This window comes from Tatumella sp. JGM94 (genome assembly GCF_018257595.1).
Lineage (GTDB): Bacteria > Pseudomonadota > Gammaproteobacteria > Enterobacterales > Enterobacteriaceae > Tatumella > Tatumella punctata.
Map to the genome: position 1 here is coordinate 1 of NZ_JAERJN010000021.1, position 57,671 is coordinate 57,671.

The window sequence follows — 57,671 nt, forward strand, 5'->3', positions numbered from 1 at the left end:
CGATGGTTTCACCACTTTTTTGTCATGGCTTCCTGAATTATCTCGGCTTTAAGCCGTTCTTCGGCATACATCTTTTTGAGGCGACGATTTTCGTCTTCCAGCTCTTTCAGGCGGGTCATCATGGAGGCATCCATCCCACCAAAGCGTGAACGCCACTTATAGAAGCTGGCATTACTCATGCCATGCTCGCGGCACAGTTCAGAAACCGGCGTTCCGGCTTCGGCCTGTTTGAGAATGGCCATAATCTGGCTGTCGGTAAAGCGTGATTTTTTCATAGAGATCTCCCCTGTTCAGATTACGAGAAAATTCTACTTATGAACACACCGGTTTTTCGGGGGGATTACCATATGCTTGAGTTCTGAAGGTGAAATCCCGCCGTATTTCTTACGCCACGTATAAAAAGTAGCATCGGAAATCCCTAGCTTGCGGCAGACTTCCGGCACCGGAGTCCCCAATTCAGCCTGCTTCAGGGCAAACACAATCTGTTCTTCGGTGAATCGCGACTTTTTCATCGGCACAACCTCCGTTCAGGGGAGTGGTTATCATGCCGGAATTTTGTTTCTGAATGGAGCAGGATTTTTAGTGCGGGTCATAACGGAACTTGGGGCCATTTCTGTTTCATTGTAGTTTTATAAAAAAGCAGCACCTGCGCTAACAGGTGCTACTTATGCCTTATATATCAGTTTATCTCATAACAGAGGTAGACTGGTTGACTGCAGTTTTTTTGCTGTGGATATAAGGTGGCACATAGGATCCCTTGCATGCCTCCAGATAATCTGACCACCATTGCATCATCGCTTTACGGGTATCCAGATACTGCGCCTTGTGGATGTAGGCTGCCCGCACGCTATTGCGTTCCTGATGGCTCATTTGACGCTCAACGGCATCCTGTGACCATAGACCCGATTCCATCAGGGCACTACAGGCCATTGCGCGGAATCCGTGGCCGCAGATTTCATCTTTTGTGTCATAACCCATAAGGCGCAAAGCCTTGTTAACCGTGTTTTCGCACATTGGTTTATATGGATTATGGTCACCGGGGAATATCAATTCCTGATGCCCGGATATATCCCGTATCTGTTTCAGAATAGCGATGGACTGACGAGAGAGGGGAACTATATGTGGCGTGCGCATTTTTGCACCACGTCCAGAATAACGTACACCGGGGATGGCTTCACGGGTGGCCGGAATGGTCCAGATTTTGTTTCTAAAATCGATCTCAGACCAACGGGCAAAGCGCAATTCGCTGGAACGGATGAAGAGGTGTAGAGTAAGTGATACCACCAAACGGGTTAATTCTCGCCCTTGCTTGTAGTCCTCAATGCGAGTCAACAGTTCCGGTAGTTTCTCCAGCGGAAGGGCAGGGTAGTGGCGTTTAACGGGCGGGGCGATTATACCGTCCAGATTGGCCGCTGGATTATGCTCTATCAACTCCTGATGCACGGCATGACGCATGATGTTGCACATATGCTGTCGGGTTCGTGCCGCCACTTCCAGAAGACCTTTTTTCTCAATCCCTTTCAGCAGGTCGATGAAATGGCGGGTTTTCAGTTCTGTTACTGGCAGATGTCCAATTATCGGGAAGATATGATTGTTCATGCTGGCAAGCAGACGAGCGGCATGGTTCTCGGACCATGCACGGTTGCTTTTATGCCAGCTTAGTGCCACTGATTTGAAGGTTTCCTCTGGTGATGCAATGGCCCTTTCAGCAGATCGCTGTTGTGCTGGATTGATATTCTGCGCCAGCAATTTACGGATACCGTCACGCTGTTGACGGGCATTAGCCAGAGACACATCGGGATAGGCGCCTAAGCCGAGGCGAGATTCTTTTCTATTGATACGATATTTGAGATACCAGAGACGTGAACCGCCCGGATTGACCAAAAGGTATAGACCGTGCGAGTCGGAGACTTTGAAGGGTTTTGTAGATGATTTTAAGTTGCGGATTTTTGAGTCGTTAAGAGACATTTGGGGGTCACTCCGTCATCGAACCAACTTGACCCCAAATCTGACCACCAAATTCTCCCGATGCGGAGGGAAAACTGAAAATGCATCGGGAAGACTTTTCACGCTAACTCATTGAATATGAATCACATAAGGATTCGCAAAGCGGCATGAAAACAAGAATTTGGCTCCTCTGACTGGACTCGAACCAGTGACATACGGATTAACAGTCCGCCGTTCTACCGACTGAACTACAGAGGAATCGTCGTGAAGACGGGGCGCATAGTAACGGCGGGCACCCGGCTTGTCAAAAAGCTTTTGCTGTTGTGGTGACTGTTTGCTGATAAAACCGTCATTATGCTGAAACAACGGGGAAAGCGGGCGGATAATGTACAGCATTCCGTTGGCACCGGTTATCCGTAATATTCTCTGGTGGCGGGGTGTCATAAGTGATCGCGATGGGCGAGGGAGCAATTAATTCAGTCACAGCGGCCGGGCCATGGTGATACACCAGCCCCGGAATGCACTGCCTGCAAACATACTGCACTTAACTGGTGCGTTTTTTTCTGTGCTCAGTGAGCATTTGCCATTAACCCGCAGGTTAAAAAAAGTACAATTATGTGTTTTTTCATAGTGTTTTGGTTATGACAGATTGCCGGTTACTTTTTTTATTCGTTTCTGGCCCGGTTATTGCAAATTCCGAAATATCGAGCCCGGGCAAAGCCCGGGTTGAGTATCCGGATTTGGTGGCGGGGGAAAAATGAATCTGAGACGTCTGAAATATTTTGTGAAAATTGTTGATATCGGTAGTCTGACCCGTGCAGCAGAAGTGCTGCATATTGCACAACCAGCGCTGAGTCAGCAGGTGGCGACTCTTGAAGGTGAAATGGATCAACAGTTACTGATCCGTACTAAACGCGGAGTGACGCCGACCGATGCCGGTAAAGTGCTTTATACGCATGCCCGTAATATATTACGGCAGTGTGAACAGGCACAGGTGGCGGTGAACAATGCAGGACACACCATCAGCGGTCAGGTATCAATTGGTCTGGCCCCCGGGACCGCGGCTTCTTCGCTGGTCATGCCATTATTACAAAAACTGCGTGAAACCTGCCCTGAAGTTCTGGTCTATCTGCATGAAAACAGTGGTCATGCTCTCAATGAAAAGGTGCTTAATGGTCAGCTGGATATGGCTCTGTTGTATGACCGGACACCGGTTTCAGGCCTGATATGTCAGCCACTGCTGAAAGAAGAACTCTGGCTGGTCGGCAGCGGAATATCGCCGGGCCGGAATGTCGATTTATCAGATGTTGCGCAGATGAATCTTTACCTGCCCCGTGATTACAGCGCAGTGCGTCAGCGGGTGGACGAGGCTTTCTCGCTGCGTCGTTTAAGTGCGCATATTATTGGCGAAATCGAATCCCTTTCTACCTTGTCAGCGGCAATTTCCAGCGGGATGGGAGTATCGGTACTGCCAGAGTCGGCAGCCCGGTCCCTGACTGCCCCGATTAATGGCTGGATGGCAAAAATTACTGCTCCATCATTACATCTTCCTTTATCACTGAATATTTCATCGGCATTGCCATTATCTGATTCTGCACAGGCAGTTAAAGAGTGCCTGCTTTCTCTGACCAAAGGCTCTTCCGTTGAAGAGCCTGAGCTTATGCTGGTCAGTTAATCATCAGATTTCCACTCAGATGCCGGATTACCGGCATCAATCTGTTTTTTTACTGCCTCTGAACAGAAAAATTTATTGCTCCCGGTGCCAGTGATCATTAGGATCGGCAGCCGGAAGGAAAACGTTTGCGCTCAGGCAGCGCAGGAAAACGTATTTTTCCGGCTGTTAATTATATGAATCCGGACCCGTGCTATTCGATGGCATGGGTTTTGCTTGTTTAATTTTTTTCGGGGTGATGTGAGATAAGTTGTCTGCCGGTAGCCGGTCACAGGAAACTTGCTCTGAAATGCCGTAATAACAATGAGAATCGTGATCAGCGGTTTCGAAAAGGGATCTACTTATGCTTGAAAAACTCTTTAAGCTGAAAGCAAACAAAACCAGTGTGCGTACCGAAGTCATTGCCGGTGTTACTACCTTCCTGGCAATGGCTTATATCCTGTTTGTGAATCCGGGCATTCTGGGTGCAACCGGAATGGACAAGGGTGCGGTATTTGTTGCGACCTGTCTGGCTGCGGCTATTGGCTCAGTATTAATGGGCATGATTGCCAACTTACCCATCGCACTGGCGCCGGGAATGGGGTTAAACGCTTTCTTTACCTATACCGTGGTCCTGCATATGGGGTATCACTGGCAGGTTGCGCTGGGGGCGGTGTTTATTTCGGCGATACTTTTCTTTGCCTTATCTCTGTTTAAAATCCGCGAATGGATCATTCACAGTATTCCGATGGCATTGCGTTCGGCAATTGTTGCCGGAATCGGTCTGTTCCTGGCACTGATTGCCCTGGAAAGTGCCGGTATTGTGGTCGGTAACCCTGCGACTCTGGTGGGTATCGGTGATATTACTAAGCCGGGTGCGTTGCTGGCATTACTCGGTTTCTTCCTGATCGTGGTGCTGGAAGCTCGTAAAGTGACCGGTTCGGTGCTGATTGGTATTCTGGCGATCACGGCAATTTCGATGCTGACCGGGTTAACGCCTTTTTCCGGTATTTTCTCGGCACCACCGTCTCTGGCCCCGACTTTCCTGAAGCTGGATATTGCCGGTGCATTTAATGTCGGGCTGGTCAGCGTTATCTTTGCTTTCCTGTTTGTCGATGTGTTCGATAACTCCGGAACGCTGATTGGCGTAAGCCGTCGTGCGGGGCTGACAGATGATAAAGGCAATATCCCTGCGATGGGGCGGGCACTGATGGCCGACAGCATTGCTGCGTTGTTCGGTTCTTTACTCGGAACCTCAACCACCACCAGTTTTGTTGAATCTGCTGCCGGCGTCAGTGCCGGAGGTCGTACTGGCCTGACATCGGTGGTGGTTGCTATCCTGTTCCTGTTATCATTATTCTTTTCGCCACTGGCAGGCAGTGTGCCAGCCTATGCGACAGCTCCGGCATTACTGTTTGTCGCGGTATTGATGACTTCCGGGCTGGCAGAAATTGACTGGAAAGATATTACCACTGCTGCACCGGTAACAGTCACTGCCCTGGCAATGCCGTTTACTTACTCTATTGCTAACGGAATTGCGTTTGGGTTTATTACCTGGACGGTGGTGAAACTACTGAGCGGTCGCTTCCGTGAATTGAATCCGGCACTGATTATACTGTCGGTATTGTTTGTGATTAAGCTGGGTTGGTTAAGCGCCTGACACTGAGGAAAAAAGGAGCCGCGGCTCCTTTTTTCTGTTTATCACAGGGAGAAACCCGCGGGTTGTTGGCGGGATAAGCCGCAAACTACGGCCTTAGCGGAACGGTGGTTCATCAAACGTCCGCAGTTTCCGGGAATGCAACCTGTCTGCTTCAGCCTGCAACAAAGACACGGCACAGATACCGATATGCAGATGCTCAGAAATCGCCCCTTCATAAAAGCGGTTCGCCTGACCCGGCAGTTTAATCTCTCCGTGTAACGGTTTATCTGAAACACACAGCAGGGTTCCGTAAGGCACACGGAAACGATAGCCCTGGGCTGCAATAGTCGCACTTTCCATATCTACCGCAATTGCCCGGCTCTGATTAAAACGTAACGCATAGGCTGAATAGCGTAATTCCCAGTTCCGGTCATCGGTGGTGGCAACAGTTCCGGTGCGCAGCCGGCGTTTGATATCGTCGCCCTGCATACCGCTGACCTGCCGCGTGGCATCATAGAGAGCCCGCTGAACCTCAGCGATACTCGGTACCGGAATATCTGCAGGCAGCACCTGATCCAGTACATGGTCATCACGTAAATACGCATGGGCCAGGACATAATCACCGGTCTGCTGGCTTTCCCGCAAGCCGCCACAATGACCAATCATCAGCCAGGCATGGGGCCGCAACACCGCCAGATGGTCACAGATAGTTTTGGCATTAGAAGGACCGACACCGATATTAATCAGGGTAATGCCCCGTTTATTGTCAGCAATCAGATGCCAGGCGGGCATCTGATGTTTTTTCCACGCCAGGTCAGTAATAATAGTTTCCGGTTGCTCGCTGTCGGCGGTAATTTCGATACCTCCGGCGCAGGCCAGTCGTGTATAAGGTGATGCAGGGTCACGGACCTGTGCCACAGCCCAGCGAACAAATTCATCCACATACCGGTTGTAGTTGGTAAACAGCACGAAAGGCTGGAAATCGGCGGTGCAGGTACCGGTATAGTGGCGTAATCGTGCCAGAGAGAAATCAGTACGCAACGCATCAAACTGCCCCAGCGGAAAGTCCTCATGACCGGATAATATGCCGTCAGAAACCTCATCACCAATATGAGAAAGATCAGTGGACGGAAAGTTGCGTGCGATAGTGGCCATCCTCTCTCTGTCAGCAGAGAAGTCCATTCCTTCAATAACATAAGGATAGGGAATTTCAGTCTGTGATGGCCTGACTTCAAGACTGAAGTCATATTCGCTGGCCAGCATCGACAGCTGTTCACGTAAATAATGCCGTAACAGGGCAGGTTGTGTGACAGTAGTAGAATAACGCCCCTGGCGTGTGAAGCGGCCCCAGGCCCGAATACGGTTTTCTGCAGAGTTATCGCCTTGCCAGTGCAGAGATAACTCGGGGTAAACGAAAAGTCCTGCTTTACGGGCGACAGGGTCTGGCAGTTGTCCGCTGTGGCTATAGGTTTTCAGGGCCTCGCGCAATGCTTCCACAGAGGCACGGTATCCGGATTCAAGGGCATCAAGTGCGCATTCTATATCTTCAGGTTGTACAGTCATAAATACTCCGCTACGTGGCCAGTCTGATGACAGACTGGCGGTTATCGGTACCGATTACCAGCATCTGCCGTTATTTTTCAGTTCGGGTTACTCCGAAAAAGAGCCGCTGAGTACCACCAGCTTTAGCCATTAACGGAAGACATTAAGAGGAAAAAATAATTATTACACTAAAGATTCGTCAACTACTGTTAAGTAGTGTTTTGTGATGACGGAGAGTAGCGTTCTCCGGAAAAGACAGACAGTCCGGCTGGTTGTATAACACAACCAGGCCGGCAATCCGTGACAGATTTTTCGGTGAGAGTCCCCGAACAGCAAGTCTGTTGTTACTTTTTACCGGCTTTAATTTTGGTATCCCCCTTGCGAAATCCCGGCAGAGCGTTAACTGATGCAATAAAAAATACCGGCTGGTACCCCAGACGGAAGCGTTACAGTATCTTGCTGCATAAGGAAATTACTCCGCTGGCAGTACCGATCCTGATAGAGAACAGCTGTGTATTGTTAATGGGGGTGCTCAGCACTTTCCTGGTGAGCTGGTTAGGTAAATCAGCGATGGCCGGGGTCGGTCTGGCTGACAGCTTCAATATGGTGGTGATCTCTTTTTTTGCTGCTGTGGATCTGGGAACAACGGTGGTGGTTGCTTTCAGTCTGGCAAAAAAAGAAGGCAAGCGCGCGCGAGCTGCTGCCCGGCAGTCGCTGGGGCTTATGACGGTGGTGGCTTTGATACTGGTGGTGATTATCGAAATCCGGGGAGATATCGTTATTGATTTGATCGCCGGCAGTGCAGAACCGCCAGTCAAAGCCTTTGCCCTTGACTATTTACGGGTGTCTGCGTGGAGCTATCCGGCTGCAGCCATCGCATTAATTGGCAGCGGGGCATTACGCGGAGCCGGCAACACCAAAATACCTATGCTGATGAATGCAGGAATGAATATACTCAACCTTATTATCAGTAGTATACTGATTTATGGTTGTTTTTCCTGGAACGGGCTGGGTTTTATCGGTGCCGGGCTGGGCCTGACTATTTCACGTTATCTGGGTGCGATAGTGGTAGTTGCAGTACTGATGAGCAGGCACAACGGTGCATTAACTCTTCCCCTGAAAAGTTACTTCCGGCGCTGGAATTTTATTATTCTGGCTGAAGTGCTCAGTATTGGTATTCCGGCCAGTATTGAGTCTGTACTGTTTAATGGCGGGAAATTACTGACTCAGGTCTATGTTGCAGGAATGGGGACCAGTGAAATTGCCGGTAACTTTATCGCATTTTCTATTGCGTCGCTGATTAACCTGCCCGGTAACGCCCTGGGTTCAGCATCGACGATTATTACCGGTAAACGGCTGGGTAGAAATCAGGTCTATCAGGCATCAGTACAGGTACGCCATGTTTTCTGGCTGTCGACCTTTGGCCTGTGCGGCCTGGCTCTGCTCTCGGTACCGCTGGCCGGTATGCTGGCACGGTTATATACCCGCGACCCGGAAGTTATCCGGGTGACGCAACATCTGATCTGGCTGAATGCGGCATTTATGCCGGTCTGGGCAATGTCGTGGGTATTGCCCGCCAGTTTTAAAGGTGCCAGAGATGCACGTTATGCCATGTATGTTTCTATGTTCAGCATGTGGGGGGCAAGGGTGGTGCTGGGGTATGTGCTGGGAATTTATCTTGGCATGGGGGTGATTGGAGTATGGCTGGGCATGTATCTTGACTGGGGAGTACGCAGTGTCTGTTTCTGGTGGCGACTGACCAGTGGCAGCTGGCTGAATAATTACCGGCGGCTACAGGCAAAAGCAATACAGGCCGCGGCTAAGATCCGCGAAGAACCATCGCAGATGGCGGGAAAATAGCCACATTATCTCTCCGGAGGCTGACTGTTATTCAGGCGGGGTGCTCTGTGGCTATAAATACAGGCAAACCAAATCATAGTTCACCGTTATGCAAGGTAAATGATGAGCAAATCGACGACATTAAGCAGGCAGTCTGCGACTGAGTCAGAAGCTGATACGATGACGCCGCAAGCATTTACGGTGTTTAAAGAACGGTTTTTTGATCATATTCCATTACCGGCGTGGTGTATTTCCACCGATGGCCGGCAAGTTATCGCTAACCAGTGCTGGTGTGAAACAATGGCTGAATTGCCGGTCACCGGGCCACATCACTGGCTTGACTGGGTACATCCTGAAGACCAGCCGGCAATCAGTGTCGCCTGGGCAGAAACTTTGCACAACAATACTCACTTTCAGCATCATATCCGTCTGGCCACTGGCAACGAACAATATGGCTGGTTTATCGTTTATGCTTATCTGATACCGTCCCCTGAATGCCGGATGGTTAAATTTTTTGATATTAATGATGTACAAATGGAAAAATTCCGGGCCAGGGATGAGCTGTGCTATTCCAGCCGTATGTTTGATACCAGTATTGACTGCATTAAAATCATCAGTACCGGAGGTGAACTGATTGATGTCAATACCTACGGTTGTCAGGTGCTGGGTCTTGACCGTGCATCCGTGGCGGGGATGAGCTGGCCCGATATGCTGCCTGCCGAGTCCCGGCAATGCGGGATCGATTCACTGGAAGCCGCGGTGGGCGGAACCAGTGCCCGTTTCTCCTACAAAAGTCAGCTACCGGGCAGAGCACCACTGTTTTGGGACAACATACTCACGCCGGTGCTGGATGCAGAAGGACAGGTATCCCGCGTACTCTGCGTATCACGGGATATAACCCGTTTACAGATAGCAGAACAGCGTTTTAAGTATATCAGTGAACATGATGATCTGACCGGGTTACCTAACCGCAGGGTATTTCATTCGGCCCTCAAGAAACAGTTCAGCACCGCCAGTCTGCAGGGGTCATCATTTGCGGTACTGCTGCTTGATCTTGACGATTTTAATGTCGTCAACGATACGCTCGGTTACCTTGCGGGAGATAATCTGCTGGCGGTACTGGCGAGGCGACTGACCAGAAATCTGCCGAAAAACAGTTTTATTGCGCGGATTGGTGGTGATCAGTTCGCGGTTATCGTACCGGACATTGATAACAGCGAAATATTGCACCAGACATGTACACAACTGACAGAACAGGTATGTCAGGCGGTCAGTTTTCAGGGGCATACCCTTAACTTCAGTCTGAGTATTGGCGGTGCGATATTCCCGCAACATGGCCGTGAAAGTATTGAGCTGATTAAAGCCGCAGATACGGCGCTGAATGAACTGAAACGTACCGGTTATGGCGGAGTTTGTTGTTTTGAACCCGCAATGACCCGCCAGGTCGATATCACCCGTAATCAGCTGGAACTGGCGAAAGAAATTGTCCGCAATGAATCCGTTGTGCCCTTTTACCAGCCGAAAGTCCGTTTAACCGACGGTAAAATTATTGGTATTGAAGCCCTGATGCGTTTTTACAGCCAGCAGGGGGAGTTGCATTCTCCGGGCGATATCTGGGCCGCATTCAGTAATTACGGACTGGCGGAACGGATTGGTTTTTTTATCCGCGATCAGGTTTTTTCGGATATGCGTCAGTGGATTGATCAGGGGCTGGAGATCGTGCCCGTCTCAGTTAATGCTTCACCGGTCGAATTTATGCGGGATGATTATGCTGAAAAATTCCTGGCACAGTTACAAAAATATGCCTTACCCGCTAATTTGCTGGAAGTGGAAATCACCGAACATATGTTTGACGGACGAGGAGCCGGGTATGTTTTCCGTGCCATAAAATTACTGAAAGCGCAGGGGGTACGTATTGCGCTTGATGACTTTGGTACTGGCTATTCGGCGCTGGCTAATATCCGGGATTATCCGGTGGATGTGATTAAAGTCGATCGTTCTTTTGTCCGCGGGTTGAGTAAAGGTAAAAAAGGGCTGGCGGTGATAAAAGCACTGCTATTGCTGGCGACCCAGCTGGAACTGGATGTGGTGGCCGAAGGCATCGAGGATGCAGAACAACGGGCACTTTTGATTAATGAAGGTTATCATTACGGGCAAGGGTTTCTGTTCAGTGCCGCAGTTCCTGCCTTGCAGATCAGTGAATACCTGCAGAGTCCCGATACCCGCAAACTGCTGTGACCGGGTGCCAGTGCTGCCGGCCCTGGTAACGGCAGCATAGCGTCAGGACAGTGATTCAGGTAACAGGAGTGCGGCCGATGCCATTACCCCGGGACCCTTCCTCCCCTCCCTCACCAGTAGCCGCGGTGGGCCGCATCCGGCGGTTTCTCTATCGCTGCCTGGCAGTGATCAGTCTGCTGCTGGCCGTGGCCGGGCTGATATTGCCGGGTCTGCCCTGTACCGAATTTTTACTGCTGGCCAGCTGGGCTGCCGCCCGCAGCTCGCCTCGTTTACATGGCTGGATCCTGCGGCACCGGATTTTTGGCCCGCTGCTGGCGAACTGGCAGCGCGGTATCATGCCACGCAAAGCAAAATGGGTAACTACCCTGATGATGTCCGTTTCTGCCACGGTAATGTATTTTACGGTACCCCATTTACCCAGTGTCATAATTACTGTGGCTTGTATGAGTCTGGTACTGATCTGGCTGTGGTATCGTCCGGAAACCTGATATTTACAAAGGGGTGTAATGGAGGACAGTTACCCGGGCGGGTAACGGCTCACAGACAGCCGGATTAGGTTGACGGGAAACGTCGTTTTACCATCTGCTCTGACGGGGATTTTCCCTGCCGGTTTGGCTGTCAGTCGCTATTTCCTGCCAAAGGGGATCACAGAGTACAGATTGAAATCCTCAATTGTTATGTTATAACATAACAATTGAGGCCGGTGGCAGAATATGAGGGGAGCTGAAACCGGCTCTGCCTGCAGGTAGCGCCGGCTGAGCTTACGTATAATTATCACTCTATATTTAAAGGAAGTGAACAATGTCTCTGATTTCACCCCCGGAACACGCGGATAAACGGCTGCCGGTAACCGTACTTTCAGGATTTCTCGGTGCCGGAAAAACAACATTATTAAACCATATTCTGAATAACCGGGCCGGACGCCGGGTGGCGGTGATTGTTAACGATATGTCTGAGGTGAATATCGATGCAGCTCTGGTCAGAGCGGGTGGTGCTGAATTATCACGGACCGACGAAAAACTGGTTGAAATGAGTAATGGCTGTATTTGCTGCACATTAAGGGAAGATTTGCTGCTGGAAGTAAAACGTCTGGCAGAAGCCGGACGATTTGATCAACTGGTGATCGAGTCTACTGGTATTTCCGAGCCACTGCCGGTTGCTGAAACCTTTACTTTCGCTGATGACGACGGCATCAGTCTGTCACAGATTGCCCGGCTGGATACCATGGTAACGGTGGTCGACGGTGTTAATTTTCTGCGGGATTATACGGCCGCCGAAAGCCTGCAGGCGCGGGGAGAGTCACTGGGCGAAGAAGACCAGCGTTCCGTTGTGGATTTACTGATTGAACAGGTCGAGTTCTGCGATGTTTTATTGCTGAATAAAACTGACCTGATGAGCGGCGATGAGCAGGCGCGGCTCACCAGTATCCTGACACGGCTTAATCCGCGGGCGAAAGTGATCACATCGGCATTTAGCCGGGTTGATTTAGATGACATTCTTGATACCGGATTATTCGACTTTGAAGCTGCAGCCAATGCACCAGGGTGGCTGAAAGAATTACGCGGTGAGCATCAGCCTGAAACAGAGGAATATGGTATCAGCAGCTTTGTTTTTCGCGCACGACGGCCATTTCATCCACAGCGTTTTTACCAGTTAGTACAAGGGCAACTGAATAACGTTATGCGTTCCAAAGGGTATTTCTGGCTGGCATCGCGGCCGGCATCCGCAGGTATATGGTCACAGGCAGGGGGTGTTTCCCATTATGAACTGTCGGGTCGCTGGTGGGTAAACGTACCCCGGCAGCACTGGCCGGAGGATCCTGAATCAGTGGAATATATTATGCGCCACTGGACAGAGAATATCGGTGATGCCAGACAGGAGCTGGTACTTATAGGCATGGATATGGATGAGCAGCACCTCAGACAGCAGCTCAGTGCCGCATTAGTGACGGATAAAGAGGCCGGTTACGGTGATGATTACTGGCAGCATAATGATCCTTTCGTCTGAGCGGATTATCGGGACTCCGCGCCGGTAAAATAACAGCAGAACTGCCGGCAACGGCAGTTCTGCCACCGGTCAGCCTTTAAGCACGTTACTGCCTTTTTTCACAGCTTCCCGCTGACCAATCATATCGGCCCAGCGCTTCAGATGCGTATAAGAAGCGGCATCAAGGAACCTGGCCGCATCACCGTATATGCCGCCCTGAACCAGAACCCCGTACCACGGCCAGATAGCAATATCGGCAATCGTATATTCCTCACCGGCAATATAGGTATTTTTCGCCAGTTGTTTATCCAGCACATCCAGTTGCCGCTTAGCTTCCATGGCAAAACGGTTAATCGGATATTCCAGCTTTTCCGGTGCATAGGCATAGAAATGACCAAACCCGCCGCCGAGTAAGGGAGCACTGCCCATCTGCCAGAATAACCAGCTCAGGCAGGCCGCGCGTTGTGCAGTTTCAGTCGGGATAAAGCAGTCAAATTTCTCAGCCAGATAAAGAAGGATCGCGCCCGATTCGAAAATATTCACCGTTTCCGGCCCGCTGCGGTCAACCAGTGCCGGAATTTTAGAGTTAGGGTTAATTGCGACAAAGTCTGAACCGAACTGCTCACCTTCCATAATGTTAATCAGGTGCGCATCGTAACCGGCACCCTGCAGCCCTTTATGCAGTAACTCTTCCAGCATAATACTGACCTTTACCCCGTTCGGCGTTCCCAGAGAATAAAGCTGGAAAGGCTGAGAGCCCACCGGCAGGGTTTGCGGGTATCGGGCACCGGAATCCGGACGGTTAATGCTGCCAAATTTTCCGCCGACCGGCTGGTCATTGGTCCAGACTTGTGGTGGTGTATAAGAAGATGTACTCATAATATCTCTTTTCCTTTGGCTGAATGGTTAATTAATTGCAGGCCTTAGCCGGTAACTCAGCATAGCATTGGCCGCGGGGAAAGCGTTATCTGCCAGTGCCAGACCCCTGAAAAGTCTGGCGGGTGAGATAAGCAGCCAAAGATCTGGTAAAAAAGAAGCAGAGTGTCGCGGATGTTTTGCGGTCGAATATAATTAACTAGTTAATATTTAACCTTATGCTTCGACTGCAAACTATTAAGTTACTGTAATTATTTGGTTGGCAGATTATTGGCCGCAGATTATCATAACCCGGAGTATTACCGAATATTTGCCTCGTCATCACCCTGATGACGTTCTGTTCATCCGGGCCGTTTCCGGCTTACAACATTACCGGGTTATTATGTCATTCAGTACACCAAAAGAAATAGCACTGCTGGCGGTTCAGGCCGGAGTGAATAAAAGTCGCACCCCGTTAAGCAGCTTATTAATACTGGGTTTTTTAGGGGGGGCCTTTATTGCTATCGGTTTTATGCTGGACTTGCATGTGATTTCCCGTCTGCCGGCAGACTGGGGCTCCTTTGGTGTGTTGCTCGGGGCGATGATGTTCCCGCTGGGACTGATACTGACAGTACTGGCCGGAGCTGAGTTACTGACCGGCAATATGATGGTGATGACAATAGCCGCATTATCGAAAAAAATCAGCTGGGCAGCACTGGTGCGTAACTGGTTGTGGGTCACTATCGGTAATTTTCTCGGCAGCGTGGCTGTTGCCTGGTTTTTTGGTCATCTGCTGGGCATGACCGAAGGGGCATTTTTAAAGAGTACCCTGGCAGTTGCCGCGGCAAAAACCAGTGCCAGCGGCGTACAGGCGTTTATTTCGGGAATTGGTTGTAACTGGCTGGTATGTCTGGCCATCTGGCTGGGAATGGCCAGCAAAGATGTTACCGGAAAAATTATCGGTATCTGGTTTCCGGTGATGGCCTTCGTAGCGATAGGTTTTCAGCACGTAGTCGCTAATATGTTTATTATCCCAGCGGCCATTTTTGCCGGACAGGGAAGCTGGCTAGCGTATCTGAGTAATTTTATTGCAGTATTTTCAGGTAATGCTGTCGGCGGGGCAATTTTTGTCGCATTAATCTATTACATTGCTTACCGCCCTGATACACAGATAAACAGCAACAGGGCCTGAGCCCTGCGGCGGCGATTACAGGGTCTGCAGCCGGCCCTGGATTTCATCGAGAAATAATCGCAGAGCAGCGGGCTGTAATTTACGAGACATATACAGCCCGTAAATACCCATACTGCGCGGTGTCAGCTGATTCAGCACCCGCACCAGTCGTCCCTTTGCCAGCCAGGGGCTGGCTTCTGCCAGCGGAATCATTGTAATTCCACAGCCTGCCAGGGCTGCATCCAGTAATACAGCAGAGATACCGGCACTCAGGTTGCCATTGACCGCGACGGACAGGCTGTCATTCTGTTCACTGAAAAACTGCCAGCTCTGGTGACTGAAATTACTGTAACTCAGACAATTATGAGACATCAGATCGTCAGGGGTCCGGGGATGGCCGTGAATAGCCAGGTACTCCGGAGAGGCACAAAGTACTGAGGCGCATTCACCCAGTCGCCGGGCAATCGCCGCCGGTTCAGGGCTGTCGGTGATGCGTATAGCGACATCAATCCGCTCTCCGACCATGCTTACCGGGCGATTATTAATATCCAGCTCAATACGTAATTCCGGGTAGCGTAATAAAAACGGGGCCAGTACCGGGCTGATAATGTGGGTTGCCGTGTAATGGGCACAGGCAACCCGTAATATACCTGAAGGAACCTCCCGTACCGGTAAGCTGCCAATATCCTCTGATAGCCTGTTCAGCTGACGGGTTTTTTGCAGAATATCTTCACCGGCCGGGGTCAGTGTCATCCGGCGTGACGAACGATGGATCAAGCGGGTTCCGGCCCATTTTTCCATTTCTTCCAGATAGCGGCTGACCATTGGCCGCGACATCCCCAGCGATCGTGCTGCTGCACTCAGGCTTCCGGTTTCACAAATCCGGTTGTACACCCTCGCCGCCGTCACTCTGTCCATATCTACTCCTGATCGGATTATGAAACTCAGCATCTCAGAATAAGATAATTTTAACAGATTATGAAAACGATAGAATGTATCCGTATTCGGCGATGCTCTCCGAGTGCCAGACGCCTGGCAGCGGGCAAACAACCGCGGGTTTAGCGCCCGCGGTACAGACAACAGGAGAAAGTAATGAAATTATCGACAATATCTCTGATGGCGATGCTGGTCAGCGGCGGCGCAATGGCCGCCCCGTTACAGTTCACTGTTTATAATCCGGCAGAGCAGGGGATTTTTCCTGTTGCTTCAACACTGGTGAGTGGTGAAAAACAGGTTATATTGTTTGACGCCCAGTTCAGTGTAAAAGACGGCGAGAAACTGGTTAGCATGATCCGTGACAGCGGAAAAAAACTGACCCGGATTGTGATCACGGCCGGTGATCCTGACTACTATTTTGGTCTGCAGCCGCTGGTTAAGGCATTTCCGGGGGTGGAAGTTGTCGCGACACAGCGAGTGGTCGACCATATTAAAGCCACACAGCAGGCAAAACTCAGTTACTGGGGACCCAAAATGGGTGACGGCGCACCGCAAAAGCTGATTACGCCACAGGTGATCCCCGATACCCGCTTTAGCCTGGAAGGGCAGCCGATCGATATTCGTGACGCAGACTCACAACAAGCCTATGTCTGGTTCCCGCAGCAAAGAACATTGCTTGGCGGTACCGGTGTTGATGCCGGAATTCATGTCTGGACTGCCGACACCCAGACCGCGGAGAGCCGTAAACAATGGCGTGACACGCTGCAACAAATGCTGGACCTTAAGCCGCAGAGGGTGATCCCCGGCCACTATATTGGCAAAGCACCGTCCGGTGATCAGGCGATTAGCTTTACCCTGAATTATCTGCAAGATTTTGAAAAGGCATTACAGCAGCATAAAGATTCAGCAGCAGTCATTAGCAGTATGGAAAAACGCTGGCCACATCTCGCGGATAAGAGTTCTCTGGAGCTCAGTGCTAAAGTAAATACCGGTGAAGTAAAATGGCAATAGGGGCTGTCTGAGCCCTGTTGCCGTTATAAAATGGCCACTGTTGCGGTAAATAATAGCGTCAGTGGCCATTTATGGTTGTGCCTGAGAGAGGACAACAGTGACCGGATGATGTGTTGTGTATTGTGTGGAAAAGTGTGTGAGGCAAGAAAAAACATACTTCTATCAACATTTACACGGCAGGTGATTATGAAAACAACATTACGTACTCTTCAGGCATCGTTACTCGCAGCGTTAAGTCTTTCCGGATGCCAGGCTCTGGCTGCGGACAGTGGAGGCTTTGCGACCACGACTGGCGGTGACAGCTATACCGCGGTCACGGTTTCTACCCTGAGCCAGCTGAAAAATGCGGTCAGCAGTGGTCAGCATCATATTATTGTCAGTGGTACCATTTATGGCGGTGCGGGCTTAACCACACTGACCTTCTCTTCTCTGGCTAATAACAATACCACCATTGAAGGCGCGGCAGGCGGCAAAGCTGCCCTGGAAAATATACAGCTGAAATTCGACGGCGAGTTGCTCCCCGCAGGGACCAATATTCAGAATATTAAAATTGCTAATCTGAGCTTCTTCGGCAAAATTGCTGATTTACAGGCAATGCCGGCGCAGATCTTTGGTTCTTCGGACAGTAGCAGACTGGCGGGGATCAACTACGAAGGTATTTCTTTCCGCCGAATCACCAATGGTCTGGTGACTCACTGTAATATTTACGATACCAGTGATGACCTGATGAGTGTTGCCCTGAGCTCAGATTATATTACCCTGTCCTATAACCATCTCTGGTTCAGTGACAGCTGGGTGAATATGTCTCCGGATCCGGTCTGGAATTGGGTGGGTTACTATACGGATCTTGCAGATGAACGTTTAGCGATGGTTATCGGGGCTAATTCCGGTGATTCCTGGCAGGCGACCAAAAAACTGCATGTTACCCTGCACAATAACTGGATTGGACCTAATATGCGCGGACGTCCGTTATTCCGTGGCTGGATCCATGCCTACAATAACTATTTTGATAACAGCGAAACCTATGCAGATACTGATCAGAATACGGGGACTGATGGTAAAAAATATCCGAAGAAACAGTACGAAGCATTGCAGGTAAGCAGCGGCAGTGTGGTGTATTCTGAGGCCAACTCTTTCCGCAATACTAATAACACCAATACGGTTTCTCAGGATAGCAGCGGCTATGGCTACAGTTTCTTTGAGAAAAATAATACCTACAGCGGTACTACCGGCACATCGGCCACCGGCAATACATTTAGCTCAGCAGTCAGTTATCGCTATACTCCGCTTGCCAGTCAGAATGTACCACAGAGTGTTACGGCAAATGCCGGGCCGAAATAACCAGCAGGTGCGCCTTACAAAGACAGCCTGATTGCTACAGGGTATTTAAAAGGAAATCAGACAGGGAAGAGCAGTCTACCCGCGGCCGCAAGCCACGGTCAGAGACTGACACCGGCAGACAGCCGGTGTCAGTATTACTTATTAGTGAGAGACATCTTCACCGAAGTATTTTTCAGAAATTTTCTGATAGGTACCGTCTTTTTTGAGAGTAGTCAGGGCATCATTGATCGCGGTTTGCAGAGAAGTTTCCCCTTTTCTCAGCAGTACTGCAGAAGCACTGGCGTTATCTTCTGAAGCCACAATTTTTACCGGAGCATCAGGGCGGTGTTTCTTAAAGTCGAGGAAAGACAGCTTATCATTAACCGTGGCATCGGCACGTCCCTGAACCACCAGATCAATTGACTGGTTAAAACCATCGGTACTTACCAGCTGTGCACCATAATTGCGGGCGATCTGAGCATAGTTACTGGTCAGTGACTGGGCAGATTTTTTTCCTTTTAAATCAGAAAAGTCGTGGATACTGTCATTGTCATTTTTGACAACCACCACAGCTTTAGAGGCGATATAAGGCTGTGAGAAATCATATTTCTTCCCGCGCTCAGGGCTGATTCCTACTTCATTCATCACCACATCATAACGTTTGGCATCCAGACCTGCGATCAGCCCGTCCCATTTTCCTTCAACAAACACCGGTTTAACGTGTAATTGCTGAGCAATCGCCCGGCCAATTTCCACATCGAACCCGGTCAGGTCACCGGATATAGTATGAAAGGTAAACGGCGGGTAAGTCCCTTCGGTACCGATTTTCAGTTCACCGGAAGATTTGACCTGTGCCAGCGAATCATCCGCCAGTGCTGAATGGGCAACACTTAATGAAAATAGTGCTGATAATAACAGAGTAGTTTTTTTCATCTCAGACTCCTGGATAACATTATACCGGGCCGACGGGCAGGCCGTCGGTCAGGGTGGCAATATATTTTGCCGTTCTGGGTTTTTGCGGGTGACGGAACAGGGTTTGTGAGTCACCGGTTTCCACGACTTCACCCGATTCAAGAAAAATCGTATGGCTGGCAACCGAAGCGGCCAGGCGTAAATCATGGGTAGCCATCAGCATGGTGGTACCTTCTTCCGCCAGTTGCCGTAATACGGCCACCACTTCTACGGCCAGTTCAGGATCGAGGGCAGACGTCGGCTCATCACAGAGTAATACTTTTGGCGACGGGGCCAGCGCCCTGGCAATGGCAACCCGTTGCTGTTGTCCGCCGGAAAGGGTGACCGGCATATCATCACGTTTATGCAGCAGGCCGACTTTTTCCAGCAAGGCATCAGCCCGTTCGACAGCTTCTGCTTTTGACCATTTATGCACAACAAGCAACCCTTCGGTAATATTTTCCAGCACACTTTTGTGGGGAAATAACGAAAAGTTCTGGAACACCATGCCTGTCTGACGGCTGATTCGCTGGATATCTCTGCTACGCAGGGGTTTATTGTGAAATTCCAGCGTTTCCTGATCGAGGGTAAGGCTGCCCGACTGGGGGATCTCCAACAGATTCACACAGCGCAGCAGGGTGCTTTTCCCGCTGCCCGAAGGACCGATCAGCGCGGTGACTGAACCTTTCGGCAGTTCCAGCGAAATATTTTTCAGGACATGATTATCCTGAAAAAATTTGTTAATTCCGGTTAATGAAATCATCAGCTCAGGACTCCGCCTTTTCTTCACGAGAGAAATGTTTCTCCAGTTTATTTTGCAGTGCTGACAGCAGTGTACTGAAAAACAGGTAAATCAGCGCTGCTTCCGTATATAAAATCAGCGGCTGATAAGTCACGGCCGCAATACGTTGTGCCGCCAGAAACATTTCAGGGACCGTAATCACTGACGCCAGCGAAGTGTCTTTGACCAACGAAATAAAGGTATTAGACAACGGCGGAACGGCTATTCTGGCCGCCTGAGGTAAAATGATCCTGATCAGTGCCTGACGCCAGTTCATGCCGATAGAATGGGCCGCTTCCCATTGACTGACCGGTACCGACTTAATGGTGGCGCGGATAATCTCTGATGAGTAAGCACCGATATTCAGCGTAAAGCCAATGACTGCGGCGGGAAACGCTGAAATCGTGATCCCGGCGCTCGGCAGTGCGTAAAAAATCAGAAATAGCTGTACCAGTAACGGCGTGCCGCGTAGTAGCCAGACATAAAAACGAGCCACCAGCCTGAGTGGCTGAGGACCGTATAACCTGATTAGGGCGATAACAAACCCCAGAGAAAGCCCCAGAACAAAAGACAGTAACGTTAAGGGTATAGTAAACGTCAATCCGGCATGTAACATTGGCCAGAATGATTCTGCTGCAAGATTTAACCATGCTGGCACAGTACACCTTCCAAATAAAAATTAAAAAAACACCGGTCAGCCGCAGTGCTGACCACTTAGCCTATTTTAGGCAGTAATGAGTCACAGGGAAATATTATTTGTACATATCTTTATGCGGAATTTTAACCGTTCTGGCTTTTTATACTGTTGACACTGTGGTTATGGCGAATTTAACACCATTTTCTGCCGTTCCGGATAAGAAAATCTGCTATTCGTCAACCAGGTGCGGGTATAACCTAAGCTGTGTGGTTATATTTCTGTGTATTAAAGGAGAGGTGAAATGATCCAGTTTAAACGGGCATATGACACTGCGTCTGCAGAGGATGGCTACCGTGTATTAGCTGACCGGTTATGGCCCCGGGGTCTGAGCAAAGCAACTCTGGTGATGGACGAGTGGTGTAAACAAATCACCCCCGGGACAGCGCTGCGTCGGGATTATCATCATCAGGTGATTGATTATAAAACCTTCTCTGACCTGTATCAGCAGCAACTGGCAGCCCCGGATCTGCAACCGGAATTAGAGCGTCTGGCAGAAAAAGCCGTGTCCGGCACGCTGACCTTACTCAGTGCCGTAAAAGATCCCCGAACCAGCCATATCCCGTTACTGACTGCCGCCTTACAACAGCATGTGGATAAATTATCGTCCGCCCCGTCAGCCTGAGACTGTGACAATACATGTCCGCCAGCCTGTCCGTTACCATTACTCTGCTACGCTTTAAGATAATTATCCGCAGGACATTATCTGCACTGTGCGCTATCGGAGACAACGAAAATGGGCAAAAGACGTGCGGTACCCGGCATTCATCCTTATGATGGACCTGCCGGTGGCTGGGGAGCACTGAAGGCTACTGCTATCGCGGTTCGTACTCAGATGGATATCCTGAATGCACCCCCGACTCTGCTACGGACCAACCAGCCGGACGGTTTTGACTGCCCGGGCTGTGCCTGGCCTGACAAAGATCATCATTCAACCTTTCAGTTTTGTGAAAATGGCGCCAAAGCAGTGACCTGGGAAGCGACCAGTAAACGGCTGACCGCCGGATTTCTGGCGGAAAATACGGTGACCTCATTACTGGAAAAATCGGACTATGAACTGGAAAATTACGGCCGTCTGACGACACCGCTGGCCTATGATCCTGCCAGTGATACGCTACAGCCTGTCAGCTGGCAACTGGCGTTACAACAAATCGCTGAAGTTTTGCGGGGTCTGTCGCCATCGCAGACGGAGTTCTACACCTCGGGACGCGCTTCTAACGAAGCCGCCTATCTGTTTCAGCTATTTGCCCGCGAATACGGCACCAATAACTTTCCCGACTGTTCAAATATGTGTCATGAGGCGACCAGTGTGGGTCTTCCTCGCTCTATCGGAATCGGTAAAGGCACTGTTTCGCTGGAAGATTTCGAGCATACCGAACTGGTGATCTCTATTGGTCATAATCCTGGCACCAATCATCCGCGGATGATGGGAACCCTGCATGAACTTTCACGCCGTAATGTGCCGGTGATTGTATTTAATCCGTTACGGGAAAGGGCACTGGAACGTTTTGCTGATCCACAGAATGTTGGCGAAATGGCAACCTACGGGTCGACGCAGATTGCCTCCGGATATTATCAGGTGAAAGCCGGCGGCGATGCCGCTGCCCTGAAAGGTATTGCTAAGGCTTTACTGGAAAAGGAAGCGAATAGCGGCGGGGTGCTGGACCATGAGTTTATTGCTACACATACCCGCGATTTTAGCTTATTCAGTCATGATATACAGGCGACAGAATGGCAGGACATTGAACAGGAAAGTGGTCTGAGCCGCAATGATTTGGAAACTGTTGCCGCCGCTTATCAGAAATCTGATGCCACTATTATTACTTACGGAATGGGTATTACCCAGCATAACAAAGGCACGCAGAATGTACGGCTGATTGCTGATTTGTTACTGATGAAAGGTAATATTGGTAAACTGGGGGCAGGCATTTGTCCGTTACGCGGGCATTCTAATGTACAGGGAAACCGGACTGTAGGGATTACCGAAAAACCATCTGCGGATTTTCTGGCCCGGCTGGAGGCTGAATTTGGTTTTGTTCCTCCCCGTCAGCATGGGCACGATGCAGTACAGGCAATGCAGTCAATGGTGGACGGCAGTGCCCGGGCATTAATCTGTCTCGGGGGCAATTTTGCTGTGGCGCTGCCCGACCCGCAGGCCTGTTTCCCGGCGATGAAAGGGCTGGACCTGAGCGTGCATATCGGCACCAAACTGAACCGCAGCCATTTACTGGTTGCACGGCAGACCTTTATTTTACCCTGCCTGGGCAGAACCGAGCTGGACATACAGGCGACAGGTAAACAGTCAGTGACTGTCGAAGACTCGATGTCGATGGTGCATGCCTCCTCCGGTAAGCTGAAACCGGCCTCGGCTATGCTGCGTTCCGAACCCGCGATTGTGGCAGCAATGGCTGCGGCCACACTACCGGATAGCCGGGTCCCCTGGGCTGAGCTGGTGGCTGACTATGATCGGATCCGTGATCGTATCGAAAAAACTATCCCCGGTTTTGATGATTATAATCAGCGGATCCGTCAGCCGGGCGGGTTCAGAATGCCGTTGCCTCCGGTTGAACGGCGCTGGCCGACGGCATCGGGTAAAGCGGAGTTTTCTGTGTTCGGCGGGGTAGAGGAAAATGCCAGTGCAGAGGGCAGTGATATACTCAGGCTGATCACACTGCGCAGTCATGACCAGTACAATACCACCATCTATGCCCTGGATGATCGTTATCGCGGAGTGTTCGGACGGCGGGATATTTTGTTTATGAATGACAGTGACCTTGACCGGCTGGGTCTCGAGCACGGCGATGTGGTTGATATCGAAACAGCACTTCCCGGCAGACAATTGCGGCTGGAAGGTATAACGGTTATCGCTTATAACATCTCGGCCGGCTCGGTCGGAGCCTACTATCCGGAAGCGAACGTGTTAGTCCCGCTTGACTATAATGACCCGCAAAGTGGTACCCCGTCATATAAATCGGTCCCGGTACGCGTCACTCTCCGTACCAAACAAATCCGCCACAGTGCCTGAACCTCAGGCCCGCATTGTGGCGGGTCTTTTTTATCCTCTGATGGCATGTTTCCGCGGCCGTTTATGATAATCAGCCATTTTTTGCCTGATAATGCCGGACGAATTGCAGCCGGGCAAAGAATGCACTTATAGCACAGGCAGAATGACAAGGGCTGATGCTCCGTCCGGTGGGCCGGGAAGAAAGTCTCCCGGTCCTGTCAGTAGCCCTCGCTTCTCAGTATCCGGCAAAGTCTTTCAAAGCCTCGCCGTCCAGGCGGTAACGGACCCACTCCTCCTGTGGCAGGGCGCCGATGCTTTGATAAAATGCGATTGCCGGCGTATTCCAGTCGAGAACGCTCCATTCCAGCCGCCCGCACTGACGCTGAACAGCCAGTCCGGCAATATGCTTAATCAGGGCTTTTCCTGCCCCCTGGCCGCGTGATACCGGAGAGATATACAGGTCTTCCAGATAAATACCGTTACGGCCTAACCATGTAGAATAGCTGGTAAAAAAGACAGCGTAGCCGATAACATTCCCTTCAGCTTCTGCAATCAGTGCTTCTGTTTTACTGTCGGGACCAAACAGTGTCTCGCGAATTCCGGTAGCGGAAGTGACTACCTGTTCAGGGGCTTTTTCATAAATAGCCAGTTCGGTGATCATATCAAAAATAATCTGGCTGTCATCAGGCCTCGCCGGGCGGATACTCAGGTTCATAAAGGGTCCTTATGGGCATTTATTGAAGGCAGACAGCATAAGGGTTATTCTCCGAACAATTAAGTGCAATGAAATCAGCAGACGATGAATATTATGCATCCGGTGTTACGCCGTCTTGACCTTAACCTGTTGCTGGCCCTGGATGCTATCTTCCGTCATGGCTCGGTCCGGCGGGCAGCGGCAGAACTTGCAGTCAGTAACTCGGCACTCAGCCATGCCCTTTCGCGGTTACGGGAAGCCCTGAATGATCCGTTGTTTTACCGGGAAGGGCAGCGGATGGTACCCAGCGTATATGCCATGCGACTGGCTCCGGCAATTGCCCCGCTACTTGCAGAACTGAATAACCAGCTGGCCCCTCAGGCTGAGTTTGAACCACTGACCAGTCAGGAGTGCTTCACCATAGGAATTACGGATTACACGGCATCCAGTGTTTTTCCGCAACTGATGAACTCCCTGCAGCAGAAAGGGCCGGGACTGAGTTTCGACTTACGCTATTTATCCTCTTCGCTGGCATTAAATGAATTACTGGCCGGTGAAATCGACCTGGCGCTTGGCTTCAGTGTACCTGATGGGGCTGCTCATCCCGATGTACAGGAAATAGACTGGCTACAGGATGAGTATGTGGTGATCAGTCGTTTGCAACGTGATTCACTGACACTGAATGAGTATCTGTCAGCCCGCCATCTGGTGGTAACCCCGTGGAACGAACGGCAGAGTGTGCTTGACCGGCAATTAGCCCGACTGGGGCACCAGCGACAGATAGCCATAAAAACACCATCGATGTTAAGTGGTCCCTGGATAGTGGCAGAAAGCGAGTTACTGATGGCTATCCCGCGTCGTGCGGCAGAACGGTTCCTGCACTCGGCGGGGATAAGGATCTTTCCACTGCCGTTTTATGCGCCTCCCTTTACAGTGAAAATTTTATCTCACCAGCGCAGTGGTAAAAAGAACGCTACTGACTGGCTGAAACGTTTGTTATGCGCCATGGAAAAGTCCTGAACACTGGCCTGAGGTCACGATAACCGGCGGCGGTTAGCGGAACAGTATATGTCTGCGGGCAGGATTCCCGCAGACCCGGGATAACTACCCCCGGACTTTTACTGTTCTGCGGGTTGACAGAAAATAGCTCACCACCAGACAGACCAGAATAATCCAGGGGATCAGGGATACCAGCAAAGAGTGGCTGCCACTCAGTGTTTGCAGGTTATTAATCACTAATACAATCGTGGCGGCCATGCAGATAAATGACAACACAGGTGCCCATAAGATGGTGAAAGGATGATGGTTGCTGCGGATACGGCGGAAAAATAAAACGACCGCAGCGCTGACACCTAACTGAAGTATCAGAATACATAAGGTGGCAATTGCAGAGCCAACGGCAAAAATCTGTAGCATCGGGTCAAAACCGGTACTGCCGATACCCGCCAGCAGCATTAGCATAATCACACTGTGTAAATGACTGGCATTGTGCGGAGTCCCGTTATCCGGATGGGTTTTACAGAGTTCTTTCCAGATAAGTCCGTCCCGGCTGATATTAAACAGATAGCGTGAAATATTATTGTGAAATGCCAGGGTGGCGGCAAACAGACTGGTTATCAGCAGTACCGACATAATTTCAACAGCCAGGTTACCGACATACTGACGGGTAATATTAAACACAAAATTACCCGGGTCTTTACTGGCGATAGCCACAATCTGGTCGAATCCATAAGCCTGAATCAGCGCCCAGCTGGTAAAACAAAAGAAACCGGTGATCAATAACAGGGCACAGAGAGTTGCCCGTGGCACGGTTTTTTCCGGATTCCTGCATTCTTCGGCATAAATTGCTGTCGACTCGAATCCAATAAAACTGGCGATAGTGAAAATAAAAGCGATCCCCAGATTACCGTGTAAAAATACGGCAGGTTCAAAAGACTGGTAACTGAAGGGGGTTGTTTTTTTGACCAGCAGACAAATATCTGTCAGTAATACAATACCTGCTTCTGCCAGCATTAATACCCCAAGGATTTTACCGCCGATTTCGACCCGCTTTATACTCAGCATCCAGACGATAATGATAAAAATCATACTCAGTAGCCACCAGGGGATATCGGTATTTAAATGCTGTTCCAGAAAGAGTTGTGTGAAATATCCCAGCATTGCCACAACCGCAATCTGCACCGAGATATAGGCTATCAGCGCCAGTACTGAGGCGGGTGCTCCCCAGTTTTTTCCGAGCCCGGTAGAAATGTAGGTATAGAATGCCCCTGAGTTTTTTATATGGCGGCTCATGGTGACAAAGCCGACAGAAAATAACATCAGGATGATGCATGAAAAAATATAAAATACCGGAATCCCGCCACCGTTACCGGCAATAATTGCAACGGGCAATCCGCCCACCACCCCGGTGAGGGGGGATGCGGCAGCGATAACAAAAAAAACCAGGGAAAATAAACCTAACGTATTTTTACGCAGGCCGGAATTATGGTTCATCGCTTATACCTCTGTCCGGGGAGAAATAACCCGCGCCGTGAAACTGAGCTGAGACGCGGAATATTTCTGCATCATTTATCAGCGATAGTGTCAGCGTATAGAATAAATCGGACAGACTGACAGTGCATGGCTGCACTGATTCGGTGATCAATGAAAACGTAAACGGTGCGTATATGCCTGGCCGCTAATTTTCCGCTGATAATCTCCCGGAGTTGTGCTGACCGACTTTTTAAACTCCCGCAGAAAATGTGACTGGTCACTGAACCCTAAATCACAGGCAAGCTCACTGAATGATAAGCTCTGTCGGGCATGAATACTGTTTAATGCCGACTGACAGCGTAAGATATTACAAAAAGCTTTAGGGGATAGCCCCGTATCCTGGCGGAACTGGCGTTGAATTGTCCGGCAGGTGTAACCGGTCAGGATTTCCAGCTGGTCAATACGCAGGTTACCTTTATATTGGCCTATCACTTGCAACAGTTGCGCTGTCAGGGGCGATGATTTACGCACCAGTCGCGTGGCGAAAAAGGCATTAAATAAAGCGATTTTGCGGCTGAAACCACAGGCCTGAGTAATAAGTTCACAAGCCTGCTGTACGCCCGGCACCACATCCGTAAAACTGAATTCACGGTCCGGAATATCCGTGGCATCAATATCCAGAAAATCAGGAATAATACCTGCCGTAAACCGTACCCCGAAATAAGGGTGCCGGTGTTTCATATTTGCACTGCGGGCCTGCAGAGTCGTACCACAGACTCTGCCTCCGGGGTTGTCAGGATCACAATCAAAAACAATGTCCACACATCCGTCCGGGATCGCCAGGGTGAATTCGGCACCCGAGGCAAGATCAAAACTGTAAAAGTGGGATATTGCCGGATCAGCTGATCCCTGCAGTGTGTAGTGCCCGGCGGCATTCAGTACAAACCATGGCTGCTCAGGCTGAAAACGGCCATGGATATTGACATTATTGTATTGCATCAGAACCCCTGCCTGTGACAGTCAAAAAAATAAATAAAGCAATTCCTGTGCCACAGCATTTATTCACCGTGTCGCAAATATTCAATACAGCCGGCAGGCTGGCAGGTTATTTCTGTCTGTATTACCGGACAACAGGATAACCGATCACTATTTGGTCTGTTGCCGTGTCTGTATTGATTGTTTGTGAACAGGCTGCCGGCCGGGAGAAAAAAATGACTGATTCAACCAGAGTGGATTTTATTTATTTATCCGAGCAGGACATGATCCGTGCCGGAGTAACAGATATGGCAGCCTGTGTTGACACTATGGAAGAGATGTTCGGGTTGTTATACCACGGTGATTATCGCATGGCAGGGCCAAACAATGATTCTCATGGCGCAATGGTAACCTTTCCTGAAAATTCACCTTTCCCCGCGATGCCGAAACCCACAGCAGACCGCCGTATGATGGCAATGCCTGCCTATCTGGGCGGCAACTTTTGTACCTCAGGGGTCAAATGGTACGGTTCAAATATTGCTAATCGCGAAAAAGGCCTGCCGCGCTCTATTCTAATGATGACGCTGAATGATGCTGATACCGGTGCTCCGCTGGCACATATGTCAGCTAATCTGCTATCGGCTTATCGTACCGGGGCTATCCCCGGTGTCGGAGCCAGGTATCTGGCGCGCAAAGACTCAAAAGTGGTTGGTCTGCTGGGGCCCGGCGTGATGGGGAAAACGACCCTGGCAGCGTTTATGGCAGCATGCCCGCAGATTGATACCCTGAAAGTCAAAGGGCGCGGACAACAGAGCCTGGACAGATTTCTGAGCTGGGTCGCCAGTAACTACCCGCAAATTACCACAGTCACAGTGGCGGACACTCTCGAACAGTTGGTCAGGGGCAGTGACATCATCAGCTATTGTAACTCCGGAGAAACCGGAGACCCGTCGTCCTATCCGCTGGTAAAACGGGAGTGGGTAAAAGCGGGTGCGTTTCTGGCTATGCCTGCCCTGTGCAATATCGACCAGGCGATGGAACAGCCGGATGTCCGAAAAGTTCTGGACAATCCTGGCCTGTACAAAGCCTGGGTCGCTGAAGTGCCTGCACCCGCCCATAACACGATCCCGATTATCGGTGTCCGTTTTATGGATATGCTCAGGGAAGGGACACTGACCGCTGATCAGCTTGAAGATATGGGAAAAATCGTTGCCGGTGAAGCCAGAGGCCGTATCAGTGATCAGGAAATTATCATCATGTCTGTCGGCGGAATGCCGGTTGAGGATGTTGCATGGGGAACGGTTGTTTATCGCAATGCCAAAGCAAAAGGCATTGGCGTAACCCTTAACCTTTGGGAAACCCCCGAACTTATTTAATTATCAGGATATCTTATGACGACTGTAACCAGACTTACTACCGGTTCTGAATTTGAAAAAAAAGCCAGTTACTCACGTTTGGTGATGCTGGATAACTGGATCTTCGTTTCAAACACCGCCGGACGGCATCCGGTGACAAGACAAATACCGGAAGATTTACGGCAACAGACTCTGCAGGTGTTTGCCAATATTGAAACTGCGCTGGCAGCGGTGGGCGCCTCACTGCGCGATGTCGTGTGCTCACGGGTCTTTATCCAGCAACCAGCGGATGTTGCTACAGTAATGGCGATTATTGGTGAGAAATTTCACGGGATTAATCCGGCATCGACCGTTACCTGTCCGCCACTCGGTTCTGAGATGTATAAGGTTGAGCTTGAGGTTACGGCATATCGTGGTGCGGGAACAGCGGAAGTGCGGCAAATCACCCTGCCGCACTAAGACAGGAGATAATCTATGGCACCAGTAATCATGCCGGTTAAAACCGCAGAACAGATACCCGATAAATCGACCGTGATCATTATCGGCGGAGGCATTATCGGCCTGACAGCGGCACTGACTCTGGCAGAACGTGGGATACCTGTAGTGGTGCTGGAAAAGGGGGCCATCGCCGCAGAGCAGTCATCGAGAAACCTCGGCTGGATACGCAAAACCAGCAGAGCAAAAGAGGATATTCCCCTTGCACGGGAAGCCGATCGGCTTTGGGCGGGCATGGCGGCCCGTACCGGGCATGATACGGGTTACCGCCAGTCAGGTATCATGTTTGTGGCCCGCAATGATGAACAGATGGCGGCCCATGAACAATGGCACCGCAGTGTTGCCGGTGCCGGGCTTGATACACAGCTGCTTACCTCGTCAGATATTGTCCGGCAGGTGCCAGGCGGAACCACACACTGGGCGGGAGGCATTTATACTCCGTCGGACGGACGGGCAGAACCGACCCTGGCGGCGCCGGCAATTGCCGCAGCCGCGATAGCGAAAGGGGCTGTGATTGTCGAACAGTGTGCGGTACGTAGCCTGGTGACGACTAACGGAAAAGTCAGCGGGGTGATTAGCGAACGGGGAGAGATCCGTTGTGACCAGGTGTTACTGGCGGCAGGAGTCTGGTCTCGCCGCTTTCTGGGAAATTCGGGGATAAATCTGCCGGTCTTGCCGTTAATCTGCTCGGTTATGCGTACCCGGCCGATGGAAGGGCCTGCTGAGATCGCGGTAGGTGCCGCGGACTTTTCATTCCGCAAGCATCATGGCGGCGGTTTTATTATAACCCAGCGAGGCGCACTGGATGCCCCCCTGACATGGGACCATTTACGGCTGGGGATCCGCTATCTGCCGCAACTGCGCCAGGCCCGGGATAACCTGCGGATCGGATTAGGACGACACTTTTTGCAGGATTGGATAATGGCACGGCACTGGCGTAATGACCAGATTACACCCTTTGAACAACAGCGTATCCTTGACCCGCAAGTGAATACCCGGCTGAATAATGAAGCGCTGAAGAATCTGCGTGCCGCATGGCCGGTGTTTGAACAGGCAACAGTGGAGCAGTCGTGGGCTGGCACCATCGATGTAACGCCGGACTCGTCCCCGGTGATTAGTCCTGTCAGCCGTATACCGGGCCTGACACTTGCGACCGGGTTCTCCGGCCACGGGTTTGGTACGTCGCCCGCCGCCGGTCAGCTGGCGGCAGATCTTATCTGCGGCGACAAGCCACTGGTCGATCCTGCACCCTACCGTTTTGAACGGCTGTTATAAACTGCCGGCAGCACAGAAAATCTGTCTGGTACTGAATATGCAGATAAGAAGGGCGGATTTATATTCGCAGAGATTAATGCAGGCAGATAAACGGATAATAACGGAAAGTTATTCCGGGTCTGTATAAAAAAGAAAAATAACACTATCCTCGCGGACCGTTGAATAATTACAGGGGGAGCGGCTCCCCCTGTAACTGCCCGCTGTTATTTTTTTAAGCCTTTAATGGTCAGATAAATACTCACGATCAGACCGAGATAAAAGCCCGCACCGAGATGAATTGTGCGGAACAGGTCCTGTGCCATACCTGAATTTCTGCCAAAAGCATCGTTCATATCGCTCTCCAGCCCTTTAATTTTCATATAAGCGATAATCAGAAATAACAGAATGAAAATTAATGGAAGAGCATTACCAATCTTTGCCGGGATATCTTTAAAGTAGAAAGGATACACCGGGCCGAAAAAACCGATCAGTAATAGCAGGCTGTAAAAGCTGAAGGATGAACCGCCATTCATAAACCCGGACATATCACCACCACTGGCAGTAATTTTCCATAAAGATAATGACAGGTTGCTGCCGAAACCAACATTTACAGTGGCAGTGGAAAGTATAAACCAGCCGATAAATAACAGCGGCAGACAGATAACGTTGATATAACCAATCTTAGCTGCCAGTTTATCGATGGCGGATTTTACTGATAATTTTTGCTCGTTCATATGTAGCCTTTATATTGTGTTAACTGTCCGGAGGTTAGTCAAAAATAACATTATCGGTATTTTTTAAATTATCGTAACATTTATCCAGATATACCTTTGAATCTCTGGCTGATTTTCGCATCATTTCATACTGGTCATCCGCTGATTTTTTATGCTCAGCAAAAATTTTATCAACCAGTTTTTTCTCGAAGTCATAAAATGCCGGTGAATAATCTTCTTTAGCATCCTGCAGATGATATTGCCGGATAAAATCATCTTCCGGCATCCCTTGCAGGCTGTGGAATTCAGCAGAGGTATATAATGAATAAAGGTCAGTACATAATTGCATTTTACTGACCGTGACTGAAGACAATGCCGGAACAGGCAGCAACAGAACAGCGGTAATAAGTAGTTTTTTCAATGTCAGCTGCCTGTCACGGAATAGCTGGAAACTCTGTCATTTTTAAGAGTGACAGTAACCTGTTTGGAGTGCCCCAGCGCGCCGGACCCTGAAGATGCCTGGGAGGCATAACCGGAATAGGCAGAAACCCCCGGGATATAGGCCATAACGGAACTGGTCATGCTGGCCATTTTTCCGGCTTTAGCGACGTCATTAGAAAGTGTGTAAGACAGGGTTTCCTGCCCGTTCACAATATTATCACTGTCCGGATTACCTAGCAGATTTATAACCTGTTGTCTGGTTGTTTTACCGGTTTTAATTTTAGCGGCAATGTCATTGGTTGAGATTGGATCCTGCGTCATCGTATTCATCTGTGCGCAGCCTGCAGTCATCAGTACCAGAACCGAAACAGCAATATACTTCTTCATTAGTCACCCTTAAGTTATTCTTTATAATTTAGCGAGACTGATGATATATAAATATGTAAATTATTTGTATTTTTTATTTCAGGATGATTTTTGGTGTTATGTTGCTGATTTTTATTATCTTTTTTGTCTTATCCTGTTTTTTGTGAATAGGTTTTTTTGTAGCAAAATATTTCATCTGGTTTTTCATCAAAAAATAAGATCATTTTTTCTGATGCATTATTGCGGCGGCAGGGATTTACGATGCTGGTGAAAGAGCTGTCTCTGTCCGCCCGCCTGTCTGGTTATCCTGCTGCGTCAGGGGGAGTGTTATACAGTGACCGGGACTTTGCCAGAGCAAGCCATACAGCAGCCCGTGGTGACGAACTGCTGTATGCAATGGTAGTCATTTCCCGTACTGCTGTTTATCCCGGGCGGCGGGGAGTGGCAGGGAAATCCGGAGGATTATTTTCCTGCCAGCGATGCCAGAAAATCATAGCGTTTTTGTAAGTCATCAGCGGCTTCTTTCCACAACTGTGCGGCAACCTCCGGTTGCTGCCGGTTAAGTCGTTTAAAACGCTGTTCATTACCCAACACATCGGCCAGGGCATCCGTCGGCGGGCGAGAGTCCAGGCTGAGGGCCGGTTTATCTGTGCCATTTCTGCGCGGGTCAAAACGGTACAATGGCCAGAATCCGGTGGCTGTCAGCTGACGCATCTGGTCATGGCTCAGAGCCAGATCATAACCGTGTTCCTCACATGGACTGTAGGCAATGATCAGCGACGGACCCGGATAGGCTTCCGCCTCCTGTATGGCTTTTACGGTCTGATTAAGCTGAGCACCCAGCGAAATCTGTGCCACATAAACGTGTCCGTACATCATTATATTGACCCCCAGGTCTTTACGGGCTTTCCGTTTGCCATTTTCGGCAAACGCTGCCACAGCTCCCAGAGGCGTTGCTTTTGAGGCTTGCCCGCCGGTATTTGAATAACACTGGGTATCAAGCACCAGCACATTGATGTTTTCATCGGTGCTCAGAACATGGTCAAGCCCGCCATAACCGATATCATAGGCCCAGCCATCGCCGCCGATCAGCCAGACTGACTTATCGACCAGAGCATCAGCATCACGACTGAGTTCTGCTGCCTGTGGCAGTGCTTCTGACTCAAGGACCCGGCGTAATGCTTCAATCTGCTGACGTTTCTGTGAGGGTTCCGCCGGTTGCTGTAATTCAGCGAACAGGGATGGAGGGATCAGGCTGCGGCAGCTATCAAGTAACCGCAGAATACGGTTTTTACGCTGGCGGGTGGTCAGACGGAAGCCCAGCCCGAATTCAGCATTATCTTCGAACAGGGAGTTAGCCCAGGCCGGCCCGCGGCCTTCACGGTCGGTAGTATAAGGCGTAGATGGCAGGTTCCCCCCGTAAATAGAAGAACAACCGGTAGCATTGGCAATCAATAACCGGTCGCCCCAAAGCTGGGTCAGCAGTTTAATATAAGGTGTTTCTCCGCAGCCGGAGCAGGCCCCTGAATATTCCATCAGTGGAGTCAGCAGTTGCGAAGTCCGTATATCGATCCGTTCCAGCTGTTCACTGCGCATCTCTGGTAACTGCAGGAAGAAATCAAAGTTAACTTTTTCTTCGTCCACATGCTCAAGGTGTGAAAGCATATTGATTGCTTTTATTTCCGGTTGCTGCCGATCGCTGGCCGGGCAGACTTCAACACATAAATTACAGCCGGTGCAGTCTTCCGGTGCCACCTGCAGGACATATTTTTTCCCGCGCATATCCCGTGACCTGACCTCCAGAGATTGCAGAGATGACGGGGCATCACTCATCGCATCAGGGTCGACGACTTTCGCGCGGATGGCAGCATGAGGACAGGCAGCAACGCAATGATTGCACTGGGTACAGAGGTCTGCTTTCCAGACCGGGATCTCACTGGCAATATTACGTTTTTCCCAGCGGGTGGTGCCGACGGGCCAGCTGCCATCCGGCGGCAGAGCAGACACGGGTAATTTATCGCCAAGCCCTGCCAGCATAGCGGCGGTGACTGTTTTCACGAAATCGGGTGCGGCATCGGATACCACTGGCGGACGTGGCCTGCTGTCACGGGTCACCGGCTGCAAAGGGACAGGATGCAAAGATTCACGAGCGACAGCCAGTGCCTGCCAGTTCCTTTCTGCCAGCTCATCGCCTTTGCTGCGGTAACTGCGTTCAACGGCCTGCTCCAGCGCCTGGCATGCCTGTGACAACGGAATAACCTGCGTCAGACTGAAAAACGCCATCTGCATTACCGTATTAATTCTGGTACCCAGCCCGCACTCCCTGGCTATTTTTGTCGCATTAATCGTAAACAGCTTTGCCCTGCGTTCATTAAGTGCGGCCTGTACTTCCCGGGGTAATGTTGCCCACACATTTTCCGGTGAATGGGGGGTATTTAACAGAAAAATACCGCCTGGCTTCAGCTGCTCTGCCATCTGATATTTATCCAGGAATTGTGGCTGATGGCAGCCGACAAAATCCGCCTGTTTTATCAGGTAAGCAGAACGGACAGGGTGGTCGCTGACCCGCAGGTGTGAAACTGTCAGTCCCCCGGCTTTTTTGGAATCATAGACAAAATAGCCCTGGGCAAAACTGTCGGTCTTTTCACCAATGATCCGGATATTATTTTTGGTTGCAGAAACACTGCCGTCGCTGCCCAGACCGTAGAACAATGCTTCCATTCTTGCCAGGGAAGGCGGACAGTCATCACCTAATGGCAGGGACAGGTGGGTAACATCATCATAGATACCGACGGTGAAGCGGGGTTTCGGTATCTCCTTTGCCAGCTCAGCAAAGACAGCGAGGGCACATTGCGGATCAAACTCTTTGGAAGATAACCCGTAACGGCCGCCGGAAATACGTGGCAGGTGTGATCTTTCTCCGCTGCTGACTGCCCCTGCCACGGCACTGATCACATCGAGGCAAAGGGGTTCGGCCGGAGCTCCGGGCTCTTTAGTCCGGTCAAGAACGGCGATATTGCGCACACTGAGGGGTAATTTCTCCAGCAACCGGGCTGGTGAGAAAGGCCGGTATAAACGGACTTTCAGAACACCGACCTTTTCACCACGGCTGAGTAACAGATCAGTCACTTCTTCACAGGTTCCTGCAGCAGATCCCATAATAATAATTACCCGCTCAGCCTGCGGGTGACCATAATAATCGAAAGGGGCATATTGCCGGCCGGTCAGGGCCGCAAATTGTTGCATAGTATCTTCAACGTGCTGGTCGACGGCGTTGTACCACACATTGGTAGCCTCGCGAGACTGAAAATAGGTATCCGGGTTGGCTGAGGTACCGCGGATCACCGGTCGCTCAGGGGTAAGGCCGCGGGAGCGATGGTCATCAATCGCCTGTTGTGGCAGCATAGCCAGGATAGTTTCATCGCTGAGTGGCTCAATTTTATTCAGCTCATGAGAGGTTCTGAAGCCATCGAAAAAATGGATAAACGGGACACGACTTTTCAGGGTCGCCGCATGGGAAATAACAGCAAAGTCCTGAGCTTCCTGCACACTGCCTGCACATAACATCGCACAGCCCGTTTGCCTGACAGCCATAACATCGGAGTGATCGCCGAAAATAGACAACGCATGGGTTGCCACGGTCCTTGCCGCCACATGCAGTACAAAAGGCATCAGCTGTCCCCCCAGTTTATACAGGGTGGGGATCATCAGTAATAACCCCTGTGATGAGGTAAAAGAAGTGGCCAGACCACCGGTTTGCAGTGCGCCGTGCACTACAGCTATCGCACCGGCTTCTGATTGCATTTCGATAACCGTGGGGACATCTCCCCACAGGTTACGCTTTCCTTTACCGGACCAGGCATCTGCCTGTTCGGCCATCGCAGAACTGGGAGTAATCGGGTAGATCCCGATAATTTCGCTGCACTTAAATGCGACCTCAGCCACCGCGCTGTTACCGTCTGTTGTTATCATTGCTCACCCGGAATAATGGATTATTGTTTTCAGGATGTTACATCGCTGTAATTAATCCATGTTTTCAATAGTGCTATTCGTCCCGTCCGTGATTCTGCCGGGCCGGGAGAGAGGGAAATTAAAAAACTAAAGCGGTGTTTTTTCCTGTGATATCAGCGGATACACTCTATCAGAGTCATCACGGTTATCCTGATGGTCACCGTTCCCGGCGATACAGCTGGCCTGGCTGCCCAGTGTAGCGCCGTAAACAGCACTGTTATTGAGATAGATCGTCAATCTGACAAAAATTGTTGCGGATTAATGGCTTTGCTGAGAAACGGGAAGGGAGGTGGTTTACAGTGTGGCGTTTATTGACAGTTGAAGACAACCGGAGGTCTTACCTGAATGATATTCCACGGATATATCTCCGGCCCGTTCCCCCGGGTCACAACAGCCCCTGTATTGATCCTCTGCGGGGCTGCGTCGCCAGCCAGGCCCGGTTTCCCCTACAGGTTATTTCGTCGGGCTGACACTCACTGTGGCGGGGAAAGAAATCCGGTGTCCGGAGGGGCCGCAGGGTTATTTTTTTGAATGTGTAATTAAAAACGTATTTATTTTTTCTATGACCACATCATCATGAAATTTGCTGACACTTGATTTTATATCACTGGTCGTTTTTTTAAATTCTCCGTTTATAACTGCTTGCATTTTTGATGCCAGGTGTTCAGCATTCCCCATGCTATATAACATCCCATTTTCGTTATCTGTAATGATCTCATCCGGACCACATCTGCAGTCACTCGCAATACACATTATTCCCATTGCCATAGCTTCTAAAAGAACAAGAGGGAACCCTTCAAATTTAGAGGGAAGTATCAATGAGTCTGCGAATTTAATCTCATTTAAAATATAACCCCATGGGTCTCCCTGCCAGCCATGCCAGGTGATTTTTTCCCATACACCAATCTTTCGGGAATACTGCTGGCATAACTCTCTGTCATCTCCGTCACCTATTATATGGATATGGAAATTCCCGTTTATTATAGATGCAGCATCAAGTAACTCTTTTATTACTTTCTGGTCATTAAATTGTAATCGCCCTACGTAGATAAATTCAGGTACCTGATGGTTTTTTTCTATACACTCAGCTCTTGGTGTTACCGGATTGTATACAGTAGTTACTTTTTCTTTATTTATACCAATGGCAACCAATTGTTTCTTTATTCCATCGCAAATTGCAAGATGAAAGTCAGCAAGCGTTAAGTATTTTTTCTTATAGGCAATTTCTGGCGGTGTATGCATCCATGATATTATTTTTACCTTTGCATGTTTTATTGAGAATAAACTTGCATACTTCGATATAAAACATGCAAGCGGGCAGATTGATACAATTATATCCGGATTGTATTTTATAATTTCTCGGGATAATTTATATGCGTTAACTAATCTCTGTATTTTTTTATTTCCGGAGTTATTTTTTATTATAATAAAATTCTGTCCATCCAGCCAGTCTGTATTTTTTATGCCAGTTCCGGAATCATCGAAAAGTGCGAATTTAACTATATGTCCTTTTTTTTGATGAAGGATACTCGCTATCCGGGAAACTACGATTTCCAGTCCGCCTCTTCCACTAGGTAGTTCGTGGGTTATCAGTATTTTTTTCATTTGAGTACCTTGTTTGTGACTGAAGTTGACTTTCTGTAGATTAGGACTTTTATCTTATCCAGGCGATTTATCTGTCACCATAAGAAGACGTAACAGGTATGATGGTAAATACCGGTAAAATCAACAGGCGGCGAAAGACGGTGTAACCTTAAGTCTGTAAAAGCAACGTTCTGAATTCATATCTTAGCCTGGCGGCAGGTATATTAAACCATCGGGAAATTATAACACACGGAAAGGATATTAGCATATCAATCGCGGTCAGTGTCAAGGCCGTTGCATCAGGATATAATTTATGCTGCCTGTTTTTCCCGGGCCGGATTAGGAATAATCACCCTTTAAGTATCAGTCTCCTGTTCAGCGGCAAGTATATATTTTTTTGTGCCTGAGGATAGCCTTTATCCCATGCATAAGAAGATTTATTTCTTTGCCATGATGCCGTTCTGCTGGCGAGACATAGATATTCCCCTGTAACAACGTTCTTCGTTATATCACCGGCTAAATTTATCCACCCTGACTTATGTTTCTTCCAGAGTCTTAAAACCTGATAACGTCGATGCGGGTATATATTTTAAGGAAAAAATCTGTAGGTTCAATCTGTCATTCCGGGTTCTGCGACAGATTTCCATGGTCAGTGACATCTGTCTGAGAATCGCGGGCCGGTATTGCCCCGTGACTTGTTCTTTATGCCGGTATGACAGTAACCAGTTTACGCCAGAGCATTGAACTGGTTACGCTAATACCGGATACTGAGCACAGGCTTAACGGTAGAAAATGAGGTTATTATGTCAGCAATTGAACAGTTATCTTTTTATCAACAAAAACTGGCCTATGAAACGGATTCATGGGATCTGTATCTGGCTTTAAAAGAGAATACAAATGTTGTTGTCGTTGACGGACGCAGTAAAGATGCTTATCAGAGAGAGCATATTCCCGGAGCAATCAATCAGCCGCATAAAGAAATCTGTTTTAACAACACAGAACACCTGGATAAAACCAAAATATATATTTGCTATTGTGATGGCATTGGTTGCAACGCTTCGACCAAAACAGCGATGAAACTGATGACGCTCGGTTTTCAGGTAAAAGAATTATTAGGTGGGCTGGACTGGTGGAAACGGGATGGTTATTCCACTGACGGTACTGAGGGAAAAGAAGGAACCCCTGTTTCCTGCGGTTGCTGAGTAACCAGAAATAAACTCGCCCCGTGTGACCTGAGTAAGCGCGCGGGGATATTTATTTGAATAACCTACTGATAAATATTTTATAATTGACTCCGGCTATTATCATCACCGGGTGAATTAATACTGTGTCCATATTCCCCGGCGAGGCACTATTTTCTGCCAGAAGCTGAAGACGATTTGGACAGGGAGCCAATGGTCAATAACGACAGAAAATTCGTTCCCGGACTCGGCCAGATAAATAAAGAAGCGATAACACCATTAATCCCTTAAGCCGAAGGTCCCTGTTATAGTTTTTTCTTCTTTAATATTCTTCATATCATGACGGGCATCTCTTTTCAGTCAAATTATAAGCCGGTTAATATTGCATCAGTTACCCCCTGGCGCTGACAAGGAAAAGCCAATGGATCGTCAATACAACAATGGACTGACCGCGGACCGGCTTTCAGCCACAGTGCAATCCCTGTTTACGGCGGAAGCACCGGCCACAATCACTGAGGCAGCGCGTGTGCTTATCGCTGGCCCGCAGGCATATTGCTGGCAGCATGCTGTTAACACCCTGTACCGGGCTACAACAGAGGGCAGACAGAGTAATCTCGTGCCGGAGGATTTCCTGTCATCCTGTGAGGTGGCGTAATGGGAAACCGTTCGAACTGTTATGCCCGGGGAACCGCACTGGAAGGTGATAAAACCACCACCGGTGCTGTGTGTATTGCCTCCATGTCCGATGATACTGAACACGGACGCAGGGTGGTTCGTGTCGGGGACAAAACCACCCCCTGTCCTGTATGCGGTGAGGCAGGGGTTATCGTCTCCGGTGAACCCCGTGATACCAATAATGGAAAAATAGCAGCGGTGGATGGTTCAGTTGTGCGCTGTGCCTGCCCGTCAGGGTCTAACCGGATTATCGCGCCGGCAGGACAATGGGTTGGCAGAGGCCCGGATCCTTCTGTTGCAGCCCTTGCGGCACTGGTTGCTGAACGTCAGGCCGCAGCAGAAGAAAGAACTAAACAACGGGCGGAAGAACGTGACCGCAATCGTGTGTTTGCCAAATCCTGCCTGCGGGGTGAAGGTTGTAATGATGCCGGGGAAGAGCAGGAACCCCATACTCATTTTGCGGCGATGGCATTTTATCAGGCCGTTCCCCCTGCTGATCCAGCTTCTGATACTGATGTTCCCCAACATGCTCAGACCGCCAGGAAAAACAAACCTGCTGAAGATATTCCACAGCCGAAAAAGCGAAGCGCCCTGTATAAATGGTGGTTCGGTAATTATGAAGAAGTGGAATACCAGCGGGCAACAGCCGCAGCGACAAGTGCTGCTAATGTTCAGACGGCTGTTGAAGGAGCCAGTGTTCTTACCCTGATTGGTGGAAATGCCATTACATCAGGAACGTGGGCGGTAAAACTGGGTGAGTTAGCAAGCGGAGCAGGAAGAATAGCGGCCAGCGGCCCCGGTGCTCCCATCGCGGCAGTCGTGTTGGGAATGATGCCCGGCAGGCTCAATGATGGCGAACAGGACTTTATTGACCGGATGCGTCTGGAACAGATGCGTGAAGCACCGACGCGTGTGCGTTATACGTGGGAACAGGATGATAAAGGCAATCCGGTTCCTCATGGCTGGCATACGCCACCGGGTAAAGACAGGGTGCGTGTGCGCAAAATGGAGTGGGACAGCAGCCGGAAAGCGTATACGTTCACCACAGAGGAAGATCCGCGTATCACCATTATCTGGACGCCCGACAGTTCAGGTGTCAATGTTCCTTCAAATACGGGCAACCGGCACCCGGTAAGGATACCTAATCCGGTAGTTGTTGATCCGCTGCCGGAAAATACCCGCATCGAGGCGACAACCACTCCGGCACCGGAGGAGAAGAGTTTTGCGGATTATATTCTTATTCTGCCAGTGTCGGATATTCCGCCGATTTATGTTTATCTACGAAACAATCCCGGCCAGGTAACGGGTAAAGGGCAGAAAGTTAGTGGTATTTGGTTGTCTGATGCTAACACGGGGAATGGTTCCCCGGTTCCTGGTCAGATAGCAGATAAACTACGAGGGCGAACCTTTGGAAATTTTGACCAGTTCCGTAAAGCGTTTTGGTTCGAGGTTTCAAAAGATCCTGAACTCTCAAGCCAGTTCCGGGGGAGTAACAAAATTCATATACGCAATGGGAACTCTCCTTTCACACGAGAACAGGATCGTGCTGGAGGAAGAGAACGCTATGAGATACATCATATTATTCTAATAAGTAAAGGTGGGGAAGTTTATAATGTCGATAATATGAGCATAACTTCACCTAAGCTGCATATCGATATTCATTCAACGAGGCAGAGTAAATAATATGGGCGATAAAAAATCATTACCTGATTATACAGAAAGCGAATTTTTAGATTTAGTTCGTAAAATTTATAATGCTGAAGGGCCAACAGAAAAGGATGATAATCGCCGGGTCAGGGAGTTCAGGCGACTTGTTGAACATCCATCAGCCTCCGACCTTATCTTTTACCCAGAGGATGGGAAAGATGATAGCCCCGAAGGTGTTGTTCAGGAAGTTAAAGAATGGCGTCAAGTGAATGGTAAACCGGGCTTTAAGGGTTAGCTTCTGGTCGCATAAATGAGACTGTATCTGCGTCTAAGGGCCGTGTCCACATTACGTGGGTAAGATCAATCTTCATTAAGGATAATATATGGCAACTGGTCATTTTTTACGTATAGGTGACAAGACAACATGTGGCGGAACCATACTTTCAGGCTCCCCAAATCACAGCTTTGGAGGGATTGCGACTGCGAGAAATGGTGATTCTGTATCATGTGGTAAAAATGGGAAAACTTATCATATAGCGGGTGGCATTCCCACTTACACAATTCACGGAGTTTCAGCAGCAGGTACTTTGCATAGTTGTAGTACTTGCCCCTGTAACGCAAGTTTCATTTCTTCATTCCCAAATGCTTCCTATTGGGTCGAGGAAAATAAAGCAGCTAAGGCTACTACTGTAGTTGCCGCTGCCCCTGCTCCTTTGGTAGCTCCCGGACCAGCTAAAGTAGAAGAACCTATACAACATGCTCAGACAGCTAAAAAGCCTCATCAAGAGAAACGTGAACCAGTAGATGCTGGTTTTTGTGTCCTGCCTTATGGTGCTGAAACGGGAGCTTATGAAAGATTCTTATTTGAAGGTAGTTCACCAGCAGGGACAAAAGAACTTTATCGTTCTTTGAATGGAGATAGTAAGGAATATAAAGCAGGTTCTATCATGCTTCTTGTTGATCCAGAGAAACAAGACAGTGATCAGATCGCTCATATGCAAGCAGCCAAACAACGCATTGATAAAGCGTTAGAGCCTCTTACTCATAAAGAAGCTAACTTTCTGCATACCCACTATGCAACTATAGCTAACTTCTCTAGCATCGCTGATAAAGGAATTGGCCTTGCTGCTGATCCAGTAGGAAAGTATTTCGAGAACATAGAAAGGATTCTCAAAGAAATTCAAGAAACATATAAAAACACCTATATGACAAGAGGTGCTTTGATTGGTGAGCAGTTCTATGTAAAACGTGCTCAACTATTTAAGGAACTTGATCGAGAATTAAAAATAGGCTTCTTTAATAAAGCTATGAAATTTGGTGAATACACTAAAATAAAAAATGCTCTTGGTCTGTCTACTAGTTCTATTACTCATAAATGGAATGAAACAGGGATCAAGGATATTGAAGGTTATGCAACTCACTTAGAACGATCCGTTAAATATGTTAAAGCAATGCGATACACTGGTTATGTGGGAATAGGTTTTAGTGCCCTTCACTCAATTAATGAAATAAATGAGGCTTGTTCTGTTGGTCGAGAAGCTGAATGTACGCAGAAAAAATATACTGAAATAAGTAGCTTTGTTGGTGGTACTGGTGGAGGTATCATTGCAGGTGGTATAGCTGTTCCACTATGTATAGCTATTGGTGTTGGAACTGCTGGCGTAGGTGGTTTAGCATGTGCTGTTATAGCAGGTGGCACATTAGGTTACGTAGGGGGTGAGGCTGGCGGCTGGGGTGGAGAAAAAGTAGGAAGTACTATTTATAATGTTATCGAAGGTTCGAAATGAAATCGATAGACATGCTCATATTATGCTTAGCTGCAACATTTGTAGCTTCGCTAGCATTTTATCTTATCTATGGTAAATTTACAGAACGTAAATTCGATCTCATTGCTGATAAGTTCAAAAAACAGTTTGGGTATATGCCTTTTTCTATGACTGCTGGTAAAGGTGGTAGTTTTTTCTTTTGGGGGTATAAGGAATCTTTTCTTATGAGTGCTCTTATCTTCCCTAAGTTCCCAGCAACAAAAAGGACACTGAAAGAAGAAGAAATTTCATTCTTTAAAAATCTAAAGACTAATGAGATCTCTTGGTTCTATATAAAATACACAGCTTTGATTATAGGCTTGATAAGTTTTATTAGCTTATTGATCATCCTTAAAATGCAATCGAATTAACTAAAAAGTAGCTCTTATGATAAAGGGCTATTTTGCTTTCCAGCCAGATTTTTAAGTGGAAAAAAATATCTGGAAGGCACGGTAAGGTAATCCCCCCATTTTAACGGAGGTGATAAGTAGAATCAGGTCATACGTTGAATATGCTGCATCGGCGTGAAGCCATTCAGTGCCATATTCGGTCGTTCGTGATTATAAAACCATTGCCACTGCGTGGTATAGTTCTGCAATTCATCCAGTGATGTAAATAAGTGTTGCCCCAGCCAGTCATAACGCACTGTCCGGTTATATCGCTCAATATAAGCATTCTGTTGAGGTTTACCAGGCTGAATAAAACGCAGAATTATATTCTGCTGGGTAGTGTTCAAAATTCTGTGTCATTTCAGTAAACTAATCTAAAAAAAGAGATGACACATGACCAGGCCCACCTTAGACATTGAAGCCGCCCCCTCAGTGTCAGCATAGTTGTCACCCCCTCTGAAAAATCAATCTGAGGGCATGGAGTGACAGACGCTGCAGATGAAACTGCACGAACTGAATATCACGCCGTCTCACAGCCGTCCGCGGGTCAGTAACGATAATGCGTATGCAGAATCACTGTTCCGGACGCTGAAGTATGTGCCGCAGTGGCCGTCATCGGGGTTCAGAACACTGTCGGATGCCCGTCAGTGGGTGGAAAAATTTACCCGGTGGTATAACGAAACACACCGTCACAGCGGAATACGCTATGTGACGCCGGCAGAACGACATCGCGGAGAAGACCACAGGCTCCTGAAACAACGGGATGAACTGTACCGTCAGGCACAGAAAATACATCCTGAACGGTGGTCAGGTAAAACGAGAAACTGGCAGCCGGAAGGTCCGGTAACGTTGAACCCGGAACGGGAAAAACAGGCGGCTTAAATTAACCGGGGGTGACAACTACCTTGACACTTACCGGGCCCGCATATTTACCCGCAAAAGGGTATCGTTTTGGTGGGGGAGTGGCTTAACAGAGATAACCGATTGCCAGAAAGCAAAAAACCAGACGCCCGTAGACATCTGGTTTCTTTAATATGGCTCCTCTGACTGGACTCGAACCAGTGACATACGGATTAACAGTCCGCCGTTCTACCGACTGAACTACAGAGGAATTGTCGTGAAGACGGGGCGAATGATAGGGGGGAATATTGTCTGTGTCAATACGGATAAACACTTTGTCTTTCAAGTGACTAACTTTAAATCACTCTGGTGATAAATCATCCGTAAACTGTGGGTGAGTTAACGGGCCGCTGTGCGGGGAGAGGGCATTGCTATCGCAGGATGCTGACTGACGTATTTTGCAAAACAAACAACAAAAAAGTTACCTGAATCATCGATATACTGGCGGATATACGCCTGTTTACCCGCTCCCGCTTCAGGAAACTGATTAACGTAATGAAAAAAATTTGTCCCCTGGCCCGTCGCCATTTCTTATTATCCGGCCTGGCGTTATGTCTTCCGGCACTGGCCAGAGAAGAATTCGCGAATCTGGTTTTTACACCACAGAATCCGGTACGCAGCCAGTCTGCGATTGCCAGTGTCACCACGTCCCGTCAGCCGGCAGAGTTACATTCCCGTAAGCTGGTGATGATTGACCCGGGACACGGAGGAAAAGACCCCGGTGCAATAGGTGAAAAAGGTGAAGAAGAGAAACACGTGGTGCTGGAGATTGCCCATAATCTGCAGCGGTTATTCGCCCGTCATCGACGTATTGAAGTACGGCTGACACGTGAAGATGATCACTTTATTCCGCTCTACGAACGGGTGAATATTGCCCACCAGCATAATGCGGATATGTTTTTGTCCATACATGCCGACGGTTTTACCAGCCCGCAGGCCCACGGGGCGTCGGTATATGCCTTGTCGACCCGTGGGGCCAGCAGCACAATGGCCCGCTATCTGTCACAGCGGGAAAATGCGGCAGATGATTATGCGGATATTAATGTACAGACCAGAGACTCCCAGTTACAGCGGGTATTTTTCGATTTGGTACAAAACCAGAATATAAAAAACAGTCTGGATTTATGTCGTCATATGATTGGTCATATCCGCAGCGTCCATACGATGCACAGTTATCATCCGGAGCAGGCCGCTTTTGTGGTACTTAAATCCCCGTCCATACCTTCGGTTCTGATAGAAACTTCGTTTATTACCAACCCGCAGGAGGAGCATTTACTCGGTACCCCGCAGTTCCGTATGAATATAGCGCGGGCAATTGCCGGGGGAATAGAAAGCTATTTTTCCGCCTGACCTTTTACTGAATTTCAGACAATCAGATCCGATATTGTGCTTTGATTAAGCTGAATATGCCGGATATATTCAGTGCTTAAAACAGCAAAATCCTGTGAAATAGCCGGTGACGGGGCTGTTACCCTGCGTTGAGCAATAAAACAACTGCCGGTTATCCTGAATAAGGTCACCGGTTTTTCTAAAAACAACAACGGAGTAAATATGGGCAGGTTTCAGGGGAAACGAATACTTATTACTGGCGGTACCAGCGGTATGGGCCTGGCGGGTGCTCTGCGCATTATCAGTGAAGGTGGTCAGGTGGCTGTCACCGGGCTGAGTGCAGAACGGCTGGAAAACGCCCGTAACCTTCTGCCAGCAGACTCACTTGTCCTCAGCAGCGATGCCGGCAGCGAAGCTGATATCAGCGAACTGCAGACAGCCATTAGCGGATGGGGGATGCTTGACGGCTTATGGCTGAATGCGGGTTTTGCTGAAGTAAGTGTGCCTGAAGCGGTGACAGCCGAGGCCTTCAGCCGCATGATGAATGTTAACGTTCGCGGACCGATGTTGCAGCTTGCTGTGTTATCTGACTTACTTAACCCCGCAGCCTCTGTCCTGGTCACTTCATCGTCTTCTGTCTATGAAGGCGCAGCGATGACCAGTCTTTATGCTGCCACAAAGGGAGCGGTTATCGCGATGGCTAAAAGCTGGGCATCTGCGCTGGCCGAACGGCATATCCGGGTTAATACCCTGATACCGGGCCCGATAGAAACCAACTTCAGACATTTTATGCCGCAAGAATCGCGTCAGCAGTTTGAAGACTTTGTGGTTAGTCAGGTCCCCCTGGGCAGGGCTGGTACCGCAGAAGAGGCCGCAGCGGTAGCGCTTTTTCTGCTTTCCGATGATGCATCCTACGTCACGGGCAGCCAGTACGCGGTGGATGGCGGGCTGATTCATTATTAAATTTTTATAATTTCTGCCAGCCACAGGGCAATATCCGACAGCCTGCATTACCTGTCAGCCGGACGGGGCGCGGCTGTTCATTTTGTTGCCGGTTACGCCAGTCATTTTATCCCGGGCCGTCCGGCAGTTCCGCAGCCTGTATTCGCAGGGTCTGCAATTATCCGCAGAAAGTCAGTTAATATTATGCGTTTTTTTTATATTAGCTTAGCTAAAAAATTAATTTCACTCATTAAAGCGCAGTGAATAAGATGCCCCTTATCAGCCGAAACTCTCACGGTAGCAGACAAGAGGCAATTATGGGGATTCAGTTTACCGGAATGATCGGACATCGCCTGGCATCGGAAATTATTCCGGCACAGGGTCCGCTGTTTGATAAAAAATATATTACCAGCTTTGCACAAGCTCACGAACAGGCAGGCTTTGACCGTATCCTGGTGGGGTACTGGTCCGATCAGCCTGACGGCTTCCTGGTCACCGCTCTGGCCGGCAGCCAGACATCACGGATCAAATTTTTGCTGGCACACCGGCCGGGATTTGTTTCTCCCACCCTGGCAGCCCGTAAACTGGCGACGCTTGACCATTTACTGGACGGTCGGCTGGCAGTGCATATTATCAGTGGCGGCAGTGACTATGAACAGCGGCGTGACGGGGACTACCTGACGAAAGTACAGCGCTATGCCCGTACGGATGAATTCCTTAGGGTTCTGCAACAGACGCTGACGCAGCAGCAACCGTGGGATCATCACGGTGATTTTTACCGGACTGAGGCAGCATTTTCGGCAATAAAACCCCGGCAGGACCATTTACCGATCTATTTCGGCGGATCATCACCGGAAGCTATTGAGGTGGCAGGTAAACATGCTGATGTTTTTGCTTTATGGGGTGAACCACTGGCCGGTGCAGCCCGCACGGTAGAGGCGGTACGAGCCAGTGCTGCCCGCCACGGGAGGAAAACCGGCTTTAGTATTTCGTTCCGGCCAGTCATCGGTGCCACAGAAGCCGAAGCCAGAGAAAAAGCAGCCCATATCTATCAGACGGCGAAAAAACAGCTGACGGAGTCAGGCCATCATTTCGGGTTGCCAAAACCTCAGAGTACCGGGGCTAAACGGTTAATGGATGCCGCGAAACAGGGCGAGTGGCTGGATAAGTGCCTGTGGACCGGTATCGCGGGGCTGGTTTCCGGAGGATATAACTCTACGGCACTGGTGGGCACCGCTGATCAGGTATCAGATGCTCTGCTGGAATACTACCGGCTGGGTATCGATAATATGCTGATCCGTGGCTTCGATCCGCTGAACGATGCGACAGAATACGGCAAGCAGCTGATCCCTCTGACCCGCGAAAAAGCGGCCGCAGAGCCTGTACTGTCGGAGAGTGTCTGATGAAAACAAGGACCCGCCTTGCGATTATGCTATTGGCATTGGCCGCGCCACTAGTACAGGCAGCCGATAACGTCACCCTGCGGCTTGGTGATGTCAAAGGTGACCGGCTGGTCGCGCTTAAAGCCTCCGGTGAACTGGAAAATCTGCCTTATCATTTGCAAGTCAGTTCATTTGATTCCGGGGCTCCTGTACAGGAAGCACTGAACGCCGGGGCTCTGGATGTGGGTTTTACCGGTGATTTACCCTTCCTCTATGTTTATGCTGCCGGAGCACCGGTAAAGGCTGTCGGTGCCTGGCAAAACAATCCGGACAGTATCGCACTGTTATCCCGTCCCGGCAGCGGTATTGATTCGCTGGCAGCATTGAAAGGTAAGCGTATTGCTGTCAATCGTGGTGGCTGGGGACATTATCTGGTGCTGGGATTACTGAAACGGGCGGGACTGAAACCTTCCGATGTTACTCTGCGTTTCCTTGGCCCTGCTGACGGACGGGCGGCACTTTCTTCCGGTTCGGTGGATGCCTGGGCCCCCTGGGAACCTTATCTCTCTTCTGCGCTAATCCTTGATCATGCGCAGCGGGTACCGGATGGCGGGGGAAAAGGCATTATGAGCGGCTATTCATTTGTTCTGGCCCGCGAAGATGCTATTCACAGTGATAAACGTGCTGCCATCTCTGATTTACTGACACGGCTGGCCCGCGCACAGCGCTGGGCGCTTTTACACCCACAGCAATTTTCTGCTGCCCTGGCGACAGAGTTGCATATGCCGCGTAGCGTGACAGAAGCCTGGACAGACAGTGCCAGAGTGACCCCGGTAGTATTTACGTCGCGGGTGCAACAGGCCCTGCAACATTCTGCTGATGTGTTTTTTCAGGAAAAAGTCCTGCCACGGCATGTCGATGTCAGTAATGCCTTCGACTACAGCCTGGCGACTGCGGCCAATAATATTGCGGCCACCCCCCTCACCCCCGTCAAGGAACAGCCATGAAACAGATCACTCCGGCGCTACTGCTACTGGCGATAAGTGTGACAACCACTGCAAATGCGGAAAAGATAACCCTGCAAATGGCTGACCAGAAAGGGGGAATGCGGGCGGTACTGGAAGCAGCAGGGAAACTACAGAATCTGCCGTATAACCTGCGCTGGGCTGAATTTCCGGCGGCAGCTCCGCTGGGTGAGGCCCTGAATGCCGGCGCGGTTGATGCGGGGTTTATCGGTGATGCCCCGTTATTATTTGCTGAAGCAGGCGGTGCACGGGTGAAAGCGATAGCTGTCGCTAAATCTGATGCTTATGGCACCGCATTACTGGTCAATGCCGGCAGTCCACTGACCTCTGCTGCCAGTTTAAAAGGTAAAAGTATTGCGACTAACCGTGGTTCTATTGGTCAGTTCGTGGCGCTGAAAGCACTGGCTGCGGCAGGGCTTAGTGCCCGCGATGTAACGTTCCGTTTTCTTGACCCGGCTGATGCAAAACTGGCATTGATTCGTGGCTCAGTCGATGTCTGGGCAACCTGGGAGCCGTATACCGCTTTTGCCGAAACTCAGGATCATCTGCGGGTATTGGTTAATGGCCGCGGACTATGGTCGGGTAATACTTTTGTCGTAGCCACAGACAGTGCTCTGGCAAATCCGGAAAAACGACGGGCATTACAGGACTTTTTACACCGTCTGTCTGATGCCCAGCAATGGGCAAATCAGCATCCCGACAGTTACAGCCAGACGCTGTCAAAAATTATTGGCTTCCCACAGGATGCGGTAAAACTGTCGTTTGAACGACGGCATATGGCCTGGCAGCCGATTGATGCACAGACTGTGGCACAGCAACAGCAGACGGCTGATTTTTATCATCAGAGCGGGCTGCTACCCGTGGCTTTGCAGGTCGCTCCCACCTTTGATTATAGTTTCACCCTGAGCGGGCCAGCGGGGGGCAAGGCTCCGGACGCATCCCGTCAGCAGGAGGTTCAATAATGGCAATTTTCTCACTGGACACGCCGGCATCCGCGGTACAGCGCCCCCGTAAATTGCGTTTCAGCAGACAGCGGTTAGGTCATGCACTATTGCCCTGGGCATTACCGGTGGTACTGATTGTGTTATGGCAACTGGCAGCACAGGCTGGCTGGTTATCGGTAAGAGTTTTACCGGCACCGGTCACTATCGGTAAAACATTCTGGCGTATGACCCTGAGTGGGGAACTGGGGAGTAATCTGGCAATCAGTACCGCCAGAGCACTGAGTGGCTTTGCTATCGGCGGGTCAGTCGGCCTGATACTAGGGCTGATCACCGGGTTATCACGCCCCGGCGAGCGGCTGCTGGATACCTCAATACAGATGCTGCGTAATATTCCTCACCTGGCACTGATCCCGCTGGTGATCCTGTGGTTCGGGATTGATGAAAGTGCCAAAATTTTCCTGGTGGCCCTCGGAACGTTGTTTCCGATTTACCTGAATACCTATCACGGGATCCGCAATATCGACCGTGGGTTGCTGGAAATGGCCCGCAGTTACGGGCTGAGCGGTTTCAGTCTGTTTCGTCAGGTGATCCTGCCGGGGGCACTGCCCTCAATTATGGTTGGTGTTCGTTATGCCCTCGGGGTGATGTGGCTGACGCTGATCGTTGCGGAAACTATCTCTGCTGATTCCGGCATTGGTTATCTGGCGATGAATGCCCGTGAATTCCTGCAAACCGATGTAGTGGTCGTGGCAATCATTCTTTATGCATTACTCGGCAAGCTGGCAGATGTCTGCGCGGTGTTGCTGGAACGCGTCTGGTTACGCTGGAATCCGGCATATCAGTCAGGAGGGAAATCATCATGACTATCAGTCATCAGCCATCCGGTACGCCACTGAGTATTCAGCGTGTCAGTAAAACGTATGCTGACAGAACCGTATTAAACAGTATCGAATTAGAGGCAGGAGCAGGTCAGTTTATTGCGGTGGTTGGCCGCAGCGGGTGCGGGAAAAGTACTTTCCTGCGCTTACTGGCGGGTTTGGAACAGGCGGACGCGGGAAATTTACTCAGCGAAGGACGGCCGCTACAGGAGCGGCAGCAGGATACCCGGCTAATGTTCCAGGAAGCCCGGCTACTGCCGTGGAAAAGTGTACTGGATAATGTGGGGCTGGGCCTGAAAGGCCAGTGGCGTGAACAGGCAGCTGCGGCACTGGATGCTGTCGGTTTAGCGCACCGTGCCAGAGAGTGGCCTTCGGCCCTGTCCGGTGGACAGAAACAACGAGTCGCTCTGGCCCGCGCCTTGATCCATCGCCCGTCCCTGTTACTGCTGGACGAACCCCTGGGTGCGCTGGATGCTCTGACCCGCATCGAAATGCAGGCACTGATTGAGTCTCTGTGGCAGAAGCAGGGTTTTACTGTGGTACTGGTCACCCATGATGTCAGTGAAGCGGTCGCGCTGGCCGACAGGGTGGTACTGATTGATGAAGGAAAAATCACCCTGGATTTAACGATAGATGTCCCTCGTCCCCGACGCCGCGGCGATCCGCGCCTCGCTGAACTGGAAGCCGGGGTACTTGAACATATTCTTGTCCCGGCAAAAACGCCGGCAGCAGAGCAACCCCTGAGGAATATTGTATGAGCAGGATAAAAAATCACCGGCGGTTAGCCGGTTTTATTCAGCAATTGTCTGCACTGCTGGACCGTTATCCCCGCCATGATGAAGCGGAAATTTTACAGCACAGTGCTCCGTTGCTGGCTGAGCTGGTCAGGGAAGATGACTGGCTGGATGATGAATTTGCACAGCCACATCCGCAGCATTATCAGCAGTATCTGCTGCATATGGATTCCGCGCAGCGTTTTTCTGTGGTCAGTTTTGTCTGGGGACCGGGCCAGCGTACGCCGGTGCATGATCACCGTGTCTGGGGGCTGATTGGTATGTTGCGGGGCGCTGAAATATCACAGTCGTTTATCCGTGATCAGCATGGTCTTACTCCGTCACAACCTCCGGTACAGCTCACCCCGGGAGAGGTCGAAATTCTGTCACCGCTGACAGGTGATATCCATCAGGTGAGTAATGCTTTTAATGACCGGGTCTCGGTCAGTATTCATGTCTACGGGGCGAATATAGGTCAGGTCACGCGGGCAACCTTCCGGCCGGATGGTAGTGAACAAACGTTTATTTCCGGTTATGCCAATCGTTATTTACCGAATATATGGGGATTATCCGCTGATGAGTGATAAACATCATTTCAGATTACGCAGCGCTGCTGATATCCGTCAGTCATTGCTGGCGAACCAGGAACTGGCACTGCTGGATGTACGGGAAGAGGCGGTATATGCCACCGGGCATCCGTTGTTTGCGGTTAACCTGCCATTATCAAAATTAGAACTCGACGTTTTTGCCCGTATCCCACGGCGTAGCACACCGCTGGTAGTATTTGACAACGGGGAAGGACTTGCAGAGGTGGCTGCGCAGCGATTACAGCTGCTGGGCTACAGTGATGTCGCTTTATTGCAGGACGGTCTGCAAGGATGGAAACAGGCGGGAGAACAGCTGTTTATTGATGTTAATTCTCCGTCAAAAGCCTTTGGTGAACTGGTGGAGTATCAGCGGCATACACCATCCCTGGCAGCAGAAGAAGTGGCTGAACTTCTGGCCTGCGGAGCGGATGTGAAAGTCTTCGACGTCCGCCGTTATGATGAATACCAGACCATGAATATCCCCGGCAGTATCAGTCTGCCTGGGGGAGAATTGCTACTGCGTATCCGTGATCATCTGCAATCAGAAAACACCCGGGTAGTTATTAACTGTGCAGGGCGTACCCGCAGTATTATCGGTACACAGACCCTGGTAAACGCCGGTCTGAAAAATCCTGTGGCAGCACTGCGCAACGGCACCATTGGCTGGACTCTGGCCGGTCAGACACTGGAACACGGTCAGTCGCGGCATTATGGCGAACCGGGTGAGGAGAATCTGTCACGGGCACTTCAGGAGGCGCAACAGGTTGCCGCACGAGCCGGTGTGGAATCCGTGTCTCTGGCGCAGTTATATGACTGGCAGCGCCAGAGCGACCGAACCACATATCTGTTTGATATTCGCAGTGCCGGAGAATTTGCCGCCGGACATTTGCCTGGTGCCCGCCATGTGCCCGGTGGCCAGCTGGTGCAGGAAACTGACCATTATGCCAGTGTGCGTGGCGCACGGATTGTACTGGCCGATGATCTGCAAGCCAGGGCCTGGATCACTGCTTCATGGCTGGCTCAGATGAACTGGCAGGTGGCAGTACTCGATGCGCCGGCAACTGAATTTACTGAGCAGGGGGACTGGCGGGCCCCGGTACCGGCGACGGGGTTGCATCCGCAGGTTGATCCACTTACGGCACTGCAATGGCTGACCACCGGTCAGACGCAGATCCTTGATTTCACGACCAGTGCTAATTACCGGAAAGGGCATATTCCGGGAGCTTACTGGCTGCTGAGGGCCGATATACCTGCACTGCTGGCATCGGGGACATTCCCTGACGCAGAACGTTACGTTGTCACTTGTGGCAGCAGTCTGCTGGCCCGGTTTGCTGTCGATCAATTGCAGCAACTGACCGGAAAACCTGTGGTGGTACTGGAAGGCGGGAATAGTGGCTGGCGTGCCGCGGGACTGGCAGAAGAAGAAGGCGAAACCCGGTTATTATCAACGCCTGAGGATCGCTACCGCCGTCCTTATGAAGGCACAGATGTTTCGCCGCAGGTGATGCAGGCCTACCTTGACTGGGAATACGGGCTGGTGGAGCAACTGGAAAAAGATGCAACCCACGGTTTCAGGGTTATTTAATCTCTGACAGAGCAGGCTGTCGGACATGCTGTTTTTCCGGTAATGGCTGAGGCATCCTGCTATGTCGGTTGCCGCAGCCTGAACCCGGATCCGGCAACCGTTACAGTAAATGGATATTAAAGCGATGAAATATTGCTGCCCAGCCAGCAAAGAGAAGCACCGTGGATAAACAGCATATCAGCAGTGCGGGCCAGAAGCCCCACAGCTGATAAGCCCCGGGAAAAACAAGAAACATAGGCAATGTCGGTACCACATACCCAAAAGTATACCAGCCATGGCTGGCTATTTTTTGCTGACACTGTCCTTCTGCTTTCATCCAGATAAGCACCGGCACGGTGACCAATGGCAGTACGGCCAGTAATCCGCCCGGCCGGTCACTGCGTCTGGCTGTTTCCGAAATAAGCACGACCATTCCCGCCGTCAGGGCATATTTTATGATTAACCACAACATGGCACTGCCTGCCTTTATTTTTGTCCGGTGAACGCCGCACGGCAAATGATGCCTTACCCGGCCAGAATCGATAAAAATACATCTGTGTTTTTTATACATTGCCGGAAGTGTATAATTACCGGTTGCAGGCGCCGGGGTGATTAAACACTGCGGCAGAAAAAGCGTAACAGTGAAGGGACGGGGCGATGCTGAAAGAAAATTTCAATGAGCTGCAAATCTTTCTGATGGTAGCCAGAGAAAGAAGCTTCACTAAAGCTGCAGCGAAGCTGGGTGTTTCGCAGTCAGCCCTCAGCCATGGTATAAAAGCACTGGAAGCACGACTGAACCTGCGGCTGCTGACACGGACAACCCGTAGTGTGGCACCGACCGACGCAGGAGAAAGGATTATTGCCTGCCTTGAACCGGGGATTGCTAATCTGGAACAGGAACTGTTGTCGCTGGTACAGCTGGATGGTATTACCTCAGGAAATATCCGTTTATCGGCAGGGGAACATGCCGCACGTACACTGTTATGGCCAAAACTGAAACCTTTCCTGAAAGAGTATCCGGAAATTAAGCTGGATCTGGTGGTGGATAATGGTTTTGTGGATATTGTCGCCGGGCAGTTCGATGGCGGTGTGCGGCTGGGGGAAAGTGTCGAGAAAGATATGATCGCAGTAAAAATCGGTCCCGGTTTCCGGCTGGCAGTGGTGGGTTCACCGCAATATTTTGCTCAGCACAAGGCTCCGCAGGTTCCCAATGATCTGCATAATCATCGTTGTATTAATATGCGCTTGCCTACTGCGGGCGGCGTCTATCACTGGGAATTCGAAACAGAAGGGAAGCCGTCACGGGTCAGGGTTGAAGGACAACTGACATTCAATCAGTTACATGAAAGAACAGATGCGGCATTATCGGGGTTTGGTCTGGCTTTTGTCCCGGAAGATACGGTGCGCCAGTATCTGGACAGTGGCGAGCTGATTCAGGTACTGGCATCATTCTGCCCGACATTTTCCGGTTATTACCTCTATTATCCCAGCAGAAAGCAACACCCCCCTGCGTTTTCTCTGCTGATAGAAGCTCTGCGCGATACGGAATAACCGGCAGGGGCGGGCCAGTACAGGCAGACAGAGTCTGTCCGCGCTGGCGGGTTACCGGAGTCTCAGACTGTTTCCCCGCGGCAGATAAGCGGCGGGGCAGCTAAACATCAAGCTTACGGGCTGCCAGCCACTCTACTCTGGTTGGATCCCGGTGAGAGAAGAATGCACTGGTAGCGGTATCAATGGCTGTGATTTGTTGTATATCACCGGCGCTCAGTTCGAAGTCGAAAATATCAATATTCTCAGCCATACGCGTTTTTCGGACCGTTTTTGCCAGCGAGACAATCTGACGCTGATACAACCAGCGCAGGATCACCTGACCAGTACTTTTGGCGTATTTTTTACCGATGGCGGTCAGTTGCGGGTGTTCAAACAAACCGTTCCGGCCCTCGGCGAAAGGAGCCCAGGCCTGAGGGGCAATACCACGGCTTTTCATCCAGGGGACAGCATGCAACTGCTGGTTAAACGGATTAACCTCGACCTGATTAACCGCCGGTGTGACCTGATTAAACGCAGTCAGATCCGCCAGCCGGTCCGGATGGAAATTACTGACCCCGATGGCGCGGATTTTTCCTGCCTGTTGCAGTTCTTCCATTGCCCGCCACGCACCGTGGACATCACCGTAGGGCTGATGGATCAGGTAGAGATCCACATAATCCAGCTGCAGACGATTCAGTGATCGTTCGAACTGGGCTTTGGCACCCTGATAGTGAGTATCCTGCAGCCATAATTTGGTGGTGACAAACAACTGGTCACGGGCAATCCCACTCTGTTTTAGCGCATTTCCGACCTGAGTTTCGTTACAGTAAGCTGCAGCAGTATCAATCAGCCGGTAACCCGTTTCTATGGCATCCAGCACGGCCCGTTCACATTCGGCGGCATCGGTCATCTGAAATACACCAAAATCCGTAAGAGGCATCGCGATACCGTTATTCAGTGTCACTGTGTCCATCAGACTCTCCTTTGATAGTGTCGTTCTGTGAGCTTAACCCGTGGTATTTATCAAATAAAGACCAGTAATCAGCTAAGGCTTAGTCATCCTGCTCATCAATGTCCACCGCAGTCCGTGCCACGGCAGGACGCTGGCGGGCGATTATTCCTGCTGACCGGCGCGGGCAGTCAGCGCCATCACCAGGCTGGCCAGCGTAAATAAGCCAATAATCCATCCCATCGTCCGGGGGGTACCGTTACTGAATAACGCCAGTAATAGCGAAGAGATAATGCCACTGCCATACTGTAATGCACCGATCAGCGCCGATGCTGAACCGGCAAAGCCGGGTACTGCATCCAGCGCACAGGCTGTTGAAGTGGCGGCAATAACACCATTCATCGCGAAAAATATAAATACAGAGATGATAATCAGACCAATACCACCGATATCGGCGCCGGTACCTGCGGCCAGTACACCGGCCGCGGCCGCGGCAACCGTAACCGCTACCCTGAGCAGATTCTCCAGCGGGAAGTGTTGTACCAGCCGGCGGTTGACGATACTGAGTAACATGACTCCGAGAATATTGACCGCAAACAGCCAGCCATAATATTGCGGGTCGATATGGAAATAACTGATATAGACAAAGGGTGAGCCGGTGATAAAAGCATATGCAGCCACGTAATAAAATGTCAGACACAGGGTAAACCGCATATAGTTTGCATTAGTCAGTAACTGATAATAGTTTCTGAATGCCCCGCTGAGTGTCACGCTTACCCGGTTTTCACTGGTCAGTGTTTCCGGTAAGAAACTTATGGCCGCCAGTAGCAGAATCCCGATAATAACCAGCAACCAGAATATTGCGTGCCAGCTGGTTATTTTAATCATCTGACCGCCGATTAACGGCCCGGCAATTGGTGCAATCGCCATAATAATCATCAGAGTCGATAGCATCTGTGCGGCACGGGTCCGGCTGAACAGATCACGGATCATTGCCCTGGCGAGCATCGGCCCGGTACATGCACCGAATGCCTGAAAAATCCGCCACATTACGATCTGCAGCATATCTGAGGATAATGCACAGCCGGCAGAACCAATAATGAATAAAATCAGGCCAATAAACAGGGGACGACGGCGGCCATAGCGATCACTGATCGGGCCCCAAATCAGCTGGGCGAGACAGAAGCCGGTCAGAAACCCGGTCACTGTAAGCTCTGCATTACCCAGCAACTCTTTGCTCATGACC

Annotated in this window: 49 protein-coding genes, 2 tRNA genes and 4 pseudogenes (1 of these 55 running past the window's edge); 32 read left to right on the forward strand and 23 right to left on the reverse strand. The window is 50.1% G+C overall.

The window, feature by feature from the left end; translation table 11 throughout:
• Positions 1-14: 14 nt before the first annotated feature.
• From JK216_RS14000 to JK216_RS14015, 4 genes and pseudogenes are all read right to left on the reverse strand, one after another.
• Positions 15-275, reverse strand: a pseudogene (locus JK216_RS14000) (transposase); the annotation flags it as partial.
• Between the two features lie 75 nt (positions 276-350).
• Positions 351-512: pseudogene (locus JK216_RS14005) on the reverse strand (transposase); the annotation flags it as partial.
• Between the two features lie 172 nt (positions 513-684).
• The gene (locus tag JK216_RS14010) at positions 685-1,968 is read right to left on the reverse strand and encodes an integrase arm-type DNA-binding domain-containing protein (protein ID WP_212712086.1); all 1,284 of its coding nucleotides are present in this window, start codon (positions 1,966-1,968) and stop codon (positions 685-687) included.
• A gap of 161 nt (positions 1,969-2,129) precedes the next feature.
• Positions 2,130-2,205, reverse strand: a tRNA-Asn gene (locus JK216_RS14015).
• 499 nt (positions 2,206-2,704) lie between these two features.
• On the opposite strand from JK216_RS14015, the gene nac reads away from it, so the two are divergent.
• Both nac and JK216_RS14025 read left to right on the forward strand, forming a co-directional pair.
• Positions 2,705-3,622 carry a nitrogen assimilation transcriptional regulator NAC gene (nac, locus tag JK216_RS14020; RefSeq protein ID WP_212709074.1) on the forward strand — a complete coding sequence of 306 codons (918 nt, stop codon included), beginning with the start codon at positions 2,705-2,707 and terminating at the stop codon, positions 3,620-3,622.
• A 340-nt stretch (positions 3,623-3,962) separates the two neighbouring features.
• A complete protein-coding gene (locus tag JK216_RS14025) occupies positions 3,963-5,258 on the forward strand; it encodes an NCS2 family permease (RefSeq protein ID WP_212709073.1) in 1,296 nt (431 codons plus the stop codon).
• A 93-nt stretch (positions 5,259-5,351) separates the two neighbouring features.
• On the opposite strand, the gene JK216_RS14030 is transcribed toward JK216_RS14025, so the two are convergent.
• Complete coding sequence (locus tag JK216_RS14030) at positions 5,352-6,800, reverse strand: AMP nucleosidase (protein WP_212709072.1); 1,449 nt, start codon at positions 6,798-6,800, stop codon at positions 5,352-5,354.
• 357 nt (positions 6,801-7,157) lie between these two features.
• Between JK216_RS14030 and JK216_RS14035 the strand changes: the two genes are divergently transcribed.
• From JK216_RS14035 to zigA, 4 genes are all read left to right on the forward strand, one after another.
• Entirely contained in the window at positions 7,158-8,639 is a 1,482-nt protein-coding gene (locus JK216_RS14035) for an EmmdR/YeeO family multidrug/toxin efflux MATE transporter (protein WP_212709081.1), read from the forward strand.
• 159 nt (positions 8,640-8,798) lie between these two features.
• Positions 8,799-10,856: an EAL domain-containing protein gene (locus tag JK216_RS14040; RefSeq protein WP_212709071.1), complete on the forward strand. Its 2,058-nt coding sequence runs from the start codon at positions 8,799-8,801 to the stop codon at positions 10,854-10,856.
• A 77-nt stretch (positions 10,857-10,933) separates the two neighbouring features.
• Positions 10,934-11,344, forward strand: a complete 411-nt coding sequence (locus JK216_RS14045) for a YbaN family protein (protein WP_212709070.1) — start codon at positions 10,934-10,936, stop codon at positions 11,342-11,344.
• A 313-nt stretch (positions 11,345-11,657) separates the two neighbouring features.
• The gene (zigA, locus tag JK216_RS14050) at positions 11,658-12,863 is read left to right on the forward strand and encodes a zinc metallochaperone GTPase ZigA (protein WP_212710897.1); all 1,206 of its coding nucleotides are present in this window, start codon (positions 11,658-11,660) and stop codon (positions 12,861-12,863) included.
• Between the two features lie 69 nt (positions 12,864-12,932).
• On the opposite strand, the gene yghU is transcribed toward zigA, so the two are convergent.
• Positions 12,933-13,721 (reverse strand): glutathione-dependent disulfide-bond oxidoreductase, encoded by a 789-nt coding sequence (yghU, locus tag JK216_RS14055; protein WP_212709068.1) that lies wholly within the window; start codon positions 13,719-13,721, stop codon positions 12,933-12,935.
• 379 nt (positions 13,722-14,100) lie between these two features.
• On the opposite strand from yghU, the gene JK216_RS14060 reads away from it, so the two are divergent.
• Positions 14,101-14,889 (forward strand): formate/nitrite transporter family protein, encoded by a 789-nt coding sequence (locus JK216_RS14060; RefSeq protein ID WP_212709067.1) that lies wholly within the window; start codon positions 14,101-14,103, stop codon positions 14,887-14,889.
• A gap of 15 nt (positions 14,890-14,904) precedes the next feature.
• On the opposite strand, the gene JK216_RS14065 is transcribed toward JK216_RS14060, so the two are convergent.
• A complete protein-coding gene (locus tag JK216_RS14065; protein WP_212709066.1) occupies positions 14,905-15,786 on the reverse strand; it encodes a LysR family transcriptional regulator in 882 nt (293 codons plus the stop codon).
• 174 nt (positions 15,787-15,960) lie between these two features.
• Here JK216_RS14065 and JK216_RS14070 point away from each other — a divergent pair, with 174 nt between their 5' ends.
• Together JK216_RS14070 and JK216_RS14075 are read left to right on the forward strand one after the other, a co-directional pair.
• On the forward strand, positions 15,961-16,815 hold the full coding sequence (locus tag JK216_RS14070; protein WP_212709065.1) for a Vmh family MBL fold metallo-hydrolase: 855 nt from the start codon (positions 15,961-15,963) through the stop codon (positions 16,813-16,815).
• Positions 16,816-17,001: 186 nt separating this feature from the next.
• Complete coding sequence (locus JK216_RS14075) at positions 17,002-18,156, forward strand: hypothetical protein (RefSeq protein WP_212709064.1); 1,155 nt, start codon at positions 17,002-17,004, stop codon at positions 18,154-18,156.
• A gap of 141 nt (positions 18,157-18,297) precedes the next feature.
• Here the strand turns inward: JK216_RS14075 and JK216_RS14080 are convergent, their stop codons facing one another.
• The 3 genes from JK216_RS14080 to JK216_RS14090 are packed head-to-tail and all read right to left on the reverse strand — an operon-like array spanning position 18,298 to position 20,525.
• A complete protein-coding gene (locus tag JK216_RS14080; protein WP_212709063.1) occupies positions 18,298-19,068 on the reverse strand; it encodes an amino acid ABC transporter substrate-binding protein in 771 nt (256 codons plus the stop codon).
• Positions 19,069-19,087: 19 nt separating this feature from the next.
• A complete protein-coding gene (locus JK216_RS14085; RefSeq protein ID WP_212709062.1) occupies positions 19,088-19,849 on the reverse strand; it encodes an amino acid ABC transporter ATP-binding protein in 762 nt (253 codons plus the stop codon).
• A gap of 4 nt (positions 19,850-19,853) precedes the next feature.
• Positions 19,854-20,525, reverse strand: a complete 672-nt coding sequence (locus JK216_RS14090; RefSeq protein ID WP_343876727.1) for an amino acid ABC transporter permease — start codon at positions 20,523-20,525, stop codon at positions 19,854-19,856.
• Between the two features lie 280 nt (positions 20,526-20,805).
• On the opposite strand from JK216_RS14090, the gene JK216_RS14095 reads away from it, so the two are divergent.
• Both JK216_RS14095 and JK216_RS14100 read left to right on the forward strand, forming a co-directional pair.
• Positions 20,806-21,186: a DUF488 family protein gene (locus JK216_RS14095; RefSeq protein ID WP_212710898.1), complete on the forward strand. Its 381-nt coding sequence runs from the start codon at positions 20,806-20,808 to the stop codon at positions 21,184-21,186.
• 111 nt (positions 21,187-21,297) lie between these two features.
• Positions 21,298-23,586, forward strand: a complete 2,289-nt coding sequence (locus JK216_RS14100; protein WP_212712087.1) for an FdhF/YdeP family oxidoreductase — start codon at positions 21,298-21,300, stop codon at positions 23,584-23,586.
• A gap of 214 nt (positions 23,587-23,800) precedes the next feature.
• Here the strand turns inward: JK216_RS14100 and JK216_RS14105 are convergent, their stop codons facing one another.
• Entirely contained in the window at positions 23,801-24,280 is a 480-nt protein-coding gene (locus tag JK216_RS14105; RefSeq protein WP_212709059.1) for a GNAT family N-acetyltransferase, read from the reverse strand.
• Between the two features lie 84 nt (positions 24,281-24,364).
• Here JK216_RS14105 and JK216_RS14110 point away from each other — a divergent pair, with 84 nt between their 5' ends.
• Positions 24,365-25,279: a LysR family transcriptional regulator gene (locus tag JK216_RS14110; RefSeq protein WP_212709058.1), complete on the forward strand. Its 915-nt coding sequence runs from the start codon at positions 24,365-24,367 to the stop codon at positions 25,277-25,279.
• Positions 25,280-25,363: 84 nt separating this feature from the next.
• Here JK216_RS14110 and JK216_RS14115 read toward each other — a convergent pair whose 3' ends face one another.
• Positions 25,364-26,752 carry an APC family permease gene (locus JK216_RS14115; RefSeq protein ID WP_212710899.1) on the reverse strand — a complete coding sequence of 463 codons (1,389 nt, stop codon included), beginning with the start codon at positions 26,750-26,752 and terminating at the stop codon, positions 25,364-25,366.
• Between the two features lie 147 nt (positions 26,753-26,899).
• Positions 26,900-27,730, reverse strand: a complete 831-nt coding sequence (locus tag JK216_RS14120) for a helix-turn-helix domain-containing protein (protein ID WP_212712088.1) — start codon at positions 27,728-27,730, stop codon at positions 26,900-26,902.
• A 212-nt stretch (positions 27,731-27,942) separates the two neighbouring features.
• Here JK216_RS14120 and JK216_RS14125 point away from each other — a divergent pair, with 212 nt between their 5' ends.
• Genes JK216_RS14125 through JK216_RS14135 form a run of 3 tightly spaced genes read left to right on the forward strand, consistent with a single transcriptional unit; the run spans position 27,943 to position 30,831 of the window.
• Complete coding sequence (locus JK216_RS14125) at positions 27,943-29,082, forward strand: tyramine oxidase subunit B (protein ID WP_212710901.1); 1,140 nt, start codon at positions 27,943-27,945, stop codon at positions 29,080-29,082.
• A gap of 15 nt (positions 29,083-29,097) precedes the next feature.
• Positions 29,098-29,520, forward strand: a complete 423-nt coding sequence (locus JK216_RS14130; protein WP_212709055.1) for a RidA family protein — start codon at positions 29,098-29,100, stop codon at positions 29,518-29,520.
• Positions 29,521-29,535: 15 nt separating this feature from the next.
• Positions 29,536-30,831 (forward strand): FAD-binding oxidoreductase, encoded by a 1,296-nt coding sequence (locus JK216_RS14135; RefSeq protein WP_212712089.1) that lies wholly within the window; start codon positions 29,536-29,538, stop codon positions 30,829-30,831.
• A gap of 203 nt (positions 30,832-31,034) precedes the next feature.
• Here JK216_RS14135 and JK216_RS14140 read toward each other — a convergent pair whose 3' ends face one another.
• From JK216_RS14140 to JK216_RS14160, 5 genes are all read right to left on the reverse strand, one after another.
• Positions 31,035-31,544, reverse strand: a complete 510-nt coding sequence (locus JK216_RS14140) for a hypothetical protein (RefSeq protein ID WP_212712090.1) — start codon at positions 31,542-31,544, stop codon at positions 31,035-31,037.
• Positions 31,545-31,578: 34 nt separating this feature from the next.
• Positions 31,579-31,944, reverse strand: coding sequence for a hypothetical protein (locus JK216_RS14145; RefSeq protein ID WP_212709052.1), 366 nt, complete (start codon positions 31,942-31,944; stop codon positions 31,579-31,581).
• Positions 31,945-31,946: 2 nt separating this feature from the next.
• On the reverse strand, positions 31,947-32,351 hold the full coding sequence (gene bamE / locus JK216_RS14150) for an outer membrane protein assembly factor BamE (protein WP_212712091.1): 405 nt from the start codon (positions 32,349-32,351) through the stop codon (positions 31,947-31,949).
• 441 nt (positions 32,352-32,792) lie between these two features.
• Positions 32,793-36,302, reverse strand: a complete 3,510-nt coding sequence (gene nifJ, locus JK216_RS14155) for a pyruvate:ferredoxin (flavodoxin) oxidoreductase (RefSeq protein WP_212709050.1) — start codon at positions 36,300-36,302, stop codon at positions 32,793-32,795.
• A 558-nt stretch (positions 36,303-36,860) separates the two neighbouring features.
• On the reverse strand, positions 36,861-37,946 hold the full coding sequence (locus JK216_RS14160) for a glycosyltransferase (protein WP_212712092.1): 1,086 nt from the start codon (positions 37,944-37,946) through the stop codon (positions 36,861-36,863).
• Between the two features lie 782 nt (positions 37,947-38,728).
• On the opposite strand from JK216_RS14160, the gene JK216_RS14165 reads away from it, so the two are divergent.
• From JK216_RS14165 to JK216_RS17050, 6 genes are all read left to right on the forward strand, one after another.
• A complete protein-coding gene (locus JK216_RS14165) occupies positions 38,729-39,127 on the forward strand; it encodes a rhodanese-like domain-containing protein (RefSeq protein WP_212712093.1) in 399 nt (132 codons plus the stop codon).
• Positions 39,128-39,527: 400 nt separating this feature from the next.
• On the forward strand, positions 39,528-39,761 hold the full coding sequence (locus JK216_RS14170) for a hypothetical protein (RefSeq protein ID WP_212710903.1): 234 nt from the start codon (positions 39,528-39,530) through the stop codon (positions 39,759-39,761).
• Positions 39,761-41,464, forward strand: a complete 1,704-nt coding sequence (locus JK216_RS14175; RefSeq protein WP_212715384.1) for an S-type pyocin domain-containing protein — start codon at positions 39,761-39,763, stop codon at positions 41,462-41,464. Before JK216_RS14170 ends, JK216_RS14175 begins: the two co-directional genes overlap by 1 nt.
• A gap of 1 nt (position 41,465) precedes the next feature.
• Positions 41,466-41,723, forward strand: coding sequence for a bacteriocin immunity protein (locus tag JK216_RS14180; protein ID WP_212709746.1), 258 nt, complete (start codon positions 41,466-41,468; stop codon positions 41,721-41,723).
• 88 nt (positions 41,724-41,811) lie between these two features.
• Positions 41,812-43,215, forward strand: coding sequence for a PAAR domain-containing protein (locus JK216_RS14185; RefSeq protein WP_212711861.1), 1,404 nt, complete (start codon positions 41,812-41,814; stop codon positions 43,213-43,215).
• Positions 43,212-43,604, forward strand: coding sequence for a hypothetical protein (locus tag JK216_RS17050; RefSeq protein ID WP_249213207.1), 393 nt, complete (start codon positions 43,212-43,214; stop codon positions 43,602-43,604). Before JK216_RS14185 ends, JK216_RS17050 begins: the two co-directional genes overlap by 4 nt.
• A gap of 122 nt (positions 43,605-43,726) precedes the next feature.
• Here the strand turns inward: JK216_RS17050 and JK216_RS14195 are convergent.
• A pseudogene (locus JK216_RS14195) lies at positions 43,727-43,957 on the reverse strand (transposase); the annotation flags it as partial.
• Positions 43,958-44,099: 142 nt separating this feature from the next.
• On the opposite strand from JK216_RS14195, the pseudogene JK216_RS14200 reads away from it, so the two are divergent.
• Positions 44,100-44,504: pseudogene (locus JK216_RS14200) on the forward strand (integrase core domain-containing protein); the annotation flags it as partial.
• Positions 44,505-44,657: 153 nt separating this feature from the next.
• Here the strand turns inward: JK216_RS14200 and JK216_RS14205 are convergent.
• Positions 44,658-44,733 (reverse strand) — tRNA-Asn (locus JK216_RS14205).
• A gap of 284 nt (positions 44,734-45,017) precedes the next feature.
• Here JK216_RS14205 and JK216_RS14210 point away from each other — a divergent pair.
• The 9 genes from JK216_RS14210 (at position 45,018) to JK216_RS14250 (ending at position 53,967) form a co-directional block, all read left to right on the forward strand.
• Positions 45,018-45,872, forward strand: a complete 855-nt coding sequence (locus JK216_RS14210) for an N-acetylmuramoyl-L-alanine amidase (protein ID WP_212709575.1) — start codon at positions 45,018-45,020, stop codon at positions 45,870-45,872.
• Positions 45,873-46,073: 201 nt separating this feature from the next.
• Entirely contained in the window at positions 46,074-46,814 is a 741-nt protein-coding gene (locus tag JK216_RS14215; protein WP_212709574.1) for an SDR family oxidoreductase, read from the forward strand.
• Positions 46,815-47,110: 296 nt separating this feature from the next.
• Complete coding sequence (locus tag JK216_RS14220) at positions 47,111-48,196, forward strand: LLM class flavin-dependent oxidoreductase (protein ID WP_212711859.1); 1,086 nt, start codon at positions 47,111-47,113, stop codon at positions 48,194-48,196.
• Positions 48,196-49,182, forward strand: coding sequence for an ABC transporter substrate-binding protein (locus tag JK216_RS14225; protein WP_212709572.1), 987 nt, complete (start codon positions 48,196-48,198; stop codon positions 49,180-49,182). The genes JK216_RS14220 and JK216_RS14225 overlap by 1 nt, the downstream gene beginning before the upstream one ends.
• Positions 49,179-50,162 (forward strand): ABC transporter substrate-binding protein, encoded by a 984-nt coding sequence (locus JK216_RS14230; RefSeq protein ID WP_212711858.1) that lies wholly within the window; start codon positions 49,179-49,181, stop codon positions 50,160-50,162. The genes JK216_RS14225 and JK216_RS14230 overlap by 4 nt, the downstream gene beginning before the upstream one ends.
• Before the next feature lie 53 nt (positions 50,163-50,215).
• Entirely contained in the window at positions 50,216-51,007 is a 792-nt protein-coding gene (gene ssuC, locus JK216_RS14235) for an aliphatic sulfonate ABC transporter permease SsuC (RefSeq protein WP_249213208.1), read from the forward strand.
• Positions 51,004-51,780, forward strand: coding sequence for an aliphatic sulfonates ABC transporter ATP-binding protein (gene ssuB / locus JK216_RS14240; RefSeq protein WP_212709569.1), 777 nt, complete (start codon positions 51,004-51,006; stop codon positions 51,778-51,780). Before ssuC ends, ssuB begins: the two co-directional genes overlap by 4 nt.
• A complete protein-coding gene (locus tag JK216_RS14245) occupies positions 51,777-52,379 on the forward strand; it encodes a cysteine dioxygenase (protein ID WP_212709568.1) in 603 nt (200 codons plus the stop codon). The genes ssuB and JK216_RS14245 overlap by 4 nt, the downstream gene beginning before the upstream one ends.
• Positions 52,372-53,967, forward strand: coding sequence for a rhodanese homology domain-containing protein (locus tag JK216_RS14250; protein WP_212711857.1), 1,596 nt, complete (start codon positions 52,372-52,374; stop codon positions 53,965-53,967). Before JK216_RS14245 ends, JK216_RS14250 begins: the two co-directional genes overlap by 8 nt.
• Positions 53,968-54,067: 100 nt before the next feature.
• Here JK216_RS14250 and JK216_RS14255 read toward each other — a convergent pair whose 3' ends face one another.
• Positions 54,068-54,418 (reverse strand): DUF3147 family protein, encoded by a 351-nt coding sequence (locus JK216_RS14255; protein WP_212709566.1) that lies wholly within the window; start codon positions 54,416-54,418, stop codon positions 54,068-54,070.
• Positions 54,419-54,603: 185 nt separating this feature from the next.
• Between JK216_RS14255 and JK216_RS14260 the strand changes: the two genes are divergently transcribed.
• On the forward strand, positions 54,604-55,497 hold the full coding sequence (locus tag JK216_RS14260) for a LysR family transcriptional regulator (RefSeq protein WP_212711856.1): 894 nt from the start codon (positions 54,604-54,606) through the stop codon (positions 55,495-55,497).
• Between the two features lie 100 nt (positions 55,498-55,597).
• Here JK216_RS14260 and JK216_RS14265 read toward each other — a convergent pair whose 3' ends face one another.
• Both JK216_RS14265 and JK216_RS14270 read right to left on the reverse strand, forming a co-directional pair.
• Positions 55,598-56,449, reverse strand: coding sequence for an aldo/keto reductase (locus tag JK216_RS14265; RefSeq protein ID WP_212711855.1), 852 nt, complete (start codon positions 56,447-56,449; stop codon positions 55,598-55,600).
• 141 nt (positions 56,450-56,590) lie between these two features.
• Positions 56,591-57,671: the 3' portion of a multidrug effflux MFS transporter gene (locus JK216_RS14270; RefSeq protein WP_212711024.1), read on the reverse strand. It continues 116 nt past the right edge of the window; only the last 1,081 of its 1,197 coding nucleotides appear in the window; its start codon lies off the right edge, out of view; the stop codon is at positions 56,591-56,593.

What these genes read in the sequence shown, in the direction of transcription:
- JK216_RS14010 (WP_212712086.1), bottom strand. Translation starts at nt 1,968, where the DNA reads ATGTCTCTTAACGACTCAAAAATCCGCAACTTAAAATCATCTACAAAA.
- nac (WP_212709074.1), top strand. Translation starts at nt 2,705, where the DNA reads ATGAATCTGAGACGTCTGAAATATTTTGTGAAAATTGTTGATATCGGT.
- JK216_RS14025 (WP_212709073.1), top strand. Translation starts at nt 3,963, where the DNA reads ATGCTTGAAAAACTCTTTAAGCTGAAAGCAAACAAAACCAGTGTGCGT.
- JK216_RS14030 (WP_212709072.1), bottom strand. Translation starts at nt 6,800, where the DNA reads ATGACTGTACAACCTGAAGATATAGAATGCGCACTTGATGCCCTTGAA.
- JK216_RS14040 (WP_212709071.1), top strand. Translation starts at nt 8,799, where the DNA reads ATGACGCCGCAAGCATTTACGGTGTTTAAAGAACGGTTTTTTGATCAT.
- JK216_RS14045 (WP_212709070.1), top strand. Translation starts at nt 10,934, where the DNA reads ATGCCATTACCCCGGGACCCTTCCTCCCCTCCCTCACCAGTAGCCGCG.
- zigA (WP_212710897.1), top strand. Translation starts at nt 11,658, where the DNA reads ATGTCTCTGATTTCACCCCCGGAACACGCGGATAAACGGCTGCCGGTA.
- yghU (WP_212709068.1), bottom strand. Translation starts at nt 13,721, where the DNA reads ATGAGTACATCTTCTTATACACCACCACAAGTCTGGACCAATGACCAG.
- JK216_RS14060 (WP_212709067.1), top strand. Translation starts at nt 14,101, where the DNA reads ATGTCATTCAGTACACCAAAAGAAATAGCACTGCTGGCGGTTCAGGCC.
- JK216_RS14065 (WP_212709066.1), bottom strand. Translation starts at nt 15,786, where the DNA reads ATGGACAGAGTGACGGCGGCGAGGGTGTACAACCGGATTTGTGAAACC.
- JK216_RS14070 (WP_212709065.1), top strand. Translation starts at nt 15,961, where the DNA reads ATGAAATTATCGACAATATCTCTGATGGCGATGCTGGTCAGCGGCGGC.
- JK216_RS14075 (WP_212709064.1), top strand. Translation starts at nt 17,002, where the DNA reads ATGAAAACAACATTACGTACTCTTCAGGCATCGTTACTCGCAGCGTTA.
- JK216_RS14080 (WP_212709063.1), bottom strand. Translation starts at nt 19,068, where the DNA reads ATGAAAAAAACTACTCTGTTATTATCAGCACTATTTTCATTAAGTGTT.
- JK216_RS14085 (WP_212709062.1), bottom strand. Translation starts at nt 19,849, where the DNA reads ATGATTTCATTAACCGGAATTAACAAATTTTTTCAGGATAATCATGTC.
- JK216_RS14095 (WP_212710898.1), top strand. Translation starts at nt 20,806, where the DNA reads ATGATCCAGTTTAAACGGGCATATGACACTGCGTCTGCAGAGGATGGC.
- JK216_RS14100 (WP_212712087.1), top strand. Translation starts at nt 21,298, where the DNA reads ATGGGCAAAAGACGTGCGGTACCCGGCATTCATCCTTATGATGGACCT.
- JK216_RS14105 (WP_212709059.1), bottom strand. Translation starts at nt 24,280, where the DNA reads ATGAACCTGAGTATCCGCCCGGCGAGGCCTGATGACAGCCAGATTATT.
- JK216_RS14110 (WP_212709058.1), top strand. Translation starts at nt 24,365, where the DNA reads ATGAATATTATGCATCCGGTGTTACGCCGTCTTGACCTTAACCTGTTG.
- JK216_RS14115 (WP_212710899.1), bottom strand. Translation starts at nt 26,752, where the DNA reads ATGAACCATAATTCCGGCCTGCGTAAAAATACGTTAGGTTTATTTTCC.
- JK216_RS14120 (WP_212712088.1), bottom strand. Translation starts at nt 27,730, where the DNA reads ATGCAATACAATAATGTCAATATCCATGGCCGTTTTCAGCCTGAGCAG.
- JK216_RS14125 (WP_212710901.1), top strand. Translation starts at nt 27,943, where the DNA reads ATGACTGATTCAACCAGAGTGGATTTTATTTATTTATCCGAGCAGGAC.
- JK216_RS14130 (WP_212709055.1), top strand. Translation starts at nt 29,098, where the DNA reads ATGACGACTGTAACCAGACTTACTACCGGTTCTGAATTTGAAAAAAAA.
- JK216_RS14135 (WP_212712089.1), top strand. Translation starts at nt 29,536, where the DNA reads ATGGCACCAGTAATCATGCCGGTTAAAACCGCAGAACAGATACCCGAT.
- JK216_RS14140 (WP_212712090.1), bottom strand. Translation starts at nt 31,544, where the DNA reads ATGAACGAGCAAAAATTATCAGTAAAATCCGCCATCGATAAACTGGCA.
- bamE (WP_212712091.1), bottom strand. Translation starts at nt 32,351, where the DNA reads ATGAAGAAGTATATTGCTGTTTCGGTTCTGGTACTGATGACTGCAGGC.
- nifJ (WP_212709050.1), bottom strand. Translation starts at nt 36,302, where the DNA reads ATGATAACAACAGACGGTAACAGCGCGGTGGCTGAGGTCGCATTTAAG.
- JK216_RS14160 (WP_212712092.1), bottom strand. Translation starts at nt 37,946, where the DNA reads ATGAAAAAAATACTGATAACCCACGAACTACCTAGTGGAAGAGGCGGA.
- JK216_RS14165 (WP_212712093.1), top strand. Translation starts at nt 38,729, where the DNA reads ATGTCAGCAATTGAACAGTTATCTTTTTATCAACAAAAACTGGCCTAT.
- JK216_RS14170 (WP_212710903.1), top strand. Translation starts at nt 39,528, where the DNA reads ATGGATCGTCAATACAACAATGGACTGACCGCGGACCGGCTTTCAGCC.
- JK216_RS14175 (WP_212715384.1), top strand. Translation starts at nt 39,761, where the DNA reads ATGGGAAACCGTTCGAACTGTTATGCCCGGGGAACCGCACTGGAAGGT.
- JK216_RS14180 (WP_212709746.1), top strand. Translation starts at nt 41,466, where the DNA reads ATGGGCGATAAAAAATCATTACCTGATTATACAGAAAGCGAATTTTTA.
- JK216_RS14185 (WP_212711861.1), top strand. Translation starts at nt 41,812, where the DNA reads ATGGCAACTGGTCATTTTTTACGTATAGGTGACAAGACAACATGTGGC.
- JK216_RS17050 (WP_249213207.1), top strand. Translation starts at nt 43,212, where the DNA reads ATGAAATCGATAGACATGCTCATATTATGCTTAGCTGCAACATTTGTA.
- JK216_RS14210 (WP_212709575.1), top strand. Translation starts at nt 45,018, where the DNA reads ATGAAAAAAATTTGTCCCCTGGCCCGTCGCCATTTCTTATTATCCGGC.
- JK216_RS14215 (WP_212709574.1), top strand. Translation starts at nt 46,074, where the DNA reads ATGGGCAGGTTTCAGGGGAAACGAATACTTATTACTGGCGGTACCAGC.
- JK216_RS14220 (WP_212711859.1), top strand. Translation starts at nt 47,111, where the DNA reads ATGGGGATTCAGTTTACCGGAATGATCGGACATCGCCTGGCATCGGAA.
- JK216_RS14225 (WP_212709572.1), top strand. Translation starts at nt 48,196, where the DNA reads ATGAAAACAAGGACCCGCCTTGCGATTATGCTATTGGCATTGGCCGCG.
- JK216_RS14230 (WP_212711858.1), top strand. Translation starts at nt 49,179, where the DNA reads ATGAAACAGATCACTCCGGCGCTACTGCTACTGGCGATAAGTGTGACA.
- ssuB (WP_212709569.1), top strand. Translation starts at nt 51,004, where the DNA reads ATGACTATCAGTCATCAGCCATCCGGTACGCCACTGAGTATTCAGCGT.
- JK216_RS14245 (WP_212709568.1), top strand. Translation starts at nt 51,777, where the DNA reads ATGAGCAGGATAAAAAATCACCGGCGGTTAGCCGGTTTTATTCAGCAA.
- JK216_RS14250 (WP_212711857.1), top strand. Translation starts at nt 52,372, where the DNA reads ATGAGTGATAAACATCATTTCAGATTACGCAGCGCTGCTGATATCCGT.
- JK216_RS14255 (WP_212709566.1), bottom strand. Translation starts at nt 54,418, where the DNA reads ATGTTGTGGTTAATCATAAAATATGCCCTGACGGCGGGAATGGTCGTG.
- JK216_RS14260 (WP_212711856.1), top strand. Translation starts at nt 54,604, where the DNA reads ATGCTGAAAGAAAATTTCAATGAGCTGCAAATCTTTCTGATGGTAGCC.
- JK216_RS14265 (WP_212711855.1), bottom strand. Translation starts at nt 56,449, where the DNA reads ATGGACACAGTGACACTGAATAACGGTATCGCGATGCCTCTTACGGAT.